34 protein-coding genes and 1 pseudogene (1 of these 35 running past the window's edge) are annotated in these 57,671 nt (G+C 45.4%); 31 read left to right on the forward strand and 4 right to left on the reverse strand.

All coding sequences use genetic code 11. The features are described 5' to 3' along the window. The first annotated feature begins 20 nt into the window (after nt 1-20). The 8 genes from QVP94_RS16825 to QVP94_RS16860 all read left to right on the forward strand — a co-directional run bounded on the left by QVP94_RS16825 (nt 21) and on the right by QVP94_RS16860 (nt 9,907). Nucleotides 21-1,076 carry a 6-bladed beta-propeller gene (locus tag QVP94_RS16825; protein WP_022193050.1) on the forward strand — a complete coding sequence of 352 codons (1,056 nt, stop codon included), beginning with the start codon at nt 21-23 and terminating at the stop codon, nt 1,074-1,076. Next, nucleotides 1,073-2,068, forward strand: coding sequence for a BF3164 family lipoprotein (locus QVP94_RS16830; protein ID WP_022193051.1), 996 nt, complete (start codon nt 1,073-1,075; stop codon nt 2,066-2,068). Before QVP94_RS16825 ends, QVP94_RS16830 begins: the two co-directional genes overlap by 4 nt. Nucleotides 2,069-2,244: 176 nt before the next feature. Beyond that, entirely contained in the window at nt 2,245-3,144 is a 900-nt protein-coding gene (locus QVP94_RS16835; protein WP_005860231.1) for a serine O-acetyltransferase, read from the forward strand. 130 nt (nt 3,145-3,274) lie between these two features. Continuing rightward, nucleotides 3,275-4,825, forward strand: a complete 1,551-nt coding sequence (locus QVP94_RS16840) for a THUMP domain-containing class I SAM-dependent RNA methyltransferase (RefSeq protein ID WP_022193052.1) — start codon at nt 3,275-3,277, stop codon at nt 4,823-4,825. Next, nucleotides 4,806-7,007 carry a S9 family peptidase gene (locus QVP94_RS16845; protein ID WP_022193053.1) on the forward strand — a complete coding sequence of 734 codons (2,202 nt, stop codon included), beginning with the start codon at nt 4,806-4,808 and terminating at the stop codon, nt 7,005-7,007. The genes QVP94_RS16840 and QVP94_RS16845 overlap by 20 nt, the downstream gene beginning before the upstream one ends. A 35-nt stretch (nt 7,008-7,042) precedes the next feature. Continuing rightward, nucleotides 7,043-8,314, forward strand: a complete 1,272-nt coding sequence (purD, locus tag QVP94_RS16850) for a phosphoribosylamine--glycine ligase (RefSeq protein ID WP_005860224.1) — start codon at nt 7,043-7,045, stop codon at nt 8,312-8,314. A 142-nt stretch (nt 8,315-8,456) separates the two neighbouring features. Next, nucleotides 8,457-9,473, forward strand: coding sequence for a hypothetical protein (locus QVP94_RS16855; protein WP_005860222.1), 1,017 nt, complete (start codon nt 8,457-8,459; stop codon nt 9,471-9,473). Further along, complete coding sequence (locus tag QVP94_RS16860) at nt 9,458-9,907, forward strand: YqaA family protein (protein WP_005860220.1); 450 nt, start codon at nt 9,458-9,460, stop codon at nt 9,905-9,907. Before QVP94_RS16855 ends, QVP94_RS16860 begins: the two co-directional genes overlap by 16 nt. Before the next feature lie 96 nt (nt 9,908-10,003). Here QVP94_RS16860 and QVP94_RS16865 read toward each other — a convergent pair whose 3' ends face one another. From QVP94_RS16865 to ribF, 3 genes are read right to left on the reverse strand one after another with little or no spacing between them, the layout of a single operon-like run. Then, nucleotides 10,004-11,278 (reverse strand): lipopolysaccharide biosynthesis protein, encoded by a 1,275-nt coding sequence (locus QVP94_RS16865; protein WP_022193054.1) that lies wholly within the window; start codon nt 11,276-11,278, stop codon nt 10,004-10,006. Between the two features lie 3 nt (nt 11,279-11,281). Further along, nucleotides 11,282-12,337, reverse strand: a complete 1,056-nt coding sequence (locus tag QVP94_RS16870; protein ID WP_005860216.1) for a M20 family metallo-hydrolase — start codon at nt 12,335-12,337, stop codon at nt 11,282-11,284. A gap of 1 nt (nt 12,338) precedes the next feature. Next, nucleotides 12,339-13,259, reverse strand: a complete 921-nt coding sequence (gene ribF, locus QVP94_RS16875) for a riboflavin biosynthesis protein RibF (RefSeq protein WP_005860214.1) — start codon at nt 13,257-13,259, stop codon at nt 12,339-12,341. Between the two features lie 203 nt (nt 13,260-13,462). Here ribF and QVP94_RS16880 point away from each other — a divergent pair, with 203 nt between their 5' ends. The 19 genes from QVP94_RS16880 to QVP94_RS16970 all read left to right on the forward strand — a co-directional run bounded on the left by QVP94_RS16880 (nt 13,463) and on the right by QVP94_RS16970 (nt 50,966). Continuing rightward, nucleotides 13,463-17,542, forward strand: a complete 4,080-nt coding sequence (locus QVP94_RS16880) for a hybrid sensor histidine kinase/response regulator transcription factor (RefSeq protein ID WP_005860212.1) — start codon at nt 13,463-13,465, stop codon at nt 17,540-17,542. A 230-nt stretch (nt 17,543-17,772) separates the two neighbouring features. Further along, a complete protein-coding gene (locus QVP94_RS16885; RefSeq protein ID WP_005860210.1) occupies nt 17,773-20,619 on the forward strand; it encodes a TIM-barrel domain-containing protein in 2,847 nt (948 codons plus the stop codon). A gap of 107 nt (nt 20,620-20,726) precedes the next feature. Continuing rightward, nucleotides 20,727-23,255: a glycoside hydrolase family 2 TIM barrel-domain containing protein gene (locus QVP94_RS16890; RefSeq protein ID WP_022193055.1), complete on the forward strand. Its 2,529-nt coding sequence runs from the start codon at nt 20,727-20,729 to the stop codon at nt 23,253-23,255. Between the two features lie 22 nt (nt 23,256-23,277). Further along, entirely contained in the window at nt 23,278-25,476 is a 2,199-nt protein-coding gene (locus tag QVP94_RS16895; protein WP_022193056.1) for a glycoside hydrolase family 3 C-terminal domain-containing protein, read from the forward strand. 212 nt (nt 25,477-25,688) lie between these two features. Further along, nucleotides 25,689-26,639 (forward strand): Dyp-type peroxidase, encoded by a 951-nt coding sequence (locus QVP94_RS16900; protein ID WP_005860205.1) that lies wholly within the window; start codon nt 25,689-25,691, stop codon nt 26,637-26,639. Nucleotides 26,640-27,735: 1,096 nt separating this feature from the next. After that, nucleotides 27,736-28,641 carry a hypothetical protein gene (locus tag QVP94_RS16905; protein WP_022193057.1) on the forward strand — a complete coding sequence of 302 codons (906 nt, stop codon included), beginning with the start codon at nt 27,736-27,738 and terminating at the stop codon, nt 28,639-28,641. 387 nt (nt 28,642-29,028) lie between these two features. Further along, a complete protein-coding gene (locus QVP94_RS16910; RefSeq protein ID WP_005860201.1) occupies nt 29,029-29,595 on the forward strand; it encodes an RNA polymerase sigma factor in 567 nt (188 codons plus the stop codon). A 399-nt stretch (nt 29,596-29,994) separates the two neighbouring features. Beyond that, nucleotides 29,995-30,999: a FecR family protein gene (locus QVP94_RS16915; protein ID WP_011967150.1), complete on the forward strand. Its 1,005-nt coding sequence runs from the start codon at nt 29,995-29,997 to the stop codon at nt 30,997-30,999. 224 nt (nt 31,000-31,223) lie between these two features. Continuing rightward, nucleotides 31,224-34,787, forward strand: coding sequence for a SusC/RagA family TonB-linked outer membrane protein (locus QVP94_RS16920; RefSeq protein ID WP_005860198.1), 3,564 nt, complete (start codon nt 31,224-31,226; stop codon nt 34,785-34,787). A 20-nt stretch (nt 34,788-34,807) separates the two neighbouring features. After that, on the forward strand, nt 34,808-36,637 hold the full coding sequence (locus tag QVP94_RS16925) for a RagB/SusD family nutrient uptake outer membrane protein (RefSeq protein WP_005860196.1): 1,830 nt from the start codon (nt 34,808-34,810) through the stop codon (nt 36,635-36,637). Nucleotides 36,638-36,650: 13 nt separating this feature from the next. After that, nucleotides 36,651-37,493, forward strand: a complete 843-nt coding sequence (locus tag QVP94_RS16930) for an endonuclease/exonuclease/phosphatase family protein (RefSeq protein ID WP_005860194.1) — start codon at nt 36,651-36,653, stop codon at nt 37,491-37,493. 35 nt (nt 37,494-37,528) lie between these two features. Continuing rightward, entirely contained in the window at nt 37,529-38,443 is a 915-nt protein-coding gene (locus QVP94_RS16935; RefSeq protein ID WP_005860191.1) for an endonuclease/exonuclease/phosphatase family protein, read from the forward strand. 449 nt (nt 38,444-38,892) lie between these two features. Next, a complete protein-coding gene (locus QVP94_RS16940) occupies nt 38,893-39,435 on the forward strand; it encodes an RNA polymerase sigma factor (protein ID WP_005860189.1) in 543 nt (180 codons plus the stop codon). Nucleotides 39,436-39,510: 75 nt separating this feature from the next. Then, nucleotides 39,511-40,494, forward strand: coding sequence for a FecR family protein (locus tag QVP94_RS16945; protein WP_005860187.1), 984 nt, complete (start codon nt 39,511-39,513; stop codon nt 40,492-40,494). Nucleotides 40,495-40,636: 142 nt separating this feature from the next. Beyond that, a complete protein-coding gene (locus QVP94_RS16950; RefSeq protein WP_022193058.1) occupies nt 40,637-44,077 on the forward strand; it encodes a TonB-dependent receptor in 3,441 nt (1,146 codons plus the stop codon). A gap of 18 nt (nt 44,078-44,095) precedes the next feature. Continuing rightward, entirely contained in the window at nt 44,096-45,760 is a 1,665-nt protein-coding gene (locus QVP94_RS16955; RefSeq protein ID WP_008779011.1) for a RagB/SusD family nutrient uptake outer membrane protein, read from the forward strand. Between the two features lie 263 nt (nt 45,761-46,023). Beyond that, the gene (locus QVP94_RS16960) at nt 46,024-47,706 is read left to right on the forward strand and encodes a hypothetical protein (RefSeq protein WP_022193059.1); all 1,683 of its coding nucleotides are present in this window, start codon (nt 46,024-46,026) and stop codon (nt 47,704-47,706) included. Next, the gene (locus QVP94_RS16965; RefSeq protein ID WP_022193060.1) at nt 47,693-49,126 is read left to right on the forward strand and encodes a DUF3863 domain-containing protein; all 1,434 of its coding nucleotides are present in this window, start codon (nt 47,693-47,695) and stop codon (nt 49,124-49,126) included. The genes QVP94_RS16960 and QVP94_RS16965 overlap by 14 nt, the downstream gene beginning before the upstream one ends. 7 nt (nt 49,127-49,133) lie before the next feature. Next, nucleotides 49,134-50,966 (forward strand): glycoside hydrolase family 2 protein, encoded by a 1,833-nt coding sequence (locus tag QVP94_RS16970; RefSeq protein ID WP_022193061.1) that lies wholly within the window; start codon nt 49,134-49,136, stop codon nt 50,964-50,966. Nucleotides 50,967-51,351: 385 nt separating this feature from the next. On the opposite strand, the pseudogene QVP94_RS16975 reads toward QVP94_RS16970, so the two are convergent. Continuing rightward, nucleotides 51,352-53,209, reverse strand: a pseudogene (locus QVP94_RS16975) (glycoside hydrolase family 2 TIM barrel-domain containing protein). 276 nt (nt 53,210-53,485) lie between these two features. Between QVP94_RS16975 and QVP94_RS16980 the strand changes: the two are divergent. The 4 genes from QVP94_RS16980 to QVP94_RS16995 all read left to right on the forward strand — a co-directional run. Then, entirely contained in the window at nt 53,486-54,631 is a 1,146-nt protein-coding gene (locus QVP94_RS16980) for a glycerate kinase (RefSeq protein ID WP_022193065.1), read from the forward strand. Between the two features lie 131 nt (nt 54,632-54,762). Then, complete coding sequence (locus tag QVP94_RS16985; RefSeq protein WP_022193066.1) at nt 54,763-55,974, forward strand: DUF418 domain-containing protein; 1,212 nt, start codon at nt 54,763-54,765, stop codon at nt 55,972-55,974. 326 nt (nt 55,975-56,300) lie between these two features. Next, nucleotides 56,301-56,891: an RNA polymerase sigma-70 factor gene (locus tag QVP94_RS16990; protein WP_008773085.1), complete on the forward strand. Its 591-nt coding sequence runs from the start codon at nt 56,301-56,303 to the stop codon at nt 56,889-56,891. A gap of 80 nt (nt 56,892-56,971) precedes the next feature. Then, on the forward strand, nt 56,972-57,671 hold the 5' portion of the coding sequence (locus QVP94_RS16995) for a FecR family protein (protein WP_022193067.1). It continues 224 nt past the right edge of the window; only the first 700 of its 924 coding nucleotides appear in the window; its start codon is at nt 56,972-56,974; the stop codon falls past the right edge of the window.

A 57,671-nucleotide genomic window follows, 5' to 3' on the forward strand; every position in this document is an offset into this window, starting at 1 on the left:
ATAGATAGGAAGAGTGGGACGTGGTGGATTTCGGAAACGATTGTACGGTTGGCTTGCAGGAACATTTGGAATGCAGATTCATTCCTTTGGAGACGAAGGATAGCGTGCTGTTAAAAGATCTCTACCGGGTTTGCTGGGTGGACGATCGTATTTTTGTATTCGATAGAAGTGATGAGATAAATGCGCTTTTTGTATTCAGTGATCAAGGAAATTTTATTACTCGTGTAGGCTTGCGGGGACAAGGGCCGGAAGAGTATCTTTATCTAACTCACTTTTTCGTGGATGAGAAAGAGCGAATCTTGACATTGGTGGATTTTGGTGGGACGGCCTTATTGCGTTATGATCTGGATACCTATCAATATATATCCACGCAAGATGTAGCTGATTATTTTGTGGACTGCGCCCCTTTGGATAAGGAGAATTGGATTTGGTATTATCCTTTGGGATTTGCGACACCGCAAAGGGAAAACTTCTATCTGAAAGCCACGGACAGGAAAGGAGAGCAAGACGCATTGTTGGGACCGGCTTATTTCACGTCCGGCCATACGATCAATGGGAGCAAGACGTTGCATGCCTTTGCTGGGGATTGGTATGCGCATTTCCCCTTTACCCCCGAAGTGTGGAAAGTGAAGGACGGGATGTTGGAGCCTGCTTATAAAGTTCGCTTCGGAGATAAAAGTATGCCTCCTATCGAGTATGTCAAGGAGAAAGGGAGAGGCGGGAGAGATTTCTCTGGCGATCTGTTTCGCTCCGGCTATGTAAATTCTTTTGGGCTGCTGGAGACCGAACAGATCCTGCATGCGACCTATATGTGCGATAAGGTAACTTACTTCGGATTTTATGACAAGGATAGGAAAGAGGCATTCTCGTATGCGTTCCCCAACTTCATAAGGGCTACGGGGTTGACAGGCTTTTACGGTATTTGCGGAGTGTATAAAGATTATTTTATCGGGAAGATCAGTTCGACGGTGCTGTTGCGTAATCAGATACATTATGAGGATTTGAGACGGATAGCGGAGAATCGTACACAGGACGATAATCCGATCTTATGTTTATTTAAAATAGAAAGGTCATGAGAGTATTGTATGGGATTATTGTATTCTTCGCTTTGTTTCTTCTCGCTTGTTCCGATGCGGAAAGAGAAGAAAAACGGCTGGAGGGAAATTTGTTAATGAAAGGGGATTCTGGTGTATGCTATGATGGGATTGGTCTTACCGAGTCTTATTTGGTGTTGTTGGCTCGTGGGTGTGATACGATCATTCAAGTATTCGACAAAGATGATTTGTCGCACCTGCATGCGTTTGCGTTGAAAGGATATGGTGCCACTTATTTCTCTAATCCGGAGTTTATGAAGTCAAATACAAAAGAACCCGCCGGAAAGGATGAGTTCTGGATCGTGGATAACCAACTTACATTTAATAAGATGCAGGTGCTGGCGGATTCTTTGCGTTTTGATCGGAAATATATACTAATACCCGAACTTGTTCCCTCTACGCATTATAATGTCACCACGAAAGAAGTTTATGCGGTTCCGATCGTAGAGAAAAATGTTTATGGTCCTTTCTGCTATGCGAATCGGGAAGAGGGAATTTATTGGGTGGAGCCACCAAAAGTAGCAAGAACGTATCGTTCTTGTAAGCACGTCGCTTATTTGTCTAATCTTTGTGTGAATGAGCGGCAAAACAGTGTGGTTGCTGCCTTGCGTTTCTTCAACCAAATTGATTTTTACGATTTGAAGGGAACTTATCAAAGGAGCTTTACGTATGGGAAGGAGCCTATCGTGCCTTTACTGAAGAAGAATGATACCCAAGTGGATGTTCTTGGAACGACAAAATGCTTTATCGATATATTCGGTACGGATCAGTATGTATATTGCTTGTACGATGGTTCTGCGGATTTTTCGAATTTATCCACATTGCTGGTTCTTTCTTGGGACGGCCAATTAAAGAAACGATTGAATTTTGATCGTTCAATAAAGAGGATTGCCGTAGACCCTTCCGATCGTTTTCTGGTCGCCTTGGCTCTTGATGAAAGTGGAGCATTGGATGTGGTAAAGTATTCGATATGAAGATTATTTATTTGTAACTCTATCAGGCGGATGGGCGTAAGTTGATAAAGGTTGGCGTGGAATTTAGCGCTATAGAACGTAATATTAGTCGTTGGCTGTATTTTTGATGCTTCTTCGTGAAGGTGTTCTCAAATAAAATACTATTTTTGCGCATTATAAAGAATATTCCGCAAATAATGGATATACAGAGGCATAGTAGCGTATTGGGCGATACGGTGGAGAAGCTGTCGGATGAGGCATCGTATAAACAATTGTTCCATGCGTACAGGGATGAGGAGGCGCTGCCCTCGGGCGAGGTGCTGAAAGAGATCATCGATCTATGCCGTGCGATCCTGTTCCCCGGTTATTATGGGAATGCCCGTATCAGTAAACAGACGATCCGTTTTCATACGGGCGTAAATGTTGAGACTCTTCATTCTTTATTATCCAAGCAGGTTTATGCGGGACTTTGTTTTGCGGATACATCTTGCGTGACTTGCCCGGAAGAAAAGATCTCCGCTGAGGCAGAGGCTATTTCGGAGGCTTTCATCTCTACGCTTCCGGAGATTCGCGGTCTGCTGGCTACGGATGTGGAGGCGACTTTCAATGGCGATCCCGCCGCTCAAAATCTAGGTGAGGTCATATTTTGTTATCCCGGTTTCCGGGCGATCGGTAATTACCGGATCGCCCATCAATTGTATAAGCTCGGGGTTCCTTATATTCCTCGTATGATTACGGAGATGGCACATTCCGAGACCGGTATCGATATCCATCCGGGCGCGAAGATCGGTCATCATTTCTCGATAGACCACGGGACGGGTACGGTGATCGGCGAGACGAGCGTGATCGGCAATTACGTCCGAATCTTTCAGGGCGTCAGCTTGGCGGGAGAGAAACTTCCCCCCGATGAGAACGGTAACGCTATCCGTGGCGTAGCCCGTCATCCTATCTTGGAAGATCATGTGACAGTATATTCTAATTCCACCTTAATCGGTAAAATCCGGATTGGCAGAGGGGCTACGATATGTGGTAACGTCTGGATAGCGGAGGATGTACCGGCAGGGAGTACGGTTACACAATTGAAAATTGAGAATTGAAAATTATCAAGAGGGTAGCTGGAAGGAGATCGAAGCATGTCAGAGAGCGAAATGAGAATAATTAATAATAAACAACGTAATACGCAATTGGGAATAATTTTCAATTCTCAATTCTCAATTTTCAATTAAAATGAGCGAGACATTTGAAATGGTGGCCAAAACCCTATACGGGTTGGAAGAGATCTTGGCCGAGGAGTTATTAGCTTTAGGTGCCAACGACTTGCAGATCGGTCGTCGTATGGTTTCCTTTACGGGTGATAAGGAATTGCTTTATAAAGCGAATTTCCACTGCCGTACTGCCCTGCGCATTCTGAAACCGATTTATCATTTCAAGGCCAAAGATGCTGATACCGTTTATAAAGAGGTGAAAAAGGTAGAGTGGGAGAAGTATTTGTCGCTGGACAAGACGTTCGCGATCGACTCGGTGATCTATTCCGAGGATTTCAATCACTCGAAGTTTGTCGCTTACCGTACGAAAGACGCTATCGTGGATTATTTCATCGAGAAGTTCAAGAAGCGTCCGTCCGTTCGTGTCAATAACCCGGACTTATATATCAATATCCATATTTCGCATAACGATTGTACCTTATCTATCGATAGCTCCGGCGAGTCTTTGCACAAGCGTGGTTATCGGGTGGATCAAACGGAAGCTCCGTTGAATGAGGTGTTGGCTGCCGGCATGATCCTAAAAACCGGTTGGAAAGGAGAATCTAATTTCGTAGATCCGATGTGTGGTTCCGGTACATTGTTGATCGAGGCTGCCATGATCGCCTTGAATATCGCTCCGGGTATCCATCGGAAAGAGTTCGCTTTCCAGAAATGGGTGGACTATGATGAGGAATTGTTCGATCGTATTTATAATGATGAGAGCGGGGAGCGTGAGTTCGCTTTCCATTGCTATGGCTCCGATATTTCCCAAGCCGCTATCGATATCGCCTTGGAGAATATCCGTAGCGCTGGCTTGATGAAATATATCGATCTGAAGGTGAAACCGTTCCAACAATATACAGAGGCTCCGAAGCCGGGTATATTGGTGACGAACCCACCTTATGGAGAGCGTATATCATCTCGTGATCTATTGGGATTGTATAATATGATCGGCGAGCGTTTGAAACACGTGTTCATGGGATATAAGGCTTGGATTTTGAGCTATAAAGATGAATGTTTCGATAAGATCGGCTTGCGCCCGAGCGAGAAGATCAAATTGATGAACGGTTCCTTGGAGTGCGAATACCGTTGCTATGAGTTATTTGAGGGAACTAATAAGGACTTCAAGAAGGCATTGAATGAGGATGGAGAGGAGCGTCCGCGCAGATCGGAAGGCTCTTTCGAGCGTAGAGGCAATGATCGTCAAAACTTCCGTACGGGTCGTGTGGATCGTCCGGAGCGTCGTTTCGCCGCTGCCCATAGCGAGGATGATGAGGAGCGTTTCGCTTCCATTCCGGGGAAACGTATCTTTGGAGAGGATCGGGGAGAGGACCGTCCGGTCCGCAAGAAATTCGTGGATGCCCCGGTTCGTAAGCCGATCAAGCCAAAAGGAGAACGTCCTGTGAAAATGCGTTATCGGGATGAGGATGACCGTAAGAAAGGGTTTGGCGATCATAAGCGGGATGGAAAGCGCCCATTTAGCAAACCTATAAAGCCTATAAAACGGAGAGGGTATGATGATTATGAGGATTAAATCATCTTTATTCATAAGCCTTTGTCTGATTTTATTAACGATGTCGATTACCGCCCAAGATAAGCAACTCTCCTTGCACGACTTGATTCCGGGAGGAAAAACGTATAGCCGCTTCGTACCTCGTGACTTGAAACAGTTACAATGGTGCGGGGACGAGTACTTATATGTTAAGGGAGATAGCGTGTTAGGAGCTAAGCCGGGGAAAAAAGAAGAGGTCCTTTTTTCGTTGGAAAGACTGAATGGGGCCTTGACGGCGGCAAATCTGCAGACGGTTGGTTCCTTGCCTAGCTTTTTGGTACCCTATGAAAGAGGTTCGGTCTTGGCTTTTACTAGCAAACAGCACCGGATTCATTATGACTATAAGAAAAATAAGGTAGTCGCTGATTATGCTTTGAAGAATAACTGGGCGAATTATGACTTTTGCCCGGCTACGAATAACTTAGCTTTTACGGAGGGAAACAATGTGCATATTTTATCCCCGGATGGACGAAATACGATTGTTACACGTGAAACACAGGATGGAATCGTATGCGGACAGGCTGTCCATCAACGGGAGTTCGGGATTACGAAAGGTATGTTTTGGTCTCCTAAAGGTTCGGCTCTAGCGTTTTATCGTATGGATGAGCGTATGGTGACCGCTTACCCGCTGGTGAATATCGATACTCGTTGCGCTACGCCGGTTCCTCATAAATATCCGATGGCTGGAATGAAGAGCCATGAGGTTACGGTGGGTGTCTATCAGGTAGCTACCGGGCAGACGGTTTGGTTGGAGACAGGCTTGCCGAAAGAGAAATATTTAACAAATATCGCTTGGAGTCCGGATGAGAAGAGTATTTATATCGCTGAGTTGAATCGTGAGCAGAACGAGATGCATTTGGTGCGGTACTCTGCCTTGACGGGAAAGAAAGAGGCTGATCTGTTTACCGAGACGGATCGTTGTTATGTGGAGCCGCAGCATCCCGTGCTTTTCTTGCCGAACGATCCGGATAAGTTTATCTGGCAGAGTGAGGCGGATGGCTATAACCATCTATATCTGTATGATACGACCGGAAAGGAATTAAGGAAGCTAACCGGTGGGGAATGGGTGGTTACCAAGGTGCTAGGCTTTAGCAAAGACGGAAATAAGGTGATTTTCGAGGGAACGGCACCTCATCCCGTATCTCCGAATATGCAAGGAACGGGGATGCAACGTTATATTTGGGAGACGGATTTGAGAACGGGTGATATCATGAATTGCTTGAGTTGGAAAGTGGGCGTGCACCGTTGGTTGCTGAGTCCCTCCGGCGAATATGCGATTGATTATGTAAGTTCTCCTTCTACCCCGAGGGATATCGATTTAATCCGTGTAAAGGACGCTAAAGTGATTTCTACCTTACTTTCCGCTCCGGATCCCTTTAAATTGTATCGGATGCCGCGGATCAAGGTTGGACATATCCTTGCTGCCGATGGTAAGACTCGCTTGAATTACCGGTTGACTTTACCGCCGGATTTGGATGAGACGAAGAAGTATCCTACGATTGTCTATGTATATGGAGGCCCTAAAGTACAGCTTGTTACGGGCGACTGGCAAAACGGGGCTCGTGGTTGGGACCTCTATATGGCACAGAGAGGTTATGTGATGTTTACCGTGGATAGCCGCGGCTCGGCAAATCGTGGACATGCTTTTGAGAGCGTGATTCATCGTAATTTGGGTATCAATGAGATGGCGGACCAAGTGAAGGGTGTCGAGTTCCTGAAATCTTTGTCTTATGTGGATGCCGACCGTATCGGGGTACATGGCTGGAGTTATGGCGGTTTTATGACAACGAACTTGATGCTGACTTATCCGGAGATCTTTAAGGTGGGCGTGGCCGGAGGGCCGGTTATCGACTGGAGCAATTACGAGATTATGTATGGCGAGCGTTATATGGATCGCCCGCAGGATAATCCGGAAGGTTATAAGAACGCGAACCTGAAACTGAAGGCCGGTAATCTGAAAGGCCATCTGTTGATGATACATGGGGATATCGATCCGGTGGTAGTGTGGCAACACAGCCTTGGTTTCTTAAAGGCTTGCGTAGAGGCTGATACGTATCCGGATTACTTTGTGTATCCTCGCCATGAGCATAATGTGACCGGTAAGGACCGTCCGCATTTGCATGAGAAGATTACGAGGTATTTCGATGACTACCTTGGGAATTGAAAATGGAGAATTGAGAATTGAAAATTAGAAGAGATATGAATATATTGTTATTAGGCTCTGGTGGGCGTGAGCATGCGATCGCTTGGAAGATCGCTCAAAGCCCGAAAGTTGATAAGTTATTTATCGCTCCCGGTAATGCGGGAACAGCGTTGGTAGGAACCAACGTGGATATTAAAGCGGATGATTTTGCCGCTATCAAGGATTTTGCGTTGGCGAACCAAGTGAATATGGTCGTGGTAGGTCCCGAGGATCCATTGGTGAAGGGTGTTTATGATTATTTCAAGAAGGATGAGGCATTAAGCTCCATCCCCGTGATCGGCCCGAGTGGGGAAGGTGCCCAATTGGAAGGTAGCAAGGATTTCGCCAAGGCGTTTATGATGCGTCATCATATCCCGACCGCTCGTTATAAGAGTATTTCCACTGAAAACTTAGAGGAAGGCTATGCGTTCTTGGAATCTCTTTCCGCTCCTTATGTATTGAAAGCGGATGGATTGGCTGCCGGTAAAGGGGTACTGATTATCGATAACTTGGAGGAAGCCAAGAAAGAGTTGGGAGATATGCTGGGCGGAATGTTTGGCGACGCGAGCAAGACGGTCGTGATCGAGGAATTCTTGGATGGTATCGAATGCTCCGTATTCGTCTTGACGGATGGCAACGATTACAAGGTGCTTCCGGTAGCGAAAGATTATAAGCGTATCGGCGAGGGCAATACGGGTTTAAACACAGGTGGAATGGGAGCTGTTTCCCCGGTTCCTTTCGCTGATGAGGTCTTTATGGCGAAGGTGGACGAGCGTATTATCCGTCCTACCGTAGAGGGATTGAAAGCGGAGCATATCGATTATAAAGGTTTCATCTTCTTGGGTCTGATCAATGTGAAGAATGAGCCGATGGTGATAGAATACAATTGTCGTATGGGCGATCCGGAGACAGAGGTAGTCATGCTTCGTATCCAAAGTGACTTGGTTGATTTGCTGGAAGGGGTAGCGGAAGGTAATTTAGCGGGCCGTACATTGGTACAGGATCCTCGTGCGGCGGTTACGGTTATGTTGGTAAGCGGCGGTTACCCGGAGGCTTACGAGAAGAATAAGGTAATCACGGGATTGGATGGCGTATCCTCGAACAATATAGTGTTCCATGCCGGAACGAAGCTGGTAGACGGCCAGATCCTGACGAATGGCGGCCGTGTGATCGCGGTCAGTTCGTATGGGGCTACTAAGGAAGAGGCTTTGGCCCAATCTTTCGCCGGAGCTAAGCAGATCGATTTCGATAAGAAGTATTTCCGTCGGGATATCGGGTTTGATTTATAATTGCGTTTATCGAGAACGCCGGTCGGCATTTGCAGTGAACGTCAGTCGGCGTTTACGGTGAGTACCGGTCGGCGTTCACTACGAACGTCGCTCCGGTGCTTGCACTAACGCAGGTACCGTATTTTCACACTAAGATAAGATTATGGCAAGAGGAACAACTTCATATTACGGACGTAGATATACTATAGCGACACCTATGACCCATTTGTACATGCTTTGCGCTTGTATTTTTTGTTGGATCGTGGGGTATGTGGATTCGGTAGGCTATCCCGTGTATGGAGAGGTGACGGCTCCTCCTTTATGGAATGCCCTCTGTCTGGTTCTTCCGGGTAAGTTGTTTACCTATTTGATCGGTTTTTTGCTGATGGCCGGTGGTGCGTTTCTGGTGCATCGGGTAAACTATGCGTTGATGTTGATTCGTGAGAAGACATTGCTTCCCTTTCTCTTCTATGCCTTGTTGACAAGTACAAACCCGGATTTCTTTCCCTTGAAATCAACATCTGTCGGGGTGTTTTGTTTGATATTGGCCCTTTATCAGTTATTTACCTCTTATCATGACCCGGACGCTACGGATAAGGCTTATAACGCATCCTTGATTATCAGTATCGGAAGTCTGTTGTGGATACACATCCTTTGGTTTTTGCCGCTGTTTTGGTTGGGAATGTATAATTTCAGGACATTGAATATCCGGACATTTGTCGCTTCCTTGTTCGGAATCTTGACGGTTTATTGGTTTGTTTTCGGATGGTGTGTCTGGGAATGGGATTTCACGGCATTTACCATACCTTTCACCTCCTTATTCAAGATCCGTTTCCTTGCGGTACTAGGGACGGGAATTATAGATTGGATACAGATTGTTTTAGTGGCGGGATTAACGATCATTGCTTCATTAAACATCGTTACACATGAGTATGAGGATAATTTGCGTACTCGTCAGTTTCTTTCTTTTCTGATTGTCATGGCCATTTGGTCGTTTGGATTGTTCTTTATCTATGAGCAGTCGTCCGAGGAATTTCTGGAAATGGCCTGTGTACCGGCGTCTATCCTGATCGCCCATTTTTTTACGGTGAACCGGGGGAAATATATCTTTTGGCTGTTCCATTTCTCGGTAGTTATGTTTATCGCATTATTAATGATACGTATATGGAATTTCTTATAGCCTACGGGTATATCGGGGTGTTTATCGCTTCTTTCTTAGCGGCTACGATCTTGCCGTTTAGCAGTGAGGTCGTATTGACGGGTGTATTATTGGCGGGTTCGGCTTATTGGCCTTGTATGATCGCCGCTACGCTTGGTAATTTCTTAGGTGGAATGAGCTGCTATTGGTTGGGGATGCTGGGAAAGGTAGAGTGGATCGAGAAATACCTCAAACTCGATCCGGTAAAACTACAGAAGGTGCAGGATTGGATCAAGGGAAAAGGCTCTTGGATGGGCTTCTTTGTTTTTCTTCCCGGTATCGGTGATTTTATCGCTGTCGCTCTAGGTTTCTTGCGGGCTAATATATGGGTCGTGGCGATCTCCATGTTCTTAGGAAAAGCGATCCGTTATTGGGTTTGGATGGAGTTTGTTTATAGGGTACAGTCTATGTTTTGATAACCCGAGAGCTGTACCTTGCACGAAATCATTTCAAGCGTAATTGTCCCCTTTTCCGTGAACTTGATAGCGTTATCGATAAAATTCGTGATAGAATTACAGGGATTTTTGTATATGAATTCTGCAAGCTTGGAAGTCTTTTTTGTCCGGAAGGAACTCATTCCAGCGTGTAAGTGTTTGCCGGGAGAAGACCGTCAATGAGAAAACCAGCATAGAGGTAAAGGCGATACTGGTCGTGATAGCGGAACCTACGACCCCGTAAGACGGGATGAGTAAAAAGCCGGAGATTAATAAGGCAATAAGCCCTACGCACGAGCTTGCCGTACTGTACCGGATCTTTCCGCTGCCGATGAAATAATGGCTGATGATGCTGTTGCAGCCTAACGCTACGATTCCGATCGATAATCCGCCTATCACTTTACGTATGCCTTTGAACTCGGCGCTGAAAAAATAATCCGTATATATCCATTCCGGTACCAATAGGATACATCCCATCACGAGGGCTAAAGCGCAAAAGGTCAATTTGAAAAGCTGTAAGGTAATACGTTTTTGTTCCGTTGCCTCTGAGGTCTTGGCCACGCTACTGTATTCGATGAAACTTACGCTGCGACTAATATTCCATACACTCTCGGAGATCTTGGTCCCAGCGTCTAGCAAGCCTACACTTCCCAACCCGGCGAAACGTTGTATTAGGAAATAATTGAGTCGGGTAGTACAGGTTTCCGCCAATCCGTCCGCGCCGGCCCACAGGCCGTAGGCAAACATTTCTTTTAATAGACCGTAGAGCGATTTGCCGGAAGACCGGGATGTCTCCTTTAAGAAATCAGGAACAAGCATCGATAGGCTGGCAATAAAGGCTATGCCGTTCGTGACATATAATCCCCAGACATACGACCGTACGTCCGGGCGCTTCAATATATAATAGAAATAGAGTAAGACGAAAAATAGCAGTCCTCCTTGCAATATAAACGTGAGATTAAACCCTTTGATATTGTCTTTACCCAACAAGAAGCGGGCATTGGCGTTTACCGTAGAGCTCAAGATCGCCAACAAGAAGATATCCAGCCGATAGCCGGTGGGTAAAAGCCCGGTAAGATACATGAAGCCGCAAGCTAGGGAAGAGCCGATAGGTGTCCACAGATATGCGGGAAGGAAAATTGTCCGCATGGAGTAACGATTCATGAAATAGACAATCGTATTCCCGCATAAAATCCCATTGACGATTACCGCTATATTTACCGAGGCCACGATCAACCCGATCATCCCCACGCCCTCGATTCCCAGCACCTTCGCATTAATGAAGATCAGCGCTAGGTTAAGGAAAGCTATCAGATAACGCGAGCCTATTGTCCCCAGTATCTTTTTTAACATAAGCTATAGTTGTAATCCATTCAGTAACCTTACATAGGTATCGATCGCTTCCCGGATCTCCGGTCCCTTGATGTATTCGTCTGCGGAATGGGAACGTGCCGAGTTTCCCGGCCCTATCTTTACGGAGGGGAAACGCATCAAGGCTTGGTCGCTAAGCGTAGGAGAGCCGAAAGGCTCTTTTCCCATTAAGATCGCCCGTCGCACAAAAGGATGATCCAGATCCGTGCGGGTGGAGCTAAGGCGGAAGCTGCGGGCCTTGATCTCGCAATGAACCTTTTCCTTGATTAGCTCGAATAACTGTTCGTTCGTATAAAATTCGTTGGTGCGGATATCTACCGTGAATTCGCATTTATCGGGAACGACATTGTGTTGTGTACCGGCATGGATGATGGTGACAGTCATTTTCACCGGTCCGAGGAAGTCGCTTTTCTCCGGGAATTGATAGGTGCTGAACCATTCTATATCCTTCATCGCTAAAGTGATGGCATTGATGCCCTCATTACGTGCGGCATGTCCGGCCTTTCCGATAGCGGTGCAATCCAGTACCATTAGCCCTTTCTCGGCTACGGCGGGTTGCATACCCGTAGGTTCACCTACGACAGCGAAGGAGATAGGAGGAAGCTCGGCCAATGCGCTTTCAATGCCATTCTTCCCGGATACCTCTTCCTCACAAGACGCAAGGAAGATTAGATTATAAGGTTGTTCTTTCTCGCTTAAGATACAGAAGGCTTCATAGAGGGAGACTACGCTCGCCCCGGCATCGTTACTGCCCAGTCCATATAATTGATCATCCTCGGTCTCTTCGGGAGTGAACGGGTCTTTGGTCCAACCGGAAGCGGGCTTGACGGTGTCTATATGGGAGTTGAGTAAAAGGGTCGGTTTACCGAAATCGAAATCCGGGGCGATGATCCACAGGTTGTTGCCTTTGCGGAACACCTTTTGTCCGGCCTTTTGCCATTCTGCTTGCAGGAAATCCGCTACGGCGGTCTCGTCCCGGCTGAAAGACGGACGGGAGATCATGCCTTTTAATAAATCAATCGCTTCGTAATATCTTTCCATATTATAATAAATTATTTACGGTGCATCTGTCTTTCTCCAGTTGGGCTTTCAATTCTTCTAAGGAATCGAATTTGATGTCTCCGCGTACGTATTGAACGAATGAGACACGAATGCTATCATTGTAGATATCTCCGGAGAAATCCAGAATATTGACCTCCATGGATATGTCCTTCCCATTATTGAGTGTCGGACGGTCACCGATATAAAGCATTCCCTTATATCGTTCGCCTTCCACCTCCACCCATACGGCATATACGCCAATACCCGGAATGACTTTAAAAGGTTCATCTACCCGTATATTCGCCGTGGGAAATCCTAGCGTGCGTCCCACTTTATAGCCGCTGACGATATGGCCCAGCAATTGATAGGGATAGGTCAGTAAATAAGCGGCTTCAGCTACATTTCCGGCTTGAAGTAATTTCCGGATTTCGGAAGAGCTGACGGCCGTATTTCCTTCGTCATAGGGAGATGCCTTCAGCACCTCGATACCACATTCGGTGCCATAAACGACATATTGCTCGAAGCCATCCGTCCGATCGTGCCCGAAACGATGGTCATATCCGATCAATAAGGTCTTTACATGCAGGCTCTTCGCTAAAATAGAGGTAATGAATTCCTTGGCCGAGAGCCGGGATAGCTCGATCGTAAAATCCAATACGATGCAATAATCTACTCCGGTAGTCTCTAATTGCTGTAACTTTTCCTCGAAAGAATTTAATAGCTTCGGTTGGTAATCCGCATGCAATACGGCCCGGGGATGTTCCGGGAAGGTGATTACGGCCGATGGCAGGTTACGTGCTTTGGCAATCTCTTTCATCTCGTCGATTAAGAAACGGTGTCCTAGATGCACACCATCGAAAAATCCGATCGTAGCCACCAGTTCCTTTCCTTTCAGTCTGTCAAAATCTCTTACAACAATCATTGCGCCTTATTCATTTCTATTCCAATCGAAAGACAAATGTACGGGATAATTTTTAATAATCATGTTCTTATATATGGATACTTTACGTGTATGTTTACTGCAACCCGCATTGCAGCAGAATTAGATACCGGTTGGTTTGGTTCGTTTTCGGGAAATATCTATATTTGCTAAGTATGAAAACGAAAACTCTACTCTGTATCATAATGATCCTGTCTTGGGGAATATTGGGATCCGGACTTGCGGCGGAAGATATTCTTTTCAACCGTCTGGGAGTACAGGACGGTCTGTCTTCCAATGAGATCACTTGTATCCTGAAAGACCGGAAGGGGTTTATGTGGTTGGGTACCACTTCTGGGGTAAACCGTTTTGATGGGTATGAGTTTAAGCATTATAAATACAAGGAAAGCGGGTTGCCTTTTAGGGAGGAGCATGTCTCCGAACTTCAAGAAACCGCTGATGGGCGTATTTGGATTACCTATAATACGAACCAACTTTGCGTATATGAGCCCGGTAATGACCGTTTTATTCCGGAGAAGGAAATATTAGATAGCTTACGTCTAGAGAATCCTCCCGCTAAGATATTCGTCGACAATGATAAACAACTCTATTTCGCTACCTATACGAATGAATTTTGTCGTTATGATCAAGCGAGGGGAAAGATTTATTCGTATCCACTAAATAAAGAGGATGGTCGGGTTTGTGATATGAGTGACGTGGGCGATCGTCTATATGTAGTCCATACCTCGGGAGTGGTAGAGGGGATCGATAAGGCATCCGGAGAATCTGTCTATCGGGATGAGTATCTGACTCAATATGCGAATGCCCAGTTATTCTATGTGTTCGCCGATAGTGACGGGGATCTGTGGTTTTTCTTAAATCCCGGATATAGTAGAGGTCTCTTTCGCCTAAATCCCAAAAGCAAGGAGTGGAAACATTATACGACCGAAACCTCGGTCGCTTTATCCTCTATAATGGTGCGTGACGTGGCGGAGGATATGAACGGTAATATCTGGATCGCTACCGATCATGGCGGTATCAATATCTTGGATAAACGTCTGAACCGGATGCGTTATATACGAAATAACCCGTTTAACCAAACGAGTTTGAGCCAGAATAGCGTGATCTGCTTGTATCGGGATGATACGGGGATTATGTGGGCCGGCACTTATAAAAACGGCATCAACTATTATCATGAGAGCATTTTTAAATTCCAGACTATCCGGTACCCTTTGGAGTTGATGCGGGATATCTTTAACAATGACTTTAATTGTATCGTAGAAGATAAAGAAGGGGATCTGTGGATCGGTACTAGCGGAAACGGCCTATTACGTTACGATCGGGAAACCGGGGAGTATGTCCGCTACCGGGCGGGACGGGAAAGCGAGAACGCTATCTCCGGCGATGTCGTGATTAGTATGGCGAAAGATTTGGATGGCAAGTTATGGCTGGGTACTTATATGGAGGGGTTGACCGGTTTTGACGGGAAACGTTTCAAGCATTATCGGGATATCCCGGGCAGTAAGGACGGCTTATCCAATAATAGCGTGTATAGTTTGTATGTCGATGCCAAGAATCGTTTGTGGATCGGTACGTTGGAAGGCGGCCTGGATTGCTTGGATCAATCTACCGGGAAATGGACGTATTATCGCATGGGGGATAAGGAGAATGCGATTAACTCGGATATCGTATATAGCCTTTCCGGGGATGAGAAGGGGAATATTGTCGTTGGAACTTCTTTAGGAGTGAACTGGATCAACCCGGAGACGGGGGCTGTTACTTCTTTTAACGGCACGAAGGATGGACGTTCCGTGTTTGAGGATCAAATCATCAATGTCGTATTTTGTGATAGCCGCCAATGGGTATGGATCGGGAGTAATCATGGGCTACATATATATGATAGGTTGAATGATAAGATGTATCGGTTGAACCATTCTTCCGGATTACCGGATAACAGCATCATGTCTATCTTGGAGGATAAATATCATACGGTTTGGGTGGGGACGAAGAACGGCTTATTGAATATCGTTCCGAATCGGGATACGGATAATAATTATACGTTCGATTGGAATAGCTATGATGAGAATGAGGGCGTTCAAGGACGTGTGTTTAATGTGAATAGCGCTTGTGGGCTGGAAACGGGTGAGTTGGCGTTTGGTGGGACAAACGGTCTTACCTTCGTTGATCCTGCCCGGATACGTTATAATAGCTATGCTCCACCGGCGGTGATAACCGGACTTATGGTGAATAATGTCCCGATAACGGCGAGAGAGGCGTATGACGGGCATGTGATTTTGGATAAAGATATCACCTGTACCAAGCAATTGAAACTGAATTATACGGAACGTAATTTCTCCTTTACCATCTCTTCTTGTTGTTATTTCCTTCCTTTGAAGAATAAATATGCTTTTAAGATGGAGGGCTTCGACTCGGAATGGACTACCGTAAGCGCCTTGGAACGTCGTATTACCTATACGAACTTGAACCCGGGAACTTACACTTTCAAGGTAAAGGCGATGAATAACGACCGGATTTGGAGCAAGGAGATCACGAGCTTGCAGATCACGATCCTGCCTCCGTTCTGGGCTACCGGATGGGCAATAGCGTTGTATATCATAGCTGGTATATTATTGGCGTATGGCGTGATACGTTTTATTTTCCGTATCCAGCAAAAGAAGTTGGAGGAGGAGCAAGAACGGGCTACTGTGCGTCAGCAGCATGAGGTGGACGAGATGAAGCTTCGTTTCTTTACGAACGTAAGCCATGAGTTCCGTACGCCGCTAACATTGATCATGACTCCTTTGGAGAAGTTGATGAAAACGGAGAAAGACATGGAATCCCAGCAAATATTGAAGTTGATCTATCGGAACGCCGACCGGTTGCTTAAATTGGTGAACCAGTTATTGGATTTCCGCAAGATCGATATGCAAGGGGATAGCTTGGTCTTGTCTACCGGCGATATTGTCCCGTTTGTGCGTGACGTGGCTTATTCCTTCAAGGAGCTTTCGGAGCAAAAGCGGATTCATTTCTCTTTTTCCTCGGTCTTCACGTCTCTCCCGATGAAGTTTGACACGGATAAGGTCTTCAAGATCGTCTCTAATCTACTGAGTAACGCTTTTAAGTTTACGCCGGAGGGAGGTACTATCTCGGTGACGCTTAGATTGCGGTTGGAGAAGGAGGGAGAGAACAAACTGGTTATCGAGGTGTCGGATAGCGGTATCGGTATTCCTGCGGATAAACAAGGAGCTATCTTCGATCGCTTTTATCAGGTGGCTTCCCCGGATAAGGGAAATCCCGTGGTAGGTACGGGTATCGGCCTGCACCTATGCCGGGAATTCGTGCGGATGCATCATGGGACGATAACCGTGAAAAGCGAGCCGGGAGCGGGTAGTACGTTTACGGTTACGCTGCCGGTGATCCCCTTGGACAACCAAGATATTATCTCGGCTCCGGAAGGAATTGCCGAAGGGGATATCTTGCCTCCGGTTGAGGAGCATCCGGAGATCGCTGATAAGGATGCGTCTCCGGCGGAAAGACCTACGTTGCTGGTCGTAGATGATAACACGGATTTCCGGGAATTTATGAAGTTAAGCTTGAGTGGCGTTTATTCGGTACTCACGGCGGCGGATGGAGAAGATGCGTGGAAACTCATTCCGGAGGAGCTGCCGGATATGGTGATCAGCGACGTGATGATGCCTATCACCGACGGTATTACTTTATGCCGCCGGATCAAGGGAGACATTCGGACTTCCCACATCCCGGTGATCCTGTTGACGGCTAAGTCCGCAAAAGATAGCCAACTGGTCGGTCTGGAAGCCGGTGCGGATGATTATATCAGCAAGCCATTCAATATGGAGATGCTTCTCTTGAAGGTGCGGCATTTGATCGAGATGAAGAAGAAGATGCAAAAGGCCTTTATGCAGTCCTCTACCATGGGCATCGCCTTGACGGAGGTACAAGCTAGCTCCATGGATGAGGAGTTGATGCGTAAGGCCATCGGCTATATCGAGGAGCAGATCGCCAATCCGGAGTTGTCCGTAGAACGGTTGAGCCGGGAGATGGGCATGAGTCGTGTGAACTTCTACAAGAAATGCCTTTCCATCACGGGTAAGACTCCGGTGGAGTTGATCCGTACGGTGCGCTTGAAGCGTGCGGCGCAGTTATTGGAGAAGAGCCAGATGCGGGTCAACGAGGTCGCGCTGGAGTGCGGTTTCAATGATGTGAAGCTATTCCGGAAGTATTTTAAGGATGAGTTCGGAAGGCTTCCCTCTGACTATCATAAATAAACTTTTTCTAAATAAATGCCACGTAATTAGGGGATATAACAAAATATCCCCTTAAAATAAACATTCTTCCCCTACCTTTTTACGGTTCTCCCCGTAACCCAAAACATTTATGGCTTCCTGTCCGCCGCGAACCCTTTAATTTTGCCAACGAATGAAGAACCATTTTTCTTGTATGGAAAAACCTGTTCGGACTCATTGCTGATCGGAAATAATTAAAGAATCTATAGAATATGAAACAACACATCGCGGTATTCACGTTAGGGCTTTCCCTGCTGACTTCCTGCATGACTGATTCCGCTTACCGGAAGGTCGAGAATGGCTTGGTCGCCGATATCCGTTCCGGACAGGCGAAGGCTGTTAAATTGGAAGTAATCTCTGATGATATTATCCGGGTAATCGCCTCTCCGGATGGTAAGTTTTCCAACCAAGTGAACTTGATCAAGGACACGAAATCGTTGCCCGCCCCATCGTTTCAGATAACGACCTCGGGGGATACGATCATCGTAAGTACGCAAACCACACAGGCCCGTCTTTCACGGGAGACCGGAGAGGTTCGCTTTACCGACGCCAACGGACACACGATCCTTCGTGAGAAGACAAACGGAGGCAAGGAATTTACGCCGATCGAGGTGGAAGGAACCAAAGGCTATACCTTACGTCAGGTATTTGAGAGTGAGGACGAGGAAGGGCTTTACGGCCTAGGACAGCATCAGAGCGATGAGTTCAACTACAAAGGCAAGAACGAGGAGCTTTTCCAATATAACACGAAGGTGAGCGTGCCGTTTATCGTTTCCTCAAAAGGGTATGGTGTACTTTGGCATAACTATTCCTTGAGCCGTTTCGGCGACAAGCGTCCATACGCCGATTTGGGCGATGTCTTTGGCCTATACGGAAAAGACGGGAGGGCAGGGGCGTTGACCGCTACCTACTATACGGATAAGGCGAAGAATTCCGTTTTAATCCAGCGGGATGAAGATAAGGTAGATTATGAGAATCTGAAAACCATCAAGAACCTGCCGGCAGACTTCCCGAAGCCGAGCGCTTCCGCTACTTGGGAGGGCGAGATCGAGGCGAAAGAGACGGGTACTTATCATTTCAAACTACATTACGCCGGTTATACCAAGGTATTTGTGAATAACGAGGAGATCATCCCGGAACGTTGGCGTGCGGCATGGAACCCGAATGATTACAAGGCTACGGCCGATCTGGAAAAGGGCAAACGCTATCCGATCCGTATCGAATGGTTGCCGGATGGCGATGTCTCTTATATCGGCTTGAAGGTATTATCTCCGCTACCGGAGGAGGAGCGGGAGCGGTTGGCTTTCTGGTCGGAAATGGGGGATGATATCGATTACTACTTCATCAACGGAGAGTCTTCCATGGATAAGGTGATCAGCGGTTACCGCACGGTTACGGGCAAGAGCCAGATCATGCCGAAATGGGCGATGGGATTCTGGTTGAGCCGTGAGCGTTATAAGACGCAAGAGGAGCTATTGACCGCCTTGAACGAATACCGCCGGCGGCAGGTTCCCTTGGATGTGATCGTACAGGACTGGAGCTATTGGCCGGTAGATGCGTGGGGCAGCCATGAGTTTGATAAGGAACGCTTCCCGGACCCGAAAGGCATGATTCGGGAAATCCACGATAAGGATGCCCGTATCATGATCTCCGTATGGCCGAAGTTTTATTATACGACAGAGCATTATAAAGAGTTGGACGCGCTGGGTGCCATGTATCAGCAGGCGATTAAGGATAGTATCCGCGACTGGATTTATCCGGGTTATATCGGTTCTTTCTATGATGCGTACAACCCGGAAGCCCGCAAGCTTTTCTGGGAACAGATGAACGAGCATCTGTATTCCTTGGGCATTGACGCTTGGTGGATGGACGCTTCCGAGCCGAACGTACAGGATAATACGGACATCGAATACCGGAAGGCGCTTTGCGGACCGACTTATCTGGGCCCGTCCACGAAATACTTCAACGCGTATGCCTTGGAGAACGCCGAGGCGATCTACGACGGACAACGTAGCGTAAACCCGGATGACCGTGTATTCTTGTTGACCCGTTCCGGTTTCGCCGGCCAGCAACGTTACTCTACCGCTACATGGAGTGGTGATATCGGTACTCGCTGGGAGGATATGAAAGCGCAGATCAGCGCCGGCTTGAACTTCGCCATGTCCGGTATCCCTTACTGGACGATGGATATCGGTGGCTTCAGCGTGGAGAACCGTTATATGGCTGCTAAGGAAGGTAGCGAGGATTTGAGGGAATGGAGGGAGTTGAACAACCGTTGGTATCAGTTCGGAGCTTTCTGTCCGTTGTTCCGTAGCCACGGGCAATATCCTTGCCGCGAGATCTATAATATCGCTCCGGAAGGATCGCCTACGTACCAATCGATGAAGTATTATACCGAGTTGCGTTATCAATTGATGCCGTATATCTATAGCTTGGCCTCCAAGACGCATTTTGAGGATTATACGATCATGCGTGCCATGGTGATGGATTATTCGAACGATGAGAAGACTTACGATATAGACGATCAGTTTATGTTTGGTCCGGCCTTTATGGCATGCCCGGTGCATAAGTATAAGGCCCGTGAGCGCAAGGTATATTTCCCCTCTGGTGTCTGGTACGACTTCTATAGCGGCAAGTGTATACAAGGCGGGACGGCGATGGACGTAGATGCTCCTTACGAGCGTATGCCTTTGTTCGTGAGAGCCGGCTCTATCGTACCGACCGGAAAGGTAATCCAGTCTACGAAAGAGGAGCAGAAAGACTTAACCGTCTCTGTTTACGCCGGTGCCGACGGCTCCTTCACCTTATATGAGGATAATGGCGTGACCTACGATTACGAGAAAGGAAATTACGCTACTATCCCGTTTGTTTATGATGATGCGAGGCGAACGCTCACGATCGGCGCACGGGAGGGCGACTATCCGGGCATGATCCGCGAGCGTCAGATCACGGTACGTCTCATCACGCCGGAGAATCCCTCTGGCAAGGACGTGACAATATCTTACCAAGGTAAACCTCTAGTTGTAGAGATGGGGCACGCCCCGTCTCAACCCCTCTAAATGGTAACTTTAAATAATACCCATCAGTCTGTGCAGAGACGGGGCACGCCCCGTCTCTACAACTGGGTAGTATCAATTAAACTATATAATCACTAATGATACCACTGATGAATCGGCCACTTGCGTGGCTTCTGGGCCTATTGCTCACCGCCTGTTCCCCCGCTGGGGAGCAGGTGCGTGAACGTAGCTCATGGAATGACGATTGGAAGTTTGCCTTGTCGGATAGCGTTCAGGATTATTCATCCCCGGACAGCGATGATTCCACTTGGCGTATCTTATCCTTACCGCATGATTGGAGTATCGAGGGGGATTTCTCCCTCGACAACCCGTCTACCCCGGGTGGCGGTGCGCTACCGGGCGGGATTGGTTGGTACCGAAAGACATTTACCCTGCCGGAGACGGATCGGGATAAGGTTATCTATGTGGATTTCGACGGGGTCTACCGGAATAGCGAGGTCTGGATCAATGGTCATTCGCTGGGATTCCGCCCGAATGGTTATGTATCGTTTCGTTATGACTTGACGCCTTATTTGAGGTATGGAAGCCAACCGAACGTGATCGCCGTGAAGGCGGATAATAGCGAGCAACCGAACTCCCGCTGGTATTCCGGCTCCGGTATCTACCGTAACGTATGGTTAGTAAAGGTGAATCCGGTGCATGTGGACAACTGGGGCACTTTCGTGCATGATATGAAGATCTCATCGGAGGAGGCCACATTCGCCTTGGAGGTGAGAATAAGGAATAGCTCGGAGGCGGATAGGGAGGCCGAAGTCTCTACCTCTATTTACGATGACCGTAATAAAGTTGTTACGGCATCCGTAACAACTCTGTTACGGGTACCGTATACGCCCTGTTACGACACCCGTATGCGGGAGGCATCTGTCGATCATCAGTTCTCGATCCCAAATCCCAAGCTTTGGAGTCCCGATTCTCCCTCGCTCTACACGGCCGTCACGGAAGTGAAAGTGGCCGGCAAGGTGGTAGACCGTTATGAGACGGTATTCGGATTGCGTACGTTCCGTTGGGATTCCGCTACCGGCTTTTATTTGAATGATAAGCCTTTGAAGATAAAAGGGGTTTGCCTGCATCATGACTTAGGCTGTCTGGGTGCCGCCGTGAATACACGGGCTATCGAGCGCCAGCTGCGGATCATGAAGGAGATGGGAGCGAACGCGATCCGTACCAGCCATAACGCCCCGGCACCCGAGTTGCTGGATCTTTGCGATCGTATGGGGCTTCTGGTACAGGATGAGTCTTTCGATATGTGGGAACGCCGTAAGTCCCCGTACGATTACGCCCGGTATTTCGCGGAGTGGCACGAGCGGGATTTGACGGACGAGATCTTGCGTGACCGGAATCACGCCTCTGTTTTCATGTGGAGTATAGGCAATGAGGTGCTTGAGCAATGGAGCCATGCCGACGCTACCGAGCTGGATCTGCAAGCGGCGAACCTGATCTTGAATGCCGGCCATGCCATCGATCCCGCTTTGCTGAAGGATACGACCCTTAGCCGTCAATCCTTGATCACCCGTCATTTGGCGGGTATCGTGAAACGTCTGGATACCTCCCGGGTCGTTACCGCCGGCTGTAACGAGGTAAACCCAGCGAATCATCTGTTTCGCTCGGATGCCTTGGACGTGCTGGGCTTCAACTACCATGAGCGATATTTCGAGCCGTTTCTCCGGAATTTCCCCGGAAAGAAACTGATCGTGAGCGAATCTACCTCGGCCTTGATGACCCGTGGCTATTATGAGATGCCGTCCGATCATATTTATATCCGTCCGGAATCGTGGGACAAGCCTTTCGAGGCTCCCGAGCATGTTTGCTCCTCTTATGATAATTGCCATGTACCTTGGGGCTCTACGCACGAGAAGACTTGGCATCTGGTGAAGACGCTTCCGCATGTATCCGGCCTGTTCGTCTGGACGGGTTTCGATTACTTGGGAGAGCCTACCCCCTATTGGTGGCCCAGCCGGAGCAGCTTCTTCGGTATCGTGGATCTGGCGGGTTTCCCGAAAGATGTATATTATATGTATAAAAGCGAGTGGACGGATGAACCCGTATTGCACATTTTCCCGCATTGGAACTGGAAGGTAGGCGAACCGGTGGATATCTGGGCCTATTATAACAATGCCGATGAGGTAGAACTATACCTAAATGGAAAGAGCCTAGGCGTACAACAAAAAACGGACAGTACCTATCATGTCTCTTGGCGTGTGCCTTTCACGCCCGGAACCTTGAGAGCCGTCTCCCGCTTAGGGGGTAAGGAGGTCTTGGTGAAAGAGATCCATACGGCAGGAGAGCCGGCCCGTTTGGTCTTGACACCGGATCGTAGCGTCATCCAAGCGGATGGCTCGGACCTATCGTTTGTAACCGTAGATGTATGCGATATCGATGGTAACCGGGTTCCCGACGCTACTCCATTGATCCGTTTCTTCGTGGAGGGCCCGGGTGAGATCGCCGGAACGGATAACGGAGATCCGAACGATCCGAACAGCCTCCGTAAACCGAAACGGCAAGCCTACTACGGAAAAGCCTTGGTCGTGATCCGGAACAAGGGCGGACAAGGCGACATCCACTTAAAAGCCATAGCCGAGGGCTTACCCGAGGCGACGGTAACGATTCAAGCGCAATAATAAACCTATAAATAAAGAGGAAATGAAAAAGATAATAGGCGTGATCGCTTGCGGGCTATTCTTGAACGCGGCTGCCGCGAGCTCGCAGGTCACGGATAAAGAGAAGGTACAAATGGAGAAACGTATCGAGAAACTGATTAAGAAGATGACCTTGGAGGAAAAGGTCGGGTTGTTGCATGGTAACTCAAAATTCTATGTTGCCGGAGTAGAGCGTCTGGGGATTCCCGAGTGGAGCTTGAGCGACGGGCCTCACGGGGTACGTGCGGAGATCAATCGCCACGATTGGGCGTATGCGGGTTGGACAAATGATTCCGCCTCTTATTTCCCGACCGGCACGGCTTTCGCCGCCGCTTGGAACCCGGAGTTGGCTTATCGCCGGGGCGAGGTGCTGGGCGAGGAGGCTCGCTGGCGTAAGAAGGATGTGTTGCTGGGCCCGGGCGTGAATATCATTCGCTCCCCGCTTTGTGGCCGTAACTTCGAGTATATGAGCGAGGACCCTTATATGAACTCCGTATTGGCGGTCGCTTATATCAAAGGCTTGCAGAGCCGTGACGTGGCTTGTAGCGTAAAGCATTTCGCCGTGAATAACCAAGAGACAAACCGTACGACTGTCGATGTGGAATGTAGCGAGCGTGCCTTGCGTGAGATTTATTTACCCGCTTTCAAGGCGGCCGTACAAGAGGGAGGTGCCTTGACGGTAATGGCCGCTTATAATAAATTCCGTGGGGAGTTCTGCGCGGAGAATAACTACTTGGTTCGCAAGATCCTTCGGAATGAATGGGGATTCGATGGCGTATATGTAACCGATTGGGGAGCCGCTCATAGCACGGTTCCTTCTATGGAGGCCGGCTTGGATCTGGAGATGGGCACGCTGATCGATAAATATGAGGATTGGTATTATGCCAACCCCTTGATCGAGGCTGTTAAGTCTGGTAAGATTCCTATGAGCTTGGTGGACGAGAAGGTGGGCGATGTCTTACGTGTGATGATCAAGACGAATGTCTTGGACCCGAAAAAACGTTTCGGCCCCGGCTCCATGAATACGAAAGAGCATCAGCAAGCCACTTACGATGCGGCTGCCGAAGCCATTGTCTTATTGAAGAACCAGAATAATCTTCTCCCGTTGGATTTCTCCTCGATCAAGAGTCTGGCGGTAATTGGCGATAACGCTACCCGCAAACATTCCAATGGTGGCTTGAGTTCCGAGATCAAGGCGGTTTACGAGGTAACTCCATTAGAGGCGCTTCGTGCGAAATGGGGCGATAAGGTGGATATCCGTTTTGCCCAAGGTTATGAGAAGCTATCTACTTTCGTGGAGGGAAGCAATAATGGGCAAAGCTCTGGTACTTTCTCTTCCAAGACACAGGAAAGCGATGCGTTATTGAAAGAGGCGGTAGAGGTTGCCCGCACGAGTGACGTGGCCCTTTTGGTTTGTGGTTTGAACCATGATTATGATACCGAGTCGTTCGACCGTCTGAATATGGATATCCCTTACGGACAGGTTGAGTTGATTCAAGAGGTGGTAAAGGCGAATCCTCGTACGATCGTGGTCATGATCGCCGGATCGCCGCTGAATATGGCCGCCGTGGATATTTGTTCCCCGGCTATCGTTTGGGCTTGGTTCAACGGCATGGAAGGAGGAAATGCCTTGGTGGACGTATTATCCGGTAAGGTGAATCCGAGCGGGAAGATGCCGTTCACCACTCCCGTGAGCTTGGATCAATCTCCGGCGCATGCGTTGGGCAACTTCCCCGGCAGGGATTTGAAAGTGAATTATGAGGAAGATATCTTGGTAGGTTACCGCTGGTTCGATACGAAGGGGCTTCCGGTCGTTTATCCGTTCGGTTACGGCTTATCCTATACGACATTCGACTATTCCAACCTGAATACGGATAAAGAGACGTACGATCAAGCGGATACGATCCAAGCGACTTTCACCCTAACCAATACCGGAGACCGTGAAGGAGCTGAGGTGGCCCAATTGTATGTAAGCGATCCGGTTTGCTCCGTGATGCGTCCGGTCAAGGAGTTAAAGGGCTTCAAGAAGGTATTCCTTAAACCCGGCGAGAGTCGGCGAATCACGTTGGACATCCCCGTATCCTCTTTAGCTTTCTATAGTGAGGCACAAAGCCAATTCGTCGTAGAACCCGGCGAGTTCATCCTCCAACTAGGAGCCTCCGCCTCAGATATCAAGCAGAAGATCAGCGTGGAGGTGAAATAACTACCCAGTTGTAGAGACGGGGCGTGCCCCGTCTTCCACAGACTGATAGTATTCTTTAGTTACTATTTTGAAGGGATGAGACGGGGCACGCCCCGTCTCTACAAATAGATATTGAAAAATAACCGCTAGGACATTTTTCGTTACATTTCCTTGAACAAGAGCGCATCTATAGAGTTATATCCATATAATAACAATATAATTAAAGATGTGCTATGAACTCTCTACAAAATCCATTGAACGCTAACTATCCGCAAGATGTTACCCAAAAACCGGGCGAGAATGCGGTTTTCATTGTCTATGCTCTAAAAGATCTCCCCGACACGATTGATAAGGTAAAGGACGTGTGCGCTAATTTCTCCGCTTTGATACGTAGTATGCGCAATCGCTATCCTGATATGCAATTCAGTTGTACGATAGGATTCGGGGCGGATGCTTGGAAACGCTTCTTTCCGGAGCAAGGAAACCCCAAAGAATTGCAACCGTTTGAAGAGATCAAAGGAGTTAAGCTTACGGCTGTTTCTACCCCCGGGGATTTACTATTCCACATCCGCTGTAAGCAGATGGGACTGTGCTTTGAGTTCGCCTCCATTATAGACCAGAAACTGCGAGGTGTCGTGGAATCGATCGATGAGACCCACGGTTTTCGGTATAGAGACGGTAAGGCGATTATCGGTTTCGTGGACGGTACGGAGAATCCTGCCGTGGATGAAGACCCCTATCGTTTCGCGGTAATAGGCGATGAGGACCCCGAGTTTATGGGCGGAAGTTATGTATTTGTGCAAAAATACATTCATGATATGGTGGCATGGAATGCGCTTCCAGTGGAAGAGCAAGAGAAAGTCATCGGTCGCCGTAAATTCAACGATGTTGAGCTATCAGATGAGGAAAAACCGAAGAACGCTCATAACGCCGTGACGAACATCGGAGACGATCTGAAAATAGTCCGTGCTAACATGCCATTCGCCCATACTTCCAAAGGTGAGTACGGTACCTATTTTATCGCCTATGCCAGCACGTTCAGCACCACCCGACGAATGCTGGAGAATATGTTCGTCGGTGATCCCGTAGGCAATACGGATCGTCTGCTGGACTTCAGCACGCCGATAACGGGAACTCTTTTCTTCGTTCCGTCGTATGAGTTGCTTGATAAGTTAGGGGAATAATTATTTATCCATCCTTAACTATCTAGTTAACAGACTTCCGCAGTGCCAATCATTTTCCATATCGTGGCATGTCAGTGCCATCAGCGTGGCATAGTTGTGCCTTCCTTATGGCAATGGTGTGCCACTAGGATGGCACAGTCGTGCCATCATGATGTGCTTATCTTTTAATGAAAGGCTTGTTGACTGATAAGGTTGGAGTTACGGATAACAGAAGTAAACCGCCTATTATCAATACTTCAAATATCCATAGCGGTTATATAGTGTTGGGAGTGTAGACGCGTGTTGTATGTCGTTTGCGGATTTCAACCCGGATTTATGAAGTTAACTTACTTGGTCATTTAAGTTAGCTTACTTTGCCAATGAAGTTAACTTACTTTGCCGTTGAAGCTAACTTACTTTGAAATGTTAGTTAACTGGTAACTTTTTACCTAAAAAAGCCATTTGGCAATGTACCTAATCTTTTTTGCGCTATAAAAGTGTTTTGTAAGGTCATTCCATAAACTTTAGGGTAGTAGTCTTCGTACTGTTTGATGGATTGCCATCTTGATTTTTTCCTTAATAATCAATTATAATTAAAGAATATATCATATATTTGCCTAGCTAGTAATTAAGACAGAAAAGCAAAAGGTAAAAGCGTAGGTTTTTATCTACTTATTCTTTCTTTGTTGGTAGTAAAACAATGATAAAATAGAAAACGTATGGATTATCATAGACTAAAATATTTTTAATACGTATATTTGCGACAATAAAAGGCTTTTAAGTTAGAAGCCTTGTGTTGCGTGCGATATTTGTGCGAGTTGACAAAAATCGGCCAAATTTTTCGAGACACTCAATGCACAGAGAAAGCCCCGCAACCCTTTATAGATATACGTGTTATCTATGCTACTGTATAGTATAGATAGATTATTGTATACAGATAAGGGGGGCGTGCGGCTGATTTTATTGAGTGTTGAGGCTTGGCCGAGCCTTTGTCAACAATATTTTCAGCCAATCGCCCTTTCTTTATTTTATAATGAAAGGCCAGCTCTTCAATATAACGCCAAATAACGCCCTTTTTAAAGATAAATAGTATAAGTTTTACTTTAATCAAATAGTTATGCCTGAGTTTATTACTATTGAAGAAGCCGCTCGTATCACCGGCTTTCCATCTGAAGAAATCCAGCAATGGGCGATATCTAAAAAAATAACATCTTACGTCGTGAAGCAAGGTGTTCGCCTAGTCGATCTGACCAATTTACGTGAATTTATTTCCCATATCGAGCGTATGGGAATACAAAAGCTATACCTACAACTTATCATCCAAGACAAGGAAGAAGAGATAAACGAGATCATCTCCCAATTCGATGATTACCTTTTCTGCCTGCGATCCCTTAAAAACATTTCTCCCCTACTTAAACTCATTATCGCCGAACTATCAACATTCATACACGACAAGAAAGACCGACTTATCTTTACGGAAATAACTTCCGGAGCCAAGATAGAAGACGTAGCCAAACGTTGTGGTATATCCTACGACGGAATCTGTCGCCGATATAAGGTCATATCGCTCCGCTTGCAAGAAAACATGGGCTTCCTGACCGAATACAAGAAAACAATCACGAACCAAGACCTTGAGATAGAACGTCTGTGGATAGAGAACAGGAACATGGAATACGAATTGAGAAGATTATATAAAAAGGCGCTCCAAAACGGTCTATGTATCGAATCTCCCCGATCACTTACCCCCGTTCCCTTAAATGCCGCGAAACGGATATGCCAACCCATTACCCGTCTCACCTTAGCGCCCTATATCCGTAAATGCCTTACAACCTTGAAAATAGAAACCATAGAAGATATTCTACGTTACGCCCTCAAAAACGGACTCGACTCTTTATTAGACCTTCCCGGCTTTGGCGCTCTTGGTTTGGCCCAACTGAAATTCCAACTCGAAAAGCATAAGATAATCGATAAAACCGGACATTCCGACCTTTATCAATATATCATTTGCGAAGCGGATAATTAGTGAGGACATTCTTTGTCCTCAAGTAGAATTTAACTAGATTTCAAGGATACTCATACTGTATTTACATTTTTTTGTATATTTGCGATATGTAATGATGCTTGTTTATATTTGGATATTTATTAGTAACCTTGTACTTGGTTCTGATGAGACCATGTCTTGTTTATAATATAAATATCTAAATAACAACCATCTAGTTCGTTTTTTCTTTAGTTCTCCACTGCCATCGGTAATTTTACTATTTAGTTATCCGCTGATTATCTTTATCTTATCATTCATATCATCTACACTAACCGACATAGTTTCATCAGAACTCATGTATATGAAAACTGCAAATATGCAGAAAGGAGATAAGATTTGTATGGCGTGGATATGTAATATATATGTAATATGAAAGTGGATGGACATTTGCTTATAGATCTGAAGAATGGAGATGAAAAGGCTTTTGAGACTCTATTCTGGAAATATAATGAGCATGTATATCATTTTATTTACTCATTACTATATGAAAAATCTATGGCAGAGGACTTGACCCAAAACGTTTTTCTTAAGATTTGGGAGAAGCATGAGACGATAGATGTGGAGCAAAACTTTGACGCCTATCTATTCACCATCGCCCGTAACTTAGTTTATAAAGAGACAGAGAATCGGCTACTCTCCGAGAAACTGACGGAAAGCCTACAACGACAGCTATCAGATGTTGATTCGCTTATGGAAGAGCGAATTGATGCGGAGTCTTTACGGGAATATATTAATAGCTTGATAGAAGAATTGCCGTTGTCCCGTCGGGAGATATTTCGTTTGAGCCGTCATGAGCATTTATCCTATAAAGAAATAGCGGAACGCCTCTCTATCTCTGAAAAGACTGTGGAGACACAGTTGAGTAGGGCTTTGCGTTTTTTGCGAGATCGACTTTCTTCTGATGGCTTTCTTTGCCTTATAACACTCTTTTTATAGTTAATAAGCATTAAATATCTTGTGGTTTGTAGGGGTAGATAGTTTTATCGGATATACGTATGTATATGATTGGAGTGGAAAATGTATTTGTCGATTGATTACGGATATAAGACTATTCAATATTTGCGTGACAAACGATGATAAAGAACTAATAGCCTTGGGCTGGGATGATGATTATCATCTGTATTGTTTTGATCAGTCAAAGGTTATGTCGGTTTGGTAGTGAAAAACATTTACTCTATTGAAAATCCTTTTCGTAACCGTACATGCGGAAAGGAACATCGACCGTTTACTTATGAAGGCGGAAAATAAGTATGATATTAATTTGTGTTAAATCATGGATCTCTCGATTTTTTTGTGTAAGGGTAAAGCTCTTCTTCGGGATATACTTATTACACGATGAGAAAAACGTATACACATATCGAATTATTGGATCGCTTTATGAGTGGTAAGACTTCACCGGAAGAAGAGCGAACTCTTTTGGCGTGGTTTAGCGATTCCGATCATAAGGAAGAGATCATGGCTTTTTATATGTCTAGATGGGAAGAATCTTCCGGGAAAAAGCTTCCTCCTAAGCTACAAGGACAGATGTTCTGTGAGATTAAAAAGCGGATAAGACAAGAGAAGAAAACTTTGGAGATAAAGAAGAAACCGCATACCTTATGGAAGTGGCTTTCTTATGCGGCGGTGGCATTCGTATGTATAAGCCTTGGAATTGGTTCACATTGGTATTATATGAGACAGGTTCCATTATCCGATCCATTGGATTATGTGGTGTCAGCAGATAATGGGCAACGTGCTAGCGTGGTTCTGCCTGATGGGACGAAAGTATGGTTAAATTCGCATACTAAACTTAATTATAAGAGTGATTATGGCGTGAAAGAAAGATCAGTTTCTTTATCTGGTGAGGCTTATTTTGAAGTTTCGAAAGATACATTGCGCCGTTTCTTGGTAAATGCGGGGGATATGGAAGTCGAGGCGCTAGGCACAGCTTTTAATGTGAAGGCGTATGAGGAAGATGACGAGGTGGTTACGACCTTGTTTGAAGGCAGTGTACGAACAGTGGTTGGAAAAGAGTTTGTGATTCTGTCTCCGGATGAGAGTGCGGTTTTTAATAAGTCTAGTCATATATTATCTGTTAATCACCCGACAAATGCTTCTTATGCCCGTCTTTGGCGTACGAATGAACTGGCCTTCTCTGGCGAGTCGTTGGAGGAGATCGCGGTATTGTTGAATCGAATGTATAATGTTGAAGTTCGTTTTTTGTCCAATAAGATTAAAGGCTACAGTTTCTCGGGGGTGATCCGGAATAATAGTCTGGATAATGTATTTGAAATAATAAGCCTTACGGCTCCGATTACGTATGTGTCGGTAGGTGATACTATTTATTTAAATGAGAAATAGAAAGTTGAGTGTTAACCTAATAAAGAAGAAGCCTATGAGATGAGCTAGATGATTGTAGTAAAAAAAGAAGAAAGGCAAGGCCCTTCTTCCTCTTAAGCAAAATCACTTGTATATAATATCTTCAAGGAAATAACTAGCCGGTTATAAATAAGATAGAATATGTAAATGATTTGCTTGTAAAGTTACCTGTTTAAAATCTATGTATTATTAAAAAACTTTTAAAAATGAGTAATTTCAAGCACTCTTTTTTCCGGACACTTTTGTATGCCCAGTTATTGTCGGGCTTTTCCGGAGTTGCGATTGCCGCCCAGATATCGTTGTCGGTAAAGGATAGACCGATGCGGGAGGTTATTAAAGAATTAGAGGAAACGACTGAATATCGTTTTTTCTATAATGATGGGATCAAAGGTCTGAATTCTCCGATCTCTGTTGACGTGGAAGATGCGGATATTAATGCTGTAATGGATGCGATAGCAAAGCAAGCGAATGTGGCTTATGTATTGAAATCGGGTCATCAGATCGTTTTATCATCGGTAAAAACTGTTCAGCAACAAGGTAATAAGAAAGTTACCGGTACGATTACAGACCCGAAAGGGGAACCAATCATCGGGGCGAATGTGGTCGTGAAAGGATCTACCAATGGTACCATCACGGATATAGATGGCCATTTCTCTATTGAGGTAACTCCGAATGCGATACTTCAGGTTTCTTATATTGGTTATGTGGCTCAAGATGTTCCGGTAGGCAATAAAGATAATTTGGTTATATCTATTCATGAGGACACGCAGAAGCTGGATGAGGTAGTCGTGGTGGGTTATGGTTCCCAGAAAAAAGTGAATTTGACCGGTGCGGTAGAGCAAGTGACTAGTGATGTATTCGAGGGGCGTCCTACGGCTAACGCTACTCAGATGCTAGAAGGGGTTGTCCCGAACTTGAATATTTCCTTGTCTGATGGTAAACCGGGGCGTACGGCGGATTTTAACGTACGTGGCGCCGGTTCTATCAATGGGGGTAGTGCTTTGGTGTTGATTGATGGTGTGGAAGGAGACCCTTCTATGTTAAATCCGAATGATATTGAGAGTATTTCCGTATTGAAGGATGCTGCCGCTTCCGCTATTTATGGCGCACGTGCTCCATTTGGCGTGGTTTTGATCACGACGAAGAACGCTACGGAAGGTAAGCCGAAGGTGACATGGTCTTCTAGCTATTCATTACAATCACCACAGAATGTGCCGGATGTAGTTTCCGATGGTTATATTTGGGCAAAGCATTTTTATGACGCTTATTTTAATTACAATCAAGCGAATCCTTCCGGTATCAACAAGACACAGCAATTTTCCGTGGCTTGGCTGGATGAGTATAAGCGCCGTCATGAGACGGGCGATTTCGGGACGGTGATCTCTGATGGCTCTATCGGTACAAAAGGCCGTTATGTGTATTATCCGGAAGGAACCGACTATTATGATCTGATGTATAAGAAGAGTGTCTTTGCGCAGAATCAAAATCTTTCCATCTCGGGTTCCGACGGGAAGTTTGATTATTATTTGTCAGGACGTTTCTATAGTTACGATGGACTTTTCGATAGCGATGAGCAAACGGATAAGTTCAAGACCTATAACATGCGTTTCAAGGGAGGTTATCAGTTAACTCCTTGGTTGAAGATCAACAATAACTTTGAGTTTTCCCATAATAAATACTACAATCCGATTACCTATTCGGAAGGATCTGGTGTGGTATGGAGAAATATCGCAGACGAGGGACACCCGTCATCGCCACTGTTCAACCCTGATGGTACGATGACTTATTCTGCCGTCTATACCGTAGGCGATTTGCTTTATGGACGTAGCGGTATTACGACAAAGAACTCCAACTTAAAGAATACTACGACATTCAATGCTAAGTTCTTGGGTGACCGTTTGCGTGTGAATGGTGATTTCACGTATCAACAGAAGACGCAAGAGAAGACCAAGAAACAAGTACGTTCACCGTATGCACGGTCGGTTGATGCAGATGGGGAAAGCCAGATCGAACATATTACGGGTACCTATTCCAATTTGGCAGAGACAACTGATCATACGAACTATCTAGCAACGAACCTTTTCGCAGAGTTTGAGGAAACTTTTGCCGAGAAACATTATTTCAAGGCCATGGCTGGATGGAATTACGAAAAATCTACTTTCAAACGCATCTATGCTTATAATGATGACTTGTTGACGGACGACGTGGACAACATGAATTTGGTGATGGGTACTGATAACCGGAGTATTACCTCACAATGGAAGGCTTATCAGTTTGGCGGCGCTTTCTTCCGTTTGAATTATGCCTTTGATGATCGTTATCTGTTGGAGGTAAACGGACGTTACGATGGTTCCTCCCGCTTCCCGAGTGATGAGCGTTGGGCTTTCTTCCCCTCGGCTTCCGTGGGTTGGCGAATCTCGCAAGAACCTTGGTGGAATGTTAAGTCCGAACATATCTCTAACGCTAAGGTCCGGTTTTCTTGGGGCTCTTTGGGCAATGCGGCCGGATTGAGTAATTATCAGTATATCCAGACATTGGGTATCAGCAAGTCTGATTATATTCTTGACGGTTTGCGGCAGAATTATATGTCATCTCCGGCGGCTCTTCCCGGCAACTTGACGTGGGAAACCGCTACGACGTATGATATAGGAGCGGATTTAGGATTCTTTGATAATCGTTTGACCGTAAGTGGAGATTATTATATCCGTAAAACAACTGATATGATCGTGAATGGTCCGACCGTGCCGGATGTGTTCGGTGCTTCTTCTCCGAAAGGTAATTATGCGGATATGTCTACTTATGGCTATGAGTTGTCTTTGGAATGGAGAGATGGATTTGATTTAGCTGGTAAGCGATTTAATTATAGCATCAAGGGTACATTGGCAGATTACTATTCAGTGATCGATAGGTTTAATAATGCGAATAAGTCATTGAGCGAGTATGCGAATCAATCACTCGACAAGAATTATTATGAGGGGATGCGTATCGGTGAGATTTGGGGATTTGTATCCAATGGTTTGTGGCAGGACCAAGCCAGTATCGATGCGGCTGAGGCTGCCGCGAAAGCTGCGGGACAATCCTATTATAATCCGCTCATGCAAACATCGAAAACCTATAAGTTGTATCCGGGTGATATTAAGTTTGAAGACTTAAATGGCAACGGTTATATTGATCGTGGACAGAATACGGTAGATGATCCGGGCGACCGTAAGATCATCGGTAACGAGGAGCCTCGTTATATTTATAGCTTTACGCTTTCTGCCGATTGGAACAATATCTGGGTGAGTGCTTTCTTCCAAGGAGTGGGTAAGCAGGATTGGTATCCGTCTAATGAAGCCTCTACGTTCTGGGGGCAATACAATCGCCCGTATAACCAGATGCCTTCTTGGCATGTGGGAAACTATTGGACTCCTGAGAACCCGGATGCATTCTTGCCTCGTTACGCTGGTTACTATGCGCCTTTCTATGGAGGTCATAAGAACGCTAACACGCGCTATTTGATGAATGCGGCCTATCTACGCTTGAAGAACATACAGGTTGGCTATAATTTACCGTCGGAATGGATTAAAAAATTGCATTTGACAAATGTGGGAATTTACCTTTCCGGGGAAAATCTCTTTACATGGTCTCCGCTTTACAAGTATTCCAAGGATGTCAATGTATCGAATATCGGTGAATCGGATAAGGACTTGACCTCCAGCAATAGTGGTGATGGATATAATTACCCGATGATGAAGTCGTTCAGCATCGGCCTGAATGTTACATTTTAAAGAATAGGAGATTATACGAAATGAAAAAGAATATACTATTAAGCGGTCTGGTGGCACTTTTGGCTGTATTTTCGGGGTGCGAGATGAATGAGGAACCAAAGTCGGAGGCTTCTGTGGATATGGTGTTTAGCTCCGAGAATGGTTTGAAGACGTATACGTACTCATTTTACAATGTCTTGCCTTCCCGAGGAAGCGCTTTCCGGCGTGATGCTACGGCAGATTATGGGGTGAAAAATTCCTTGGGTGGTATGGAGGTTGGCGCTTATACTACGAATAGCGCGACGAGTTGGTCATGGTCCGCTCTTCGTAATATAAATTTCTTTTTGGAGAATAACGTGAATGAGTCACTAAGCACGACTATCCGTGACAATTATAATGGTATCGCACGCTTGTTCCGTGCTCGCTTCTATTTTGATAAATTGGTACAATATGGCGAGGTACCTTGGATTGATAAGGTATTTAACGAGGCTGAAGACCCGGATCTTTATAACCCGCGTGATACACGTGATGTGATTATCGGGCATATCTTGGAGGATTTGGATTATGCGTATACGAATATATTGGAAGAGGATGTCACGCATAATTCAACGATCGTAAATAAATGGACAGCTGCCGCTTTCAAATCTCGTGTTTGCTTGTTTGAGGCTGCTTGGCGTAAATACCATGCCGCTGACCAATTGGATATCGCTCGTACGGGATGTACGGAATATTCGGCCAAAGATTTATATAAACTAGCGGCTGAGGCGGCTAAGGAAGTTATGGATAACGGACCGTACAAACTTTATACTTCGGGTGCTTATAGCGATGGCCGTGGAGCGTATCGCGAACTTTTCATTGCCGATAAGGCCGTTACCACGGAGGTAATGATGGCTATCGAGACTGACAAGGTGTTAGGACTGGGTGAGCAGAATTGGTGGTATAATTCCTCTACTTACGGACCACACTTATGCATGAGCCGTAAATTTATGCTGTCATACTTGAATGCGGATGGTACGCCTTATGTCGAGAAAAAAGCGGATGGAAGCTATAAGAATTTCGTGGAGGAGACAACAGGACGTGATACCCGCTTGAACCAGACGATCCGGGGAGCGGATTATACCCGCAAGAATGCTTCTGGTGTTTATGAGCCGACCGCGGCTAATTTTACGGGACATACATTGACGGGATATCAGTTTACGAAGTTTGCCATGGATGACGTGGCTTACGATGATGCGGCTACGAATGATAATGACATTCCTATCATGCGCTATGCTGAGGTTTTGTTGAACTATGCTGAGGCTAAGGCTGAATTAGGCGAACTGACTGATGCGGATTGGGCGGCTACGATAGGTGCGCTTCGTTCTCGTGCGGGAATTACGGGAGGCACACCACAGACAGGTACATTGACAACCCGTCCGTCATCCGCAGAGCCTTATATCGCTTCTTATTACCCGACGATCTCTGATCCTTCCTTGTTGGAGATCCGTCGCGAACGTGGTATTGAACTTTGTCTGGAAGGTTTGCGCCTAAATGATTTGAAACGTTGGAATTGTTGCGATCTTTGGGTGAACGATCCTTGGGAAGGTATCTTTATCCCATCACTTAACCAACCGTTGGATGTGAATGGCGATGGTAATTATGATGCCTATTTCTATGATACGGATAAGATCGCTGATGAGAAGTATGCTGCGATTGGTGTCTATGTGGGTACAAATAAGAGTAATGTGCTTAACGTGAAGCCGGTTCAAGGAGGTTATTTGATGGAGTATAATTACGCCGGACGTAGCTGGCCGGCTCGTCAGTACTTATATCCGATACCGGAGGTAGTAATTCAGTTCAATACGAATCTAAGCCAGAATCCGGGCTGGTAATCAAGGGGGTATCATGAGAAACTTAATTATAGTGTTTATCTCTTTATTTACTTTCTGCATAGGGATATCCGGACAACAGAAGTGTAAACTGAACGTGGGTAGTTTTAACCTGCGGTATGATAATGAGGGGGATAAGGATGATTCATGGGTACACCGCAAAGACATGGCGGTATCTTTGGTTCATTTCCATGATTTTGATGTCTTTGGGATTCAAGAAGGGTTGATTCACCAAGTGAAGGAATTAGTGAAAGATGATACGTACACGTATGTCGGCGTAGGCCGGGATGACGGAAAAGAGGCTGGGGAACATGCCGCGGTTTTATTTAAGAAAGATCGGTTTAAATTATTGGACTCAGGAAATTACTGGCTGTCGGAGACACAGGATAAGCCTTCTTTTGGCTGGGATGCGCAATGCCGGAGGGTTTGTTCTTGGGCGAAGTTGAAGGATAAGGTTTCGGGAAAGGAATTTTATTTCTTCAGCGTTCATTTTGACCATATCGGTAAGGTGGCACGTCATGAGTCTGCTTTGATAATGTTGGCTAATATTAAAAAGATAGCGGGGGATTCCCCTGCTATCTGTGTAGGTGATTTCAATGGTACGCCGGATTCTGAGCCTATACAAATACTGAAATCCGATGGTTTACTGTTGGACTCACGGGAAATCTCAAAAACACCACCCTATGGGACGGTAGGAACGACAAACCAATTCAATTTGAATGCCCCGATGAAAAACCGGATTGACTATATTTTCGTCACTAAAGGTATTCAGGTAAATAAATATGGGACTTTGAACGAGTGCCAGTATGGGCATTTCTCTTCGGATCATTTCCCGATAATGATAGAGGCAGAGTTCTAATTTATTGATGTGGATTTAATTTTATGATAAAAGGTATGAAGAAGCTAATTTATTCTTTTTTATTTGTCCTTTGTTCCGTATTTGCGTTACAAGCGGAGTCAATGGTAGTAGCCACCTATAATTTGCGTAATGCGAATGCGGGAGACTCGACGAATGGGAATGGCTGGGGACAACGTTATCCCTACATTGCCCAATTGGTGCAGTTCCATGGTTTTGATATCTTTGGGACTCAAGAAGGTAAATATCATCAGTTGCAAGATCTAAAGAATGCGATGCCCGGTTATGATTATATCGGGGTAGGACGTGATGATGGTAAGCAAGCTGGTGAATATTCTGCCATATTTTATCGTACGGGAAAGTTCGAGGTGCTCGATCATGGGGACTTTTGGTTGTCTACGATAACCGATCGCCCTAATAAGGGATGGGATGCCGTTCTTCCCCGTATTTGCACATGGGGTAAATTTCGGGATAAACAAACCGGCTTTACTTTCTTGTTCTTTAACTTACATATGGATCATATTGGTGTACAGGCCCGTGCGGAAAGCGCGAAACTTATCCTTAAGAAGTTGAAAGAATTTCCGGAGAAGCTACCGGCGATTCTAACAGGTGATTTTAATGTGGATCAACATAATGAATCCTACTTATTACTGGACAATTCCGGTATTATGCGGGATTCTTATCAGATAGCGGATTTCCGGTATGTACCCAACGGCACGTTTAATGCCTTCCATGCGGATCGCAAAACAGACAGTCGTATCGATCATTTATTCCTTACGAAAGAGTTTGATGTGAAAAAATATGGTGTCTTGACGGATACATATCGTTCGGAAGCGAAAGATGCGAAGAATGAGCAAAATGCGAATTTTCCGAAGGAGGTCTCCATGCAAAAACATGTAGCTCGTGTTCCATCTGATCATTTCCCTGTGATGATTGTAGTAGAAGTAAAATAATTCAAACATAAGATTCATGGTAAAAGGGAAGTGTCGTGAGATATTTCCCTTTTTATTTGCTGGGGAGTAAAAGGGAAGATGATCTTATATGAAAAGAATGATAAAATAATCAATCAAATAATAATTTTCCTACTTTTGCGTCACAGGAGATTTGTGGAAAGGCAGGATTAATTTCTTGTAAAATATCCTTCTGAGATCTATTTCAACTGAGTCTCGGCAAGACTATGGTTTTGTTGATAAACTGTAAATTATTCTACCACATATATTTATAATCCAGTTCTCCTTTTCCTGAAATCTCAGATCTCTTTACTAAGCATCTTTTTAAACTTCGGTTACAAACTGAATTTGTTCGCTTTATATCTTCGTTCTTCTTTTTGTTAGCCATAGTCTTGCCGAAACTCTTTTACCTGTAAAGACGATTGTGAATATTCATGATAAATGAAGATTATATGCAGGAAGTTCATGCCGATAAGGTCTTAATGCTAGCGATCGGAAATAATGATTATATCAGTTATAATAAACTGTTTGATCGTTATTACGGGCGTCTTTGTCAGTATGTGTATAGTCTATTGATGGATAGAAATGATGCGGAGGATGTTGTTCAAGAGCTTTTCTTGAATTTATGGAAAAATAGGGGGAGAATAGAGATAAAGGAAAATGTATCAGGATATTTATATCGGATGGCTAAACATCTGGCCTTGAACTTTATCCGATCAAAGGTGCAGACGGGAAGTTTATCAGAGAATCAAGACTTATTACTTCTATCCTATGAGGATAATCAACTGGAAACAGAAGAGTTTAGGATCGCTCTTTATGATTGTATAGACCATTTGCCGGGTCGGAGTAGAGAAGTGTTACTTCTTCACAGGGTAAAAGGGTTGAAGCAGAAAGAAATATCGGAGAAACTATCTATATCCGTGAAAACAATTAAAAATCAAATATGGATGTCTTTACAGAAGTTGAAGGAATGTCTGGAGATGAAGGAGGTATAAAATAATGAGAAAATTTTCAAGGTTCGTATAGGACCTTTTTTTATTTGTGGTGTCATTTAAATAAAGACTAGACTCATGGAGAAGAAAAAGCAAATAGGAGAACACATCGTTGACCATTTATCGGAGAGGATGAATGAGGAGATCGTGGATCCGGTTCTGGATGAATGGTTGGCTGAGGATGAGTCTAATCAAGAAGATTTTAAACGGTATAAAGAGATCTGGAAAGAAACAGGCTCTTATCTGGAGCAAGAAACTTTTAATGCTCAATACGCATGGGATAAGATCGATCGTATCAATAAGAAGAGATATAATAAGCGGAAACGCTTGGTGAATATCGGATATATTATTTCAGGAGTGGCAGCTACTTTATTGCTTGTCCTTGGTTTTTCGAAAATGGGAGTATTTGATAAACAGCCGGAAATGTTGGTTCGAATGACCGCTGATTACGGAAGCCGATCGGAGGTGGTCTTGCCGGATGGTTCCGTTGTTAAGCTGAATTCTGGATCTGATATTACGTATTCCTATAACGCGAAGGAGAAGATCCGGGAAGTGAATTTCCAAGGAGAGGGCTTCTTCGATGTCTCGAAGAACAAGATACCGTTCGTGATCAAGATGAACAATGGATTGCGCTTAAAGGTACATGGTACTTCTTTTAATTTGCAAGCGTACACGGATGAAAAAACAGTTGAAGCCTCGTTGGTGGAAGGTTGTATCGAGCTGGATCATGGGAATGAGAAATTACTAATGAACGCCGGAGACATGGCGGTTTTCGATAAGCAAACCAACCGGATGAGACCGGTATCGGGCGTGTTATCTCATTCGTACAGTTGGCTGGAAGATAAACTCTATATGGATCATATGCCGCTAGCTTCCGTCTGTAAATATCTGGAGAGGAGGTACGATGTAACCATCCATCTTCAAAAGGATTTGGGGAATAGCATACATTACGATGGAGTCATACAGGAGGAAACCATAACGGATATATTGGGTGTACTATCCCGATTGAGTGATATAAGTTATAACGTGAAAGGAAAAAATATAAGTATAACCTCTAAATAAAGTCTGCCTATGAAGTAAAGAACAAGAATCGCATGAATACACATGAAAAACGGGAAATGCTGGAACATTCCCCGTCATCTTTTTGATCATTAAAATTAGTGCTCGTAACACTAGTGTTAACAAACAATCGAATTACAAATATATGAATTTTTGGAATATAGCAAGGCCGGAAGAGTCTCCGGTCCTTAAAAAAACTTTGTCTATTATGAGATTGACGACATTATTCTCTATCGCATGTTCACTTCAGATCTCGGCCTCTGTCTATTCGCAAGAGACAAAGTTGTCTTTGGACGTTAATAACCAGACAATAAAAGAGGTTCTTTTCAGGATAGAGAAACAGTCTGGCTTCCGTTTTATCTACGAGAGCGAGAAGGTTAACCTGAATAAAAAAGTATCTGTACATGTGAAAGAGCAGACGGTGGAAACCATTTTGAAGCGTCTTTTTGCAGGGGAAGGCGTAAAGTATGAGATTACGGAGAATAATTTCATCTTGATTAATCCCTCTACAAAAAACGAGAAAACTGCCCCTTCCTCACAAGCCGTTTTGCAAAAGAAGAATTTAGTGCAAGGTGTAGTGACCGACGAGAATGGAGAACCTATTATCGGTGCGAACGTAGTTGAGAAAGGTACTACCAACGGAACGGTTACGGACCTTGATGGAAAGTTTACGATAGAGGTATCGGAAAACGGTGTCCTTCAAATCTCTTACATCGGATATGCCATGACGGAATTGCGTCCCAGCAAGGAAGCGAATTTGAACGTGAAGTTACGGGAAGATGCCTTGCAGATGGATGAGGTTGTGGTTGTCGGTTACGGTACGGTAAAAAGAGCGAACTTGGGTGGTGCCGTATCTACGGCCGACGCAAAAGCGTTTGAGTCTCGTCCGGTTCAGAATGCGGCTCAGGCTTTGCAGGGAGAAGTACCTGGCTTGACGATTACACGTACCGGAGGCGCTCCGGGTTCGGACATGACCATGAAGGTTCGTGATGTCTCTTCTATCAACGGTGGTACTCCCCTTGTTTTGATTGATGGAGCGGAGGGAAATATTAATATGATCAACCCTTCCGATATCGAGAATATTTCCGTATTGAAAGATGGTACGGCCGCTATTTACGGTGCTCGTGCCTCGGATGGTGTTATTCTGGTGACAACGAAAAGTGGTAAGCGCAATCAGAAGACATCTGTTGCTTTTGATGCATATTACTCTATTAAGACTCCTGCGTTGTTAAGGAAACCTGCGAATCTATTACAACATGCGGAGATGGCCTTGGAGATCACGGATGGATCATTCACTCCAGAATACACGAGAGACCAATTGGAATTGATCCGGCAGAATAGTGATCTGGTATTGCCCGATGCGGAATGGGGGCGTTGGACCGGTTATCCGCAATTCTTCAAGGATCAAGACTGGAATGATATGCTTATTGGCAATGGTAATATGCAGAATTACAATGTCAATATCTCCGGCGGTGGAGAGAGATACTCGTATATGTTGTCTTTAGGCCATCAGCGTGAGGAAGGTATCCCTAAATTTGGTGAGGATGTGAACAAGCGTTACTTCGTACGTGCTAAATCGAGCGTCGAGATCTTCAAGAACTTGACTTACGATCTTAATTTAGCTTATGAGGCAAGCAACAGGGACTATTCCTCGGGTTTGACGGAAGGACAAAATATATGGGAGCTGATTTATAAGACTCGCTCTTGGACTCCGATGTACAATCCGTCAGGAACTTTCTATACATTCGAGGGATTTGATAATCCGGCCCAAGTATTGGAAGAGGGAGGTATGGTGAATAAGACTACAGGTAATATAACGGTCAACAACCAATTACGCTGGAAAGTGATCGACGGATTACAATTGGTGGGGCAAGCCGTGATCCGTAAGTATGATCAGGATGAGAACGTGACGAACAAGAAAATCATCAATTACGATTGGGATAATAACGAGGTTCGGGAGAAACGTACGCCGAATAGTGCGGAGCGTCGTTACCAGAAAACTTTATCCAAGAACTTCACGCTCTATGCCGATTATAAAAAGAACTTCAATGACCGGCATGATTTAAGCGTGATGGTCGGTACTTCCCATGAGTCTGAGAACTATGATCGGTTCACGGCGAAGCGTATTAACTTCGACCAACAAGAAAATATGTCTTTGCAATTGGGTAGCGCTCAAGATCAAAACGCTTGGAGCGAGGGAAATCAGTGGACGATTAATTCTTTCTTTTCCAGAGTGAATTATACGTTTGCCAATAAATATGTCATCGAAGGAACGATCCGTGCGGATGGTAGTTCCCGCTTTGATCCGGATCACCGTTGGGGATGGTTCCCGGGTGTAAACGCGGCTTGGCGTGTCGGAGAAGAGGGTTTCATGAAACGGTTAGGTTGGTTCGAGGACTTGAAGGTAAGAGCTTCTTACGGAGAGATGGGTAATCAGTCCGGTATCGGATTGTATGATTATATTCAATTAATCTCTTTATCGAACGATTATTATCCTTTCGGGACTGGCGTGAAAGGACAAATGGCTACGTCTGGAAATATTATTTCTACCTCTCGTACATGGGAGACGATCCAGACAACCAATGTGGGATTTGATTTCTCGACGCTCAATAACCGTTTATATGGATCGTTCGACTACTTCTGGAAAGAGAATAAGAACATGCTTATCCCGAAGACCTATCCTTCTATGTTAGGTGCGGACGCTCCGAGCACGAACAGCGGCCATTTAAGTATTCATGGATGGGAAATCTCTCTAGGCTGGAGGGATCAGATCAAGGATTTCAGCTACTCGGTTCGCTTTAATATCAGTGACGCGAAAAACAAAGTCGTGGATCGGGTTGGAAGTAACCTGATCAAATTAGGTAATAACGAGACTCCGACCGGATATCCGTTGAATTCCTATTTCGGATATGAATTTGATGGAATCATCCAGAATGAACAAGAATTGGAGGCGTATAAATCTCGTTTCTCAGAAGGAGGTATCCCGGGTGACTTGAGCGTAGGTGACGCTATGTACAAGGACTTGGATGGAGACGGGAAGCTATCCGTATTAGGTGATGGTAAAGAAGGCTCCGGTGACGTGAAATACTTGGGTGACAAGAACCCTCGTTATAATTTCGGCTTTAACCTGAGTATGGCTTGGAAGGGATTCGATCTGAGCGCCTTTATACAAGGAGTCGGCCGTAGGACGATGTTCTTGGAAGGGGAGAGCCGGTGCCCGATGCCAGAGGCATGGTATCAATCCGCCGAGTATTGGTATGGAAAGACTTGGACCCCGGAAAGAACGGACGCCCAGTATCCGGCGATCACGTTGAAGGATAAACGAAACTACAATTATTATGTATCTACGAACACGAAGTTTAACGTTGCGTATGCTCGTTTGAAAAACTTGCAGTTCGGTTATACGATCCCGCAGACTTTGACCTCGAAGGCCGGTTTGCAGAAGGTGCGGGTGTATTTTTCCGGCGAGGATTTATTTGAGGTACATAACACGCCAAATGGTTGGGACCCGGAGGAGAACAGCGGTAGCATTACCTCCTATCCGTTTACCCGTAATTATTCATTTGGTATAAATGTCGTATTTTAAAAATTAAAGCGAAAAGTCATGAAAAACTATCGGATAATATTGGGAAGCTTTATTGTTTCCGCTTTGTTCTTGTCAAGTTGCCAAGATATAGACCTGTTGCCAAAAGATAATATGCCGGACGAGCTATTCTGGAAAACCCCGGATGATTTCGAGAAAGAGGTCAATTGGCTCTACACACGTACCGAGACGTTCGGCACGAAGGATACGGATAGCGATATCGCCTATGAGTTGAACGAGAACACGACGAGCAACGGTACGTTGATCGCCCCGAATACGGATGCCCTATGGGACTCTACTTTCATAGACCTGCGTCAGAGCAATATGATTATCGAGAAGAGCCAGACGTACGAGGGCGATCCCTCGGAGATCGAGCGGTATGTGGCTGAGGCCCGTTTCTTCCGTGCTTACTCGCATTTTCGGTTGATGGCGAAATACAACGATATCCCTATCTTGACGAAGGTGCTTACCGTAGATTCCCCGGAGTTGTATGGTTCTAGGAATAAGCAACAGGAGGTGGAAGACTTCATCTTGTCGGAACTCAACGAGGTGTATTCTAAACTACCCTTGCAAAGTGAGTTAAGCTCGGATGAGGCGGGACGTGTAACCCAAGGCGCTGCCTTGGCGTTGAAAGCGAGGGTTGCCTTGTTTGCCGGGACGTGGGCGAAGTATCACCAGCACCGTTCGGACTATCAGCAGTTGTTGCAACAAGCGATCGATGCCGCTACAAAAGTGATCGATAGTGGTGAGTATGCTTTATATGAAGGCTCTGGTGAGGAGAGCTACCGCTACTTGTTTATCAATGCGGGCGATAATTCAAAAGAAGGTATCTTCGACAGTCGGTACGAGACGGATATCCGCCACCATAGCGACGCATGCCCTGTATATTGGGGATGGCGAGGGACGCCTACCCGTAAGCTGGCAGATATGTATTTGTGTAAGAGTACGGGATTGCCAATTGAGAACGCTAATTCCGGATTTGAGGGATATGCCACGATCAAGAGCGAATACGAGAATCGTGATCCTCGTATGAAACAGACCTTCTTGATGCCCGGAACCGACTATATCAGTCCGCAAGACGGCGCCTTGACTTGCCCGCCGCAATTTACCATACGTCCCGAGACACGTACGGGTTATAAGTTGTGGAAATATATGGCGGAGACTTCCGTTCCTTCTGACAAGGATGTATATGATTATCACATCATCCGTTATCCGGAGGTATTGCTGATATTGGCTGAGGCCACTTACGAGAAAGACGGGGCGATCAGCGATGACATCTTGAACAAGACGATCAATGTGATCCGTTCCCGGAAAGGCGTGGAGATGCCTCCTTTGACCAACGCTTTCGTGAAGAGCAATGGGTTGGATATGCGGACGGAGATCCGTCGGGAACGTACGATCGAGTTAGCGTTCGAAGGCTTCCGCAGGGATGATTTGAGACGTTGGAAGACGGCTGAGACGGAATTGATAGGTGCCATAAAAGGTATTAAGCTGAAAGGTTCGGAATACGAGAACTTGGATGTCTTGAACGAGGGAAATCCCGGTTTGACAGACGAAAATGGTTTCTTGATTGTGGAACCGGCGGAGAATCGTAACTTTGTGACCCCGAAGCATTACTATTATTCCCTTCCGTTGGATGAGTTGTATCTGAACCCGAACTTGGCTCCGAACAACCCGGGGTGGTAGGGTAATGCCTTATATTCTGGTAAAAATGGCCTTGCACTGGTGTAAAATGCCTTTTTAGATCTAAGAAATGGCTTTTCACCCTCGCGAAGTACCTTTTAGATTTCTAAAAACGACTTTGCGCTTGTGAAATGCCATTTTTAGGTTTAAGAAATGGCTTTGCACCCTTGCGAAATGCTTTTTAGATCTCTAAAAATGATTTTACACCGGTGAAATGCCATTTCTAGAATATTTTATGAGAGTAAATGAATTTAAAATTGAATCGAATGTCATTCATAAAGAAGATAGGTCTTGTATGCTTTATCGTCTTCTGCTGTGCGGGATGCCGTAGCGCGGGAGAGAAACCGGCTGAGAGTGCGGCTGCTCCCCGTATTATCAACATCATCAATTTCATCCGCCAGACAGATTACCGGGTGGAGAACGCTGATAGTTTATTGTACGAGACGGTTTGTGAGCAAGTGAAATTGGTGAATAAATATGATTTACCGGCAACCTTCTTATTGCAGTACGATGCGTTGATCAACCCATTGTACCAAGATCTGTTGAAAAGTAAACTCAATGATCATTCCGAGATCGGCGCTTGGTGGGAACTTACGCAACCGCAGATCGAGGCCGCCGGGATCAAGTGGCGTGGCGAGCATTCTTGGGTCTCGCACGCGAATATCGCTTTCAGCACCGGATATACGAAAGAAGAACGGGAGCGACTGGTGGATGTCTATATGGCGAAGTTCAAGGAGATATTCGGCACGTACCCGAAATCGATCGGCTCTTGGTTTATCGATGCGCATACCTTGGGGTATATGTACGATAAATATAAGATCGTGGCGTCGTGCAACTGCAAGGACCAAGTGGGGACGGATGGTTATACCCTATGGGGTGGTTACTGGAACCAAGCCTATTACCCGAGCCGGGTAAACGCCTATATGCCGGCGCAGACTGAGGAGGGGCAAATCCCCGTTCCTATTTTCCGTATGCTGGGCAGCGATCCTATTTATCAGTATGATGATGGTCTGGGACAAGAGCGTCAAGGGGTGATCTCCTTGGAACCCGTGTATGAGAAGGCGGGCATGGATCGCCGCTGGGTGGATTATTTCTTGGAATCGATCGTGAACCAGCCTTGTCTGGCCTTCAATTACGCGCAAGCGGGACAGGAGAACTCTTTCACGTGGAGTAATATGAGCAAGGGACTGGAGATGCAGATCCCTATCTTGGACTCCTTGAGGAAGGAAAATAAGATCCGGGTGGAGACGCTGGGCGAATCCGGTGCGTGGTTCAAGGAATGCTTCAAGGTTACGCCGGCGACGGCTGTCACTACGTTGACGGATGTCCGTGGAGAAGGCAATAAGACGGTCTGGTTTAACAGCCGTTATTATCGGGCGAACTTATTGTGGGAGAAGGGAACGTTCCGCTTTAGGGATATCCATCTTTTCGACGAGAGCTATAAGTCGGCTTATCTGGAAAAGCCCGGAGACGGGAACCAGTTCCTATTCTATACGTTGCCCGTCGTGGACGGATTCATGTGGAGCGAGGGACTCGATCGTGCCGGGCTTCGGATCGTCCGATTAGACAAGGATGGAGATAAGGAGGAACTTACCTTGGACCATCCGGTAGTGACGGAGATAGGCAAGGATACCTTGGTAGTTTCCGCCGAAGACTCAAAAGGCCATGCTTTCAAGATCACCTTCTATGAGACCCGCTTCGAGGTAGCCGCTCTGTCAAAGGAGGCGGATTTCTCATGGGCTTTAGAGCTAAAGGCTGCGGCAGGGAAGGAGCTACCTTTCACCGTTATAGAGGATAAGGCGGTCAACGCTAGCTTCGATGGTTTTAACTACGTGATCACTTGCGAAAAAGGCCATATAAGGAAACCTGAATCTGGTTCGGATTATGTCTTTAGGATGTTTCCGTCGGATCAGGAAATAGTAATAGATTGTACAAATGCGAGAAAGTAATATGAATATATCAGTTTGGAGAAAATGGGCGATCGTATGGATGGTCTCTGTGCTCAGTGGTTTTCAATTAAGGGCGGCGGATCCTGTGGTCGTCCCGGCGAATACGGAACCGCTGACGATAGAAGGAAATCGTTTTGTCACCTTATGTATCATGATACGTACGACGCCTTGGGAGGTCTCTAGGGATGTCAAGTTGCATCCCCGGGATGAGGTGGATTGGCATACGCTTGAGGGAGTACGTGCCTTGCGGGAGGCTTTCGCCACGAATAACCCGAACGGTCGTCTTACATGGGGATTCACGATGAATGCCTTGGAGGACGGACGGAAGAATTACCGGGAGATCCGTGATTATGTAGTGGAGTGCCAAAAGAAATATGGGGATGAGGTTACTTATTTTCCCGGTTATTTTCCGGCGATGTATCTACCCCGTGAGCGGGTAAACCGTGAGATGTCGGAGGCGATAGAGATCATTTCTAAAATGGTGGGAAACGGTTATCGTCCCCAATCGATTATGGGAGGTTTCTTATCGGCCGATAATTTGAGATATTTGGCGGAGAAAGAGAACATCCATGTGGCGCACGCCGTGATCTGGAGCCAGCATAATATAGACGGTGGTGGTGCTGACGGCTCTCCTTCTTATCCTTTCTATCCCTCGACGGAACACTTCTGCAAGCCGGCGCAGGGAAAAAGCGATTTCATCGATTGCGTGAATCTGGATGGCTGGACGATGGACTTTATCTGTGCCCGCCGTAGTGGACAGACCGGACATGGTATCGATGGATACAACAGCCGTAGAGGTGTCGGTCCGATCGAGACGTACAAAGGTTGGGGGCTCGACTTAGGGCATCGTGAGGTGATGCACACGGAAGCGATTCACTTTGATAAAGGTCTTGAGTTGAATGGCTTTGGCTGGGTCGCCAATATCTGGGAGGCGCAGATGGTACATGAGTTCGGGAAGGATCTCATCTGTGATGCCATGAAGATGTGGGTAACGGGTACCAAGGAACGCTGGCCGGATACTCATTTCGTTACGTTCGGAGAATTTGGCGAACTTTGGAGAAAACAATATAAATCGAACGACGACTGGAACTATCGCTTCGTAGAACGAGGCTCTGGTTTGGGAGACTCTTATAATAATTTGGAGATAAAATGGTTTATGAATAAGGAATTCCGCTTGGCCTTATTACGTGATTGGCATACGAAAAATTCCCCGGCTTACGTCATCGACTTTACCCGTTATGATTTGCAAGCCCATGAACCTGCCGATCCCAGCCCGGAGAAACCGGCTAAGGATTGGAGCTTGATCAACAAAATCAATCAAAAAGCCCTCCGTCCGCAAGATAAGCCGGTCTTGATCGATAAGTTGGAGAAAGAAGATCAAGATTTGATCCGGAAATATTATCCGGAATTATTTAAATAGTTGGTTTATGAAAAAGATTACCGTTGTTTGTTTAGCTCTTTGCTCCTTTCTTTTTGGGGGAGATCTCTTACCCGTAAAGGCGCAAATCCTAGAGAAGTTCACATTGCCTACCCCATGGACAGAGGAGGCATTGAAGGCTGAGATTCCTTTACCGGAATATCCGCGTCCACAGATGGTGCGTTCGGAATGGTTGAATCTGAATGGTATATGGGATTATATGGGAGGAAAAGACCTGCTTGATCCTGTTACGGCGACCACTCCTCCAGCCTTTCCCGCGAAAGTAGAAAAGATACGTGTGCCGTATCCTCCGGAATCGGAATTATCCGGTATAGCTCGTGGGGGTGATACTTGCCTGTGGTATAAGCGTAGCTTCTCTGTTCCTCAAGCATGGAAGGGTAGGAATGTATTGTTGAATTTTGGGGCTGTAGATCGGATCTCGTCTGTGTTTGTCAACGGTAAGAAGGTGGGTACCCATACGGGAGGGTACGATGCTTTTAGTTTAAATATTACTGATTATTTGAAATCCGGTGAAAATGTCCTTGTGGTAGGTGCTTATGATCCTAACGACGGCCGGGCCGCTTCGGGCAAGAACGGCTCACGTGGAGATTATATTTTTACCTCCGGTATCTGGCAAACCGTTTGGCTTGAACCGGTAGAGAAACAATATATTTCTCAGATTAAGCTAGTGCCCGATTTAAAAAATAATCGGTTGGAAGTAATTGCTTATACGGAGGATAAGGAGTTAAAGGTAACGGCTATCGCGGATAATGGTACTTCAGAGGTGGCAAGAACCGAAGGAAATTCCAATATGAGTTTTTACTTGCCTATCCGGAAACCCCGTCTATGGAGTCCGGATGATCCTTTCTTGTATGGTTTGAAATTACAGTTGAAAGATCGAAAGGGTGAGATAATAGATGAGGTATCTTCTTATTTTGGTATGCGTTCTGTTAGTATGGGAAAGGTAGATGGTGTGCTTCGGCCTTTATTGAACGGGGAGTTTGTTTTCCATATCGGTCTTTTAGATCAAGGTTATTGGCCCGATGGCGCATTTACCGCCCCTACCGACGAGGCCTTGTTGTATGATATCGAGCTGGCGAAACGTGCGGGTTTTAATGTAATACGCAAGCATATCAAAGTAGAGCCTCAACGTTGGTATTATCATTGTGACAGGCTTGGCCTAATGGTTTGGCAAGATATGCCGAATCTTTGGGAGCCTGATGGTGAGGATTCCGTGGCGGTTCGTAAACAGTTCCGTGACGAATTGAAAGTGATGATCGACCAACACGTCAGCTCGCCTGCTATCGTGATGTGGGTCCCGTTTAATGAGAATTGGGGAGCTTTTGAAGCGACAGACATCACAGCTTGGGTGAAAAAGTACGATCCGAATCGTTGGGTAAACGGTATGTCGGGATATAATTACGCTCCGGGCTATCGGAAAGCTTATGGAGATCCCGGAAATGGAGATTTCGTGGATATGCATCATTATGGCAAGATCGAGCCTAAGGCGATCCCCCGTCCCGATGATAAACGTGCTGCGTCCCTTGGCGAATTCGGAGGAAAAGGTCTATTTGTGCGTGGGCATATGTGGCCTGTACGCAATGACGCTTATGAGATGATGTTGAATAGAGAAATTTTGACCGATACCTATGTATTAATGCTTACCGAGCTAGAGCAGATGATAAACTATTTCGGACTAAGCACGGCCATCTATACGCAGACTACAGATGTGGAACATGAGATAAACGGCTTGGTCACTTATGACCGAAAGGTGGAAAAGATAGATCTGGAGAAAGTTAAGTACATCAATCAGGAAGTTATAAGATGTACAAGAAAAAAGTAGCATATCCTCTAAAATGTTGATAATTAAAGAATACGGGATTCATTGGTGAGTTCCGTATTTTTTTATTTTGTAAGTAAAGAGCTAATATTTTTCCCTTTTGTCTTAAAATATTTGAGCTGGTGATAATTGCAAATGAATATGAACAAACTTAGAGCATAGATTGTACGGAACCGCAGGTCATTACTGAGAAGGTGGTGGAGTTCGAGGAGAATCTGTTGATAAATAATGTTGTGCTATTCAAAATTAACCAAACGAAAGTAGATACTTATCAAGGTTATTTATTTTATTTATTAAATTTTTGAGATAAAGATAAATATGTAATCTGTAAAAATTAAGGGACGTATCCATGTGGATACGTCCCTGATAAAATTTGGTTGTTACATTGTTATTCTACCTTCGGGGTTTGGCTGAAGATATCATGAATACGCTTCATGTCGAATTTTGGCGTACGGTCATAATAATAGATACCGTTTTGCTCTTGTTCCACATCAGTCAACTGTGTATAGCAATATCCCCAGATATCCTTCGAAAGAGATAGGACAGCGTTAACTTGCCCCTCCAAACGTTTGTAAAACTCTTCTAAAGAATGGGGGGGGCTCTCCATATCCCCAAGATGTATTTTGGGCACTTTCCATCTGTTGTGACGGGTTCCATTTTATACCGCCAAACTCATCAACTAAATAAGGCATATCTTTTTTATATTCCGGGAATTGGTATTGGTCTGTATATTTCAGGCCGTTGAAACCGATATTTTTCGGCATCAATTGTATTTCCCATTTTGGGGTGACAAATAGTTTACCGTCATTATACAGTTGCTTTTTCAATTCTTCCGGATTTTGCTCGTAATTGTGGATTGTCCAGATATCGGTAGCGATGTGTACACCACCGCTGGTACCGTGGAAAGGACGCGTCGGGTCTATCATTTTCGTTAGGTTATACAGGTCGTGCATCAGGCGCGGATATTGTATGCGATCAGGCCAGAACTCCTCGTTTGTAGGTGTCCAGATAAGAAGGGAAGGATGGTTACGGTCACGTTCTACGATTTCGGTCCATTCAGTTATGAAATTCCGGGCGGTTTCCGTATCATTGCAATCCATTCCCCAACTGGAAGCTTCCCCCCATGTAAGATAGCCCATCTTATCCGCCCAATAATAGAAACGTTCCTCGAATACTTTCTGATGGAGGCGGGCACCATTAAAGCCGGCCGCCATGGAGAGTTCGATGTCATGCTTTAACGCCTCGTCGCTAGGAGCCGTCCAAATTCCATCGGGATAGAATCCTTGATCAAGTACCAAGCGTTGGTAATAAGGTTTGTTGTTCAGATAAATCTTATTGCCTTCGATATGTACCTTACGCATACCTGTATAGCTTCTTACCTCATCTACTACCTTCCCGTTCTTATCTATTACTTTGTATTCCAAGTCGTACAGAAAAGGGTTTTCCGGACTCCATGTTTTCATTTTCTTGATGGGTAGAATAGCAGAAGATAAGGAGCTTGCCGTAATGGTTTGGCTGGCTACTATTTTACCGTTGTCTTTTACGGTTACTTGCAATTTACCTCCTAGTTCCTTATAGAAACGAGGACGCACAACCAATTGTTGTTGGTCTATATCTGTCAGCAACTGCACGGATTGCAATCCTTCCGGATGGACAGCCTCCATCCAAACCGTTTGCCAAATACCTGTGGTCCGGGTATAATTACAGGCGTAGGATTCAAATTGTAGGTTTTGTTTTCCTGCCGGTTGTTTTGCGCTTCGTAGGTCACTTTCTACATATACGACTAGGCTATGTGTCTTTCCTGGTGTTACCAAGGAGGTGATATCTACTGCGAAAGAAGAGGTTCCGCCAAAATGGCGATTGGCTAAGACTCCATCAATGTATATTTCCGATTTATAATAAACAGCTCCAAAGTTAAGTCTTATATTCTTTCCATTCCATTCTTGTGGGATCGTGATAGGACGCTGATACCAGAAATGTTGAATGAAATCCGTGTATTTTACGCCGGATAACTTACTTTCCGGGCAGAAAGGCACTGTGATCTTTTGGTCAAAACCGTTCGATTTATAGAACTCCCGTTCCATTCCGGTACCTCCGAAATCGAATGAGCAAGTCCATTCTCCGTTCAAATTTACCCAATCCATGCGTTCAAATTGTGGACGGGGATATTCGGGACGTGGGATAGACCATAAAGCGGTGATGCACCAAAACAGTAAGAATGTAGTAATGTTCAATTTTTGTTTCATAATGTATAATTGTATTATAATAAATGCAAAAATAAAAATTTGAATACTATTAGACAAATTCTTGAAAGACTATGAAGGGTAACCGCATTAAAATGTCACTTTTAGTTTTTTTGTCGCAGGAGATATACTTATTTTGTCACAGGAGATAACTTACTTTGCCAATGAAGTATATCTTCTCTACCCAAGTAAGTAGTACTTCATTTGATTTAAAATCTATATATTGGGGCATCTTGAAGGAATTGATTTATTTTATTATATGTGTAAAAAGGAGATTAAATGAGAAAAATTGTTGTTGCTTCCGATTCATTTAAAGGCTCAGTATCTTCGATTGAAGTGGCTGAATGTGCCGAGTTGGCGATCCATAAGGTTTTTCCGGATTGCGAGGTCGTGAAAATCCCGGTTGGGGATGGGGGAGAAGGTACCGTGGAGACTTTGATTACGGCGATGGGTGGAGAAGCCGTATCTTGTGTCGTACATGATCCGTTGATGAGGCCGGTCGAGGCTACTTATGGGATACTGGGGGATAATCGTACGGCGGTTATCGAGATGGCGACAGCGAGTGGCCTTACGTTAGTGCCTGTGTCGGAGCGTAATCCCTTGAGAACAACGACATATGGAACCGGAGAGTTAATAAAAGACGCTATGGAGCGTGGCTGCCGGAATTTCTTAATAGGAATAGGGGGAAGCGCGACGAATGACGGAGGAACCGGTATGTTGCAGGCCTTGGGTTTTCGTTTTCTTGATAGAGACGGGAATGAGCTGGAATTGGGTGGGCAGATCCTTAATCGGATTTATGAGATCGATTGTTCAAGGGCATTATCGCAATTGCGGGAAACTTCATTTACCATAGCCTGCGATGTGAATAACCCTTTTTATGGTGAGAAAGGGGCGGCGTATGTCTTTGCCCGCCAAAAGGGAGCGGATGACGCTATGGTCCGTTTGCTGGATGAGGGCTTGCGAAATTTTGCGGAAGTCATAAAAAGAACGGGACGAATAAAGATAGACGACATTCCGGGTGCGGGAGCCGCAGGTGGTTTAGGTGGAGGATTTGTCGCTTTCCTAAAGGCTGAACTTAAACCCGGTATCCGGATGGTTCTGGATGCCTTGCGTTTTGATGAATGTATACGGGGGGCGGATCTAATTATTACGGGAGAAGGTAAACTGGATAAACAGACTTGCATGGGAAAGACCCCATTCGGAGTGTTGCAGGCAGGTGTGAGACAGGATATCCCGGTTATCGTAATGGGTGGTTCCGTAGAGGAGGTAGAGGCGCTTAATAAATCTGGGTTTCTGGCAGTCTTGCCACTTCTTCCTTATCCGGTTTCCTTGGAGCAGGCGATGGACAAGGATTTCACCTGCCGGAATATTGGGCGTGCCTTGGAACAACAATTGCGTGTAATCCAATACTATATGAATCATTAACATAGGGATATTCGTGATAAGGTATATTGTTTTCGTTTTGGAGTTTGGAGGTATTGCGGTGTTTAGTGCCACCATTTACTTTCGCGTTATCAAACTTGAAAAAACGAATAAGAATAAAAATTATTACGGATATGGAAATGAATAAGACACTTGCTTCGTCCGGTGGACGTATTACGGTAATCGACGCTCTGCGCGGCTTCTCCTTGATTGGTATTTGCTTGATTCATGGGATGCAGCATTTTGGCGCTATGGGGACGATGGCTCCCCAAGCCATGTTCCCTTGGGAAGGGACGCTGGATGAGATTTTTCGGTGGTTTATTAATTACTTGGTGTTCGGCAAGTTCTTCATTATATTTTCTTGCCTGTTTGGTTTGAGCTTCTTTATCCAGATGGATCGGGCAGCTCAAAAAGGTGTTGATTTCCGTCCTCGTTTTTTATGGCGATTGGTACTATTGCTGGTGATTGGTTTTGTTCATGGTTTATTAGTCCGTGTAGATATTTTGTTGGTGTATGCGTTGCTTGGTTTTGTATTGGTATTGATGTATAAATGGCCTACTAAATTATTGGTGGGAATCACCCTTTTCCTTTTCTTGGGCGGTGCCTCGCTAATTCCCGTAGCGTATAAGGCTGTAACGGCTCCTGCCGTCGAGCAAGTGGTGGAGAGACCGGCTGCCGCACCTATCGCTCGTGCTGAGGCTCCCCGGCGAGTCCCGACATTAGCCGAGACCATTGAGAACAACGCTTGGGACGGATTGGTAGGAAAAATGAATTTCCAGTTTGCCAGCGGTCGTATCTATCTGACCTTGGGATTGTTTATCCTCGGATTTATCGTAGGCCGAATCCGCTTGTTCCAACGCATGGATGAGTTCCGTAGCCGTTTAAATTACGGGGCGTTGGTCGCGTTGGTTTTAATCGGCTTGTTGTATCTGCTAAAACCTTATATACCTGCCGCATCTTGGCGTGAGGTCTCTATCAATGCGTGGATGGGTGCTACGACAACTAACTTGATTAATCTGATGACGGCTTATCTGTGGGTGGTGTTGGTCTTAGAGGCTTACCGCTCGGTAAAAGTTCAAAATGCCATGAAACCATTGGTTAGCTATGGGCGTATGGGATTGACAAACTATATCGTACAATCCGTGACCGGTGTCTTTATTTTCTCCGGTTTTGGCTTGGATTGGAGCCATTTGGGTGTTTTCTTGAGTGTATTGGTCTGCCTTGGATTTACGGCCATACAGATTGCCTTTAGCCAATATTGGCTGTCCGGCTTGCGCTACGGCCCGATGGAGTGGTTATGGCGGACCGGCACGTATATGAAATGGCAACCCATCCGTTTGGGTTAAGCTGGAAAGCATTGTTCTCAAGACAAATTCCGAACAATAAGACCATTAATGAGCCTCGTGTATAAGAGGCTAAAAATCAGGGTCAGAAAAGCACGATGATCTTTCATCCAAAACACGTACGACTTTTTGAAAAAACATGTACGTGTTTTGGATGAAAGTCGTACGTGTTTGTCCCGAATCCTTCCACTGAAAACCAAAGCGCATATAAAAATCTACAAGAAGCTTCACTTAAACGAAGCGGTAAATGAAAAAGCCGTGGATGGAAGATCGTATAATTAGAAATAATATTTTTAATTTTCATTTTAAAATCTCATCTTTGCGATGAGATGGATGTTAAGGAGCGGTTAATAGTGCAAAAATTACGAAATGGCGAGCAAGATGCTTATCGATATTTATATGATCGTCATTATGTGGTACTATGTCAATTTGCGAATGAGTTGGTTGGCGATCCATTTCTAGCGGAGACTATAGTTGGTGATGTGATATTTCATCTGTGGGAAATCCGTGAGACATTGGATATAAATAGCTCTCTTCGTGCTTATCTAATGCGGGCTGTGCGGAACCGCTGTTATAACCATATCTCATCAGAAAAGGAAAAGAAGGAAGTCCGTTTCTCGAAGATTGAGTCTGAGACCTTGGGGTGGGACGCTATGATACAATCGGATGAACAGCCGCTAGGTATATTACTTGAACGGGAGTTAGAGAAGGAGATCATAAAATCAATCGATAGTTTAGGCGATGAATGTAAACGAGTTTTTAGGAAAAGCCGTTTTGAGCATAAGAAAAATGAGGAAATCGCTACAGAGCTAGGAATTTCTGTCAATACGGTTAAATACCACATAAAGATGGCTTTAACCCGCCTACATCAAGATCTGAGGAAGTATCTGATCTTGTTGATATCATTTTTCTCCTTGTGAGGATGAAAAAATTGATGTTTCTCACTACCCCTTGAGGAGAAATAACTGTCTTATATATAAAAGCTGGATATTTAATCTATATGGAAGAAAAGAAATCACATACGAAAAACGAGCGATCATTACCTGATCATGAAGAACAAGAACTTTGGTTCTCTGCTTTGGTTGCCGATGATTCCTGTGCCTATAATGTCGATAAGGCGTTCGATCGTTTTGTTTCTCGTACCCAGCAAAAACGCCGTACGGTTTTCAATATTCCTAAAATCGTTTATGGTGCGGCAGCGGTTATCCTATTATTGATCGCTTCTACGATTTCCTATTGGTGGGGTGAGCGGCAATTACAGAACCAGTTTGCGGATATCTTGGTGGAAGCTCCTTTAGGGGCCAAGACCAAGCTGATTTTACCGGATAGCACATTGGTCTGGTTAAACGCTGGCTCAAAGATCGTATATTCGCAAGGTTTTGGGGTGAAAGACCGCCATCTTCGACTGAATGGAGAGGCTTATTTTGAGGTGAGGAAAAATGAGAAGTTACCTTTTGATGTAATGACGAAAGAATTGAATGTAAAAGTATTGGGTACTAAATTCAACTTCCGGAATTATGACGAGGACGAAGAGGTAACCGTGAATCTATTGGAAGGAAAAGTTCAGCTAGAGAATTATGTAAAGAAGATGGGAGTAAATTACTTGTCACCTTCAGAGAAAGTTACCTTAAATAAACTTACTGGGGAAATGATTATAAGTCGGGCGGAAGTGAAAAATGCTAAGGAATGGACGAATGGCG

The sequence above is a fragment of the Parabacteroides sp. CAG:2 genome, assembly GCF_000436315.1.
In the GTDB taxonomy this organism is placed as follows: domain Bacteria; phylum Bacteroidota; class Bacteroidia; order Bacteroidales; family Tannerellaceae; genus Parabacteroides; species Parabacteroides distasonis.

Bases quoted from the DNA above. Each gene is read 5' to 3' on its own strand.
- QVP94_RS16900 (WP_005860205.1), top strand. From the start codon at position 25,689: ATGAACTCTCTACAAAATCCATTGAACGCTAACTATCCGCAAGATGTT.
- QVP94_RS16980 (WP_022193065.1), top strand. From the start codon at position 53,486: ATGAGAAAAATTGTTGTTGCTTCCGATTCATTTAAAGGCTCAGTATCT.
- QVP94_RS16950 (WP_022193058.1), top strand. From the start codon at position 40,637: ATGAATTTTTGGAATATAGCAAGGCCGGAAGAGTCTCCGGTCCTTAAA.
- QVP94_RS16905 (WP_022193057.1), top strand. From the start codon at position 27,736: ATGCCTGAGTTTATTACTATTGAAGAAGCCGCTCGTATCACCGGCTTT.
- QVP94_RS16865 (WP_022193054.1), bottom strand. From the start codon at position 11,278: ATGTTAAAAAAGATACTGGGGACAATAGGCTCGCGTTATCTGATAGCT.
- QVP94_RS16880 (WP_005860212.1), top strand. From the start codon at position 13,463: ATGATCCTGTCTTGGGGAATATTGGGATCCGGACTTGCGGCGGAAGAT.
- QVP94_RS16915 (WP_011967150.1), top strand. From the start codon at position 29,995: ATGAGAAAAACGTATACACATATCGAATTATTGGATCGCTTTATGAGT.
- QVP94_RS16890 (WP_022193055.1), top strand. From the start codon at position 20,727: ATGAATCGGCCACTTGCGTGGCTTCTGGGCCTATTGCTCACCGCCTGT.
- purD (WP_005860224.1), top strand. From the start codon at position 7,043: ATGAATATATTGTTATTAGGCTCTGGTGGGCGTGAGCATGCGATCGCT.
- QVP94_RS16870 (WP_005860216.1), bottom strand. From the start codon at position 12,337: ATGGAAAGATATTACGAAGCGATTGATTTATTAAAAGGCATGATCTCC.
- QVP94_RS16945 (WP_005860187.1), top strand. From the start codon at position 39,511: ATGGAGAAGAAAAAGCAAATAGGAGAACACATCGTTGACCATTTATCG.
- QVP94_RS16940 (WP_005860189.1), top strand. From the start codon at position 38,893: ATGCAGGAAGTTCATGCCGATAAGGTCTTAATGCTAGCGATCGGAAAT.
- ribF (WP_005860214.1), bottom strand. From the start codon at position 13,259: ATGATTGTTGTAAGAGATTTTGACAGACTGAAAGGAAAGGAACTGGTG.
- QVP94_RS16990 (WP_008773085.1), top strand. From the start codon at position 56,301: ATGGATGTTAAGGAGCGGTTAATAGTGCAAAAATTACGAAATGGCGAG.
- QVP94_RS16920 (WP_005860198.1), top strand. From the start codon at position 31,224: ATGAGTAATTTCAAGCACTCTTTTTTCCGGACACTTTTGTATGCCCAG.
- QVP94_RS16860 (WP_005860220.1), top strand. From the start codon at position 9,458: ATGGAATTTCTTATAGCCTACGGGTATATCGGGGTGTTTATCGCTTCT.
- QVP94_RS16935 (WP_005860191.1), top strand. From the start codon at position 37,529: ATGAAGAAGCTAATTTATTCTTTTTTATTTGTCCTTTGTTCCGTATTT.
- QVP94_RS16835 (WP_005860231.1), top strand. From the start codon at position 2,245: ATGGATATACAGAGGCATAGTAGCGTATTGGGCGATACGGTGGAGAAG.
- QVP94_RS16885 (WP_005860210.1), top strand. From the start codon at position 17,773: ATGAAACAACACATCGCGGTATTCACGTTAGGGCTTTCCCTGCTGACT.
- QVP94_RS16960 (WP_022193059.1), top strand. From the start codon at position 46,024: ATGTCATTCATAAAGAAGATAGGTCTTGTATGCTTTATCGTCTTCTGC.
- QVP94_RS16985 (WP_022193066.1), top strand. From the start codon at position 54,763: ATGGAAATGAATAAGACACTTGCTTCGTCCGGTGGACGTATTACGGTA.
- QVP94_RS16955 (WP_008779011.1), top strand. From the start codon at position 44,096: ATGAAAAACTATCGGATAATATTGGGAAGCTTTATTGTTTCCGCTTTG.
- QVP94_RS16845 (WP_022193053.1), top strand. From the start codon at position 4,806: ATGATGATTATGAGGATTAAATCATCTTTATTCATAAGCCTTTGTCTG.
- QVP94_RS16895 (WP_022193056.1), top strand. From the start codon at position 23,278: ATGAAAAAGATAATAGGCGTGATCGCTTGCGGGCTATTCTTGAACGCG.
- QVP94_RS16925 (WP_005860196.1), top strand. From the start codon at position 34,808: ATGAAAAAGAATATACTATTAAGCGGTCTGGTGGCACTTTTGGCTGTA.
- QVP94_RS16840 (WP_022193052.1), top strand. From the start codon at position 3,275: ATGAGCGAGACATTTGAAATGGTGGCCAAAACCCTATACGGGTTGGAA.
- QVP94_RS16855 (WP_005860222.1), top strand. From the start codon at position 8,457: ATGGCAAGAGGAACAACTTCATATTACGGACGTAGATATACTATAGCG.
- QVP94_RS16930 (WP_005860194.1), top strand. From the start codon at position 36,651: ATGAGAAACTTAATTATAGTGTTTATCTCTTTATTTACTTTCTGCATA.
- QVP94_RS16910 (WP_005860201.1), top strand. From the start codon at position 29,029: ATGAAAGTGGATGGACATTTGCTTATAGATCTGAAGAATGGAGATGAA.
- QVP94_RS16830 (WP_022193051.1), top strand. From the start codon at position 1,073: ATGAGAGTATTGTATGGGATTATTGTATTCTTCGCTTTGTTTCTTCTC.
- QVP94_RS16970 (WP_022193061.1), top strand. From the start codon at position 49,134: ATGAAAAAGATTACCGTTGTTTGTTTAGCTCTTTGCTCCTTTCTTTTT.
- QVP94_RS16965 (WP_022193060.1), top strand. From the start codon at position 47,693: ATGCGAGAAAGTAATATGAATATATCAGTTTGGAGAAAATGGGCGATC.